The sequence below is a fragment of the Pseudomonas sp. TTU2014-080ASC genome, from assembly GCF_001446935.1.
Taxonomy (GTDB): domain Bacteria; phylum Pseudomonadota; class Gammaproteobacteria; order Pseudomonadales; family Pseudomonadaceae; genus Aquipseudomonas.
Map to the genome: position 1 here is coordinate 917,932 of NZ_LKKK01000002.1, position 57,671 is coordinate 975,602.

At 56.9% G+C, this 57,671-nt stretch carries 48 protein-coding genes (2 of these 48 only partly in view); 23 read left to right on the forward strand and 25 right to left on the reverse strand.

Annotated elements, in window-relative coordinates; all coding sequences use genetic code 11:
- The 3 genes from metK to AO726_RS09720 form a co-directional block, all read right to left on the reverse strand.
- Positions 1–399, reverse strand: partial view of a methionine adenosyltransferase gene (metK, locus tag AO726_RS09710; protein WP_058067858.1) — the 5' portion only. Its footprint begins 792 nt before the window's first position; the window shows 399 of its 1,191 coding nt (coding positions 1–399); it begins with the start codon at positions 397–399; its stop codon lies beyond the left edge, outside the window.
- On the reverse strand, positions 396–1,427 hold the full coding sequence (locus AO726_RS09715; protein WP_058067859.1) for an ArsR/SmtB family transcription factor: 1,032 nt from the start codon (positions 1,425–1,427) through the stop codon (positions 396–398). The genes metK and AO726_RS09715 overlap by 4 nt, the downstream gene beginning before the upstream one ends.
- Before the next feature lie 65 nt (positions 1,428–1,492).
- Entirely contained in the window at positions 1,493–2,374 is an 882-nt protein-coding gene (locus AO726_RS09720; RefSeq protein WP_058067860.1) for a LysR family transcriptional regulator, read from the reverse strand.
- 109 nt (positions 2,375–2,483) lie between these two features.
- Here AO726_RS09720 and AO726_RS09725 point away from each other — a divergent pair, with 109 nt between their 5' ends.
- The 6 genes from AO726_RS09725 to fba all read left to right on the forward strand — a co-directional run bounded on the left by AO726_RS09725 (position 2,484) and on the right by fba (position 9,595).
- Complete coding sequence (locus AO726_RS09725; RefSeq protein ID WP_058067861.1) at positions 2,484–3,638, forward strand: TDT family transporter; 1,155 nt, start codon at positions 2,484–2,486, stop codon at positions 3,636–3,638.
- 121 nt (positions 3,639–3,759) lie between these two features.
- Positions 3,760–5,760 carry a transketolase gene (tkt, locus tag AO726_RS09730; RefSeq protein ID WP_058067862.1) on the forward strand — a complete coding sequence of 667 codons (2,001 nt, stop codon included), beginning with the start codon at positions 3,760–3,762 and terminating at the stop codon, positions 5,758–5,760.
- Positions 5,761–5,821: 61 nt separating this feature from the next.
- Positions 5,822–6,889 carry an erythrose-4-phosphate dehydrogenase gene (gene epd, locus AO726_RS09735; RefSeq protein ID WP_058067863.1) on the forward strand — a complete coding sequence of 356 codons (1,068 nt, stop codon included), beginning with the start codon at positions 5,822–5,824 and terminating at the stop codon, positions 6,887–6,889.
- A 4-nt stretch (positions 6,890–6,893) separates the two neighbouring features.
- Positions 6,894–8,057, forward strand: coding sequence for a phosphoglycerate kinase (locus AO726_RS09740; protein ID WP_058067864.1), 1,164 nt, complete (start codon positions 6,894–6,896; stop codon positions 8,055–8,057).
- A 25-nt stretch (positions 8,058–8,082) separates the two neighbouring features.
- Positions 8,083–8,409, forward strand: coding sequence for an MliC family protein (locus tag AO726_RS09745; RefSeq protein WP_058068001.1), 327 nt, complete (start codon positions 8,083–8,085; stop codon positions 8,407–8,409).
- A 121-nt stretch (positions 8,410–8,530) separates the two neighbouring features.
- Positions 8,531–9,595 (forward strand): class II fructose-bisphosphate aldolase, encoded by a 1,065-nt coding sequence (gene fba / locus AO726_RS09750; protein WP_058067865.1) that lies wholly within the window; start codon positions 8,531–8,533, stop codon positions 9,593–9,595.
- Between the two features lie 83 nt (positions 9,596–9,678).
- Here the strand turns inward: fba and AO726_RS09755 are convergent, their stop codons facing one another.
- On the reverse strand, positions 9,679–10,905 hold the full coding sequence (locus AO726_RS09755; RefSeq protein WP_058067866.1) for a GGDEF domain-containing protein: 1,227 nt from the start codon (positions 10,903–10,905) through the stop codon (positions 9,679–9,681).
- Between the two features lie 157 nt (positions 10,906–11,062).
- Here AO726_RS09755 and AO726_RS09760 point away from each other — a divergent pair, with 157 nt between their 5' ends.
- The gene (locus tag AO726_RS09760) at positions 11,063–11,587 is read left to right on the forward strand and encodes a YgjP-like metallopeptidase domain-containing protein (protein ID WP_058067867.1); all 525 of its coding nucleotides are present in this window, start codon (positions 11,063–11,065) and stop codon (positions 11,585–11,587) included.
- Positions 11,588–11,609: 22 nt separating this feature from the next.
- Here the strand turns inward: AO726_RS09760 and AO726_RS09765 are convergent, their stop codons facing one another.
- From AO726_RS09765 to AO726_RS09780, 4 genes are all read right to left on the reverse strand, one after another.
- A complete protein-coding gene (locus AO726_RS09765; RefSeq protein WP_058067868.1) occupies positions 11,610–11,843 on the reverse strand; it encodes a DUF2789 family protein in 234 nt (77 codons plus the stop codon).
- A gap of 30 nt (positions 11,844–11,873) precedes the next feature.
- Entirely contained in the window at positions 11,874–12,356 is a 483-nt protein-coding gene (locus AO726_RS09770) for a GreA/GreB family elongation factor (RefSeq protein ID WP_058067869.1), read from the reverse strand.
- Between the two features lie 18 nt (positions 12,357–12,374).
- Positions 12,375–14,561, reverse strand: coding sequence for a YccS family putative transporter (gene yccS, locus AO726_RS09775; RefSeq protein ID WP_058067870.1), 2,187 nt, complete (start codon positions 14,559–14,561; stop codon positions 12,375–12,377).
- A 124-nt stretch (positions 14,562–14,685) separates the two neighbouring features.
- Complete coding sequence (locus tag AO726_RS09780) at positions 14,686–15,870, reverse strand: NAD(P)/FAD-dependent oxidoreductase (protein ID WP_058067871.1); 1,185 nt, start codon at positions 15,868–15,870, stop codon at positions 14,686–14,688.
- A 139-nt stretch (positions 15,871–16,009) separates the two neighbouring features.
- Here AO726_RS09780 and AO726_RS09785 point away from each other — a divergent pair, with 139 nt between their 5' ends.
- On the forward strand, positions 16,010–16,747 hold the full coding sequence (locus AO726_RS09785; RefSeq protein ID WP_058067872.1) for a substrate-binding periplasmic protein: 738 nt from the start codon (positions 16,010–16,012) through the stop codon (positions 16,745–16,747).
- A gap of 156 nt (positions 16,748–16,903) precedes the next feature.
- Here the strand turns inward: AO726_RS09785 and AO726_RS09790 are convergent, their stop codons facing one another.
- The 3 genes from AO726_RS09790 to AO726_RS09800 all read right to left on the reverse strand — a co-directional run bounded on the left by AO726_RS09790 (position 16,904) and on the right by AO726_RS09800 (position 21,887).
- Positions 16,904–18,166 carry a diguanylate cyclase domain-containing protein gene (locus AO726_RS09790; protein WP_058067873.1) on the reverse strand — a complete coding sequence of 421 codons (1,263 nt, stop codon included), beginning with the start codon at positions 18,164–18,166 and terminating at the stop codon, positions 16,904–16,906.
- Positions 18,167–18,223: 57 nt separating this feature from the next.
- Positions 18,224–19,603 carry an ATP-dependent RNA helicase DbpA gene (gene dbpA, locus AO726_RS09795; RefSeq protein WP_058067874.1) on the reverse strand — a complete coding sequence of 460 codons (1,380 nt, stop codon included), beginning with the start codon at positions 19,601–19,603 and terminating at the stop codon, positions 18,224–18,226.
- 64 nt (positions 19,604–19,667) lie between these two features.
- Positions 19,668–21,887: a primosomal protein N' gene (locus AO726_RS09800; protein WP_058067875.1), complete on the reverse strand. Its 2,220-nt coding sequence runs from the start codon at positions 21,885–21,887 to the stop codon at positions 19,668–19,670.
- Between the two features lie 227 nt (positions 21,888–22,114).
- On the opposite strand from AO726_RS09800, the gene rpmE reads away from it, so the two are divergent.
- The 3 genes from rpmE to AO726_RS09815 all read left to right on the forward strand — a co-directional run bounded on the left by rpmE (position 22,115) and on the right by AO726_RS09815 (position 24,579).
- Positions 22,115–22,330, forward strand: coding sequence for a 50S ribosomal protein L31 (gene rpmE, locus AO726_RS09805; RefSeq protein ID WP_058067876.1), 216 nt, complete (start codon positions 22,115–22,117; stop codon positions 22,328–22,330).
- 44 nt (positions 22,331–22,374) lie between these two features.
- Positions 22,375–23,157, forward strand: coding sequence for a thermonuclease family protein (locus AO726_RS09810; RefSeq protein ID WP_058068002.1), 783 nt, complete (start codon positions 22,375–22,377; stop codon positions 23,155–23,157).
- Between the two features lie 153 nt (positions 23,158–23,310).
- The gene (locus AO726_RS09815) at positions 23,311–24,579 is read left to right on the forward strand and encodes a malic enzyme-like NAD(P)-binding protein (RefSeq protein ID WP_058067877.1); all 1,269 of its coding nucleotides are present in this window, start codon (positions 23,311–23,313) and stop codon (positions 24,577–24,579) included.
- Between the two features lie 91 nt (positions 24,580–24,670).
- Here the strand turns inward: AO726_RS09815 and AO726_RS09820 are convergent, their stop codons facing one another.
- Complete coding sequence (locus tag AO726_RS09820) at positions 24,671–27,085, reverse strand: penicillin-binding protein 1A (RefSeq protein WP_058067878.1); 2,415 nt, start codon at positions 27,083–27,085, stop codon at positions 24,671–24,673.
- A gap of 181 nt (positions 27,086–27,266) precedes the next feature.
- Between AO726_RS09820 and AO726_RS09825 the strand changes: the two genes are divergently transcribed.
- The 11 genes from AO726_RS09825 (at position 27,267) to hemE (ending at position 42,994) form a co-directional block, all read left to right on the forward strand.
- On the forward strand, positions 27,267–28,331 hold the full coding sequence (locus tag AO726_RS09825; protein ID WP_058067879.1) for a pilus assembly protein PilM: 1,065 nt from the start codon (positions 27,267–27,269) through the stop codon (positions 28,329–28,331).
- On the forward strand, positions 28,331–28,903 hold the full coding sequence (locus AO726_RS09830) for a PilN domain-containing protein (protein WP_058067880.1): 573 nt from the start codon (positions 28,331–28,333) through the stop codon (positions 28,901–28,903). Before AO726_RS09825 ends, AO726_RS09830 begins: the two co-directional genes overlap by 1 nt.
- Entirely contained in the window at positions 28,900–29,529 is a 630-nt protein-coding gene (gene pilO, locus AO726_RS09835; RefSeq protein ID WP_058067881.1) for a type 4a pilus biogenesis protein PilO, read from the forward strand. The genes AO726_RS09830 and pilO overlap by 4 nt, the downstream gene beginning before the upstream one ends.
- Positions 29,526–30,050 (forward strand): type 4a pilus biogenesis lipoprotein PilP, encoded by a 525-nt coding sequence (pilP, locus tag AO726_RS09840; RefSeq protein ID WP_058067882.1) that lies wholly within the window; start codon positions 29,526–29,528, stop codon positions 30,048–30,050. Before pilO ends, pilP begins: the two co-directional genes overlap by 4 nt.
- 54 nt (positions 30,051–30,104) lie before the next feature.
- Complete coding sequence (gene pilQ / locus AO726_RS09845) at positions 30,105–32,150, forward strand: type IV pilus secretin PilQ (RefSeq protein WP_058067883.1); 2,046 nt, start codon at positions 30,105–30,107, stop codon at positions 32,148–32,150.
- 1 nt (position 32,151) lies between these two features.
- Positions 32,152–32,673, forward strand: coding sequence for a shikimate kinase AroK (gene aroK / locus AO726_RS09850; protein ID WP_275044093.1), 522 nt, complete (start codon positions 32,152–32,154; stop codon positions 32,671–32,673).
- Positions 32,674–32,723: 50 nt separating this feature from the next.
- Complete coding sequence (gene aroB, locus AO726_RS09855; RefSeq protein ID WP_058067884.1) at positions 32,724–33,827, forward strand: 3-dehydroquinate synthase; 1,104 nt, start codon at positions 32,724–32,726, stop codon at positions 33,825–33,827.
- Positions 33,828–33,837: 10 nt separating this feature from the next.
- Entirely contained in the window at positions 33,838–35,400 is a 1,563-nt protein-coding gene (locus AO726_RS09860; protein ID WP_058067885.1) for an AAA family ATPase, read from the forward strand.
- A gap of 256 nt (positions 35,401–35,656) precedes the next feature.
- Positions 35,657–40,105 carry a glutamate synthase large subunit gene (gene gltB / locus AO726_RS09865; RefSeq protein ID WP_058067886.1) on the forward strand — a complete coding sequence of 1,483 codons (4,449 nt, stop codon included), beginning with the start codon at positions 35,657–35,659 and terminating at the stop codon, positions 40,103–40,105.
- Between the two features lie 31 nt (positions 40,106–40,136).
- Positions 40,137–41,555, forward strand: a complete 1,419-nt coding sequence (locus AO726_RS09870) for an FAD-dependent oxidoreductase (protein ID WP_058067887.1) — start codon at positions 40,137–40,139, stop codon at positions 41,553–41,555.
- A 371-nt stretch (positions 41,556–41,926) separates the two neighbouring features.
- Positions 41,927–42,994 carry a uroporphyrinogen decarboxylase gene (gene hemE, locus AO726_RS09875; protein WP_058067888.1) on the forward strand — a complete coding sequence of 356 codons (1,068 nt, stop codon included), beginning with the start codon at positions 41,927–41,929 and terminating at the stop codon, positions 42,992–42,994.
- 99 nt (positions 42,995–43,093) lie between these two features.
- Here the strand turns inward: hemE and AO726_RS09880 are convergent, their stop codons facing one another.
- Both AO726_RS09880 and AO726_RS09885 read right to left on the reverse strand, forming a co-directional pair.
- On the reverse strand, positions 43,094–45,781 hold the full coding sequence (locus AO726_RS09880; protein WP_058067889.1) for an ATP-dependent DNA helicase: 2,688 nt from the start codon (positions 45,779–45,781) through the stop codon (positions 43,094–43,096).
- 201 nt (positions 45,782–45,982) lie between these two features.
- Positions 45,983–46,456, reverse strand: coding sequence for an Sbal_3080 family lipoprotein (locus AO726_RS09885; RefSeq protein WP_058067890.1), 474 nt, complete (start codon positions 46,454–46,456; stop codon positions 45,983–45,985).
- 214 nt (positions 46,457–46,670) lie between these two features.
- Between AO726_RS09885 and AO726_RS09890 the strand changes: the two genes are divergently transcribed.
- On the forward strand, positions 46,671–47,582 hold the full coding sequence (locus AO726_RS09890) for a hypothetical protein (RefSeq protein WP_058067891.1): 912 nt from the start codon (positions 46,671–46,673) through the stop codon (positions 47,580–47,582).
- 55 nt (positions 47,583–47,637) lie between these two features.
- Here AO726_RS09890 and AO726_RS09895 read toward each other — a convergent pair whose 3' ends face one another.
- The 11 genes from AO726_RS09895 to AO726_RS09945 form a co-directional block, all read right to left on the reverse strand.
- The gene (locus AO726_RS09895; protein ID WP_058067892.1) at positions 47,638–47,919 is read right to left on the reverse strand and encodes a c-type cytochrome; all 282 of its coding nucleotides are present in this window, start codon (positions 47,917–47,919) and stop codon (positions 47,638–47,640) included.
- Positions 47,920–47,956: 37 nt separating this feature from the next.
- The gene (locus AO726_RS09900; protein WP_058067893.1) at positions 47,957–48,397 is read right to left on the reverse strand and encodes a hypothetical protein; all 441 of its coding nucleotides are present in this window, start codon (positions 48,395–48,397) and stop codon (positions 47,957–47,959) included.
- 85 nt (positions 48,398–48,482) lie between these two features.
- Positions 48,483–49,718, reverse strand: coding sequence for a beta-ketoacyl-ACP synthase (locus AO726_RS09905; protein WP_058067894.1), 1,236 nt, complete (start codon positions 49,716–49,718; stop codon positions 48,483–48,485).
- A complete protein-coding gene (fabG, locus tag AO726_RS09910) occupies positions 49,718–50,446 on the reverse strand; it encodes a 3-oxoacyl-ACP reductase FabG (protein ID WP_058067895.1) in 729 nt (242 codons plus the stop codon). Before fabG ends, AO726_RS09905 begins: the two co-directional genes overlap by 1 nt.
- Positions 50,443–50,907, reverse strand: a complete 465-nt coding sequence (locus tag AO726_RS09915) for an ApeP family dehydratase (RefSeq protein ID WP_058067896.1) — start codon at positions 50,905–50,907, stop codon at positions 50,443–50,445. Before AO726_RS09915 ends, fabG begins: the two co-directional genes overlap by 4 nt.
- Positions 50,904–52,106 (reverse strand): beta-ketoacyl-[acyl-carrier-protein] synthase family protein, encoded by a 1,203-nt coding sequence (locus AO726_RS09920; protein WP_058067897.1) that lies wholly within the window; start codon positions 52,104–52,106, stop codon positions 50,904–50,906. Before AO726_RS09920 ends, AO726_RS09915 begins: the two co-directional genes overlap by 4 nt.
- A complete protein-coding gene (locus AO726_RS09925) occupies positions 52,106–52,606 on the reverse strand; it encodes a DUF3261 domain-containing protein (RefSeq protein WP_058067898.1) in 501 nt (166 codons plus the stop codon). The genes AO726_RS09920 and AO726_RS09925 overlap by 1 nt, the downstream gene beginning before the upstream one ends.
- Entirely contained in the window at positions 52,606–53,331 is a 726-nt protein-coding gene (locus AO726_RS09930; protein WP_058067899.1) for a class I SAM-dependent methyltransferase, read from the reverse strand. Before AO726_RS09930 ends, AO726_RS09925 begins: the two co-directional genes overlap by 1 nt.
- Positions 53,332–53,348: 17 nt before the next feature.
- Positions 53,349–54,593: an NAD(P)/FAD-dependent oxidoreductase gene (locus AO726_RS09935; protein WP_058067900.1), complete on the reverse strand. Its 1,245-nt coding sequence runs from the start codon at positions 54,591–54,593 to the stop codon at positions 53,349–53,351.
- Positions 54,580–55,740, reverse strand: a complete 1,161-nt coding sequence (locus tag AO726_RS09940) for a sodium:proton antiporter (protein ID WP_058067901.1) — start codon at positions 55,738–55,740, stop codon at positions 54,580–54,582. The genes AO726_RS09935 and AO726_RS09940 overlap by 14 nt, the downstream gene beginning before the upstream one ends.
- Positions 55,737–57,671, reverse strand: the 3' portion of a protein-coding gene (locus tag AO726_RS09945; RefSeq protein ID WP_058067902.1) for an MMPL family transporter. The gene runs 405 nt beyond the window's last position; the window shows 1,935 of its 2,340 coding nt (coding positions 406–2,340); its start codon lies off the right edge, out of view; the stop codon is at positions 55,737–55,739. Before AO726_RS09945 ends, AO726_RS09940 begins: the two co-directional genes overlap by 4 nt.

Here is a 57,671-nt window from a genome sequence, read left to right on the forward strand (position 1 = left end):
GTCGGTTTCGTTGCTGGCATAGCCGAACATCAGGCCCTGGTCACCGGCGCCCTGATCTTCCGGCTTGGCGCGGTCAACACCTTGGTTGATGTCCGGGGACTGCTTACCAATGATGTTGATGATGCCGCAGGTCGCACCGTCGAAGCCGACATCACTGGAGGTGTAGCCGATGTCGCAGATAACGCGACGGGCGATTTCTTCAAGATCAACCCAGGCGCTGGTGGTGACTTCACCGGAGACAATCGCCACACCGGTTTTCACCATGGTTTCGCAGGCTACGCGGGCGTGTTTGTCCTGAGCGATGATGGCGTCAAGCACCGCATCGGAGATCTGGTCGGCGATCTTGTCCGGATGGCCTTCGGATACGGACTCTGAGGTAAAAAGGGAGTATTCGCTCATCGCTGTGTTTCCTGTTGTGTTCCGCTGATGGAAGCCCTTGGGCCAAGGGAAGTGTGTGGGTTGGCAAAATGCCGAACCTGAATCTGAAAACCGTTGCGCAGGCCAATATAAAGGCTTTCGCCTGGTGTGAGGCCCGCTGCTTTGGCCCAGCGTGCCAGATCATCCTGTTCAAAGCCCAGCCACAGATCACCGCAGGCCTCACGGGCCCAGCTCTGATTGTGGCTGCACAGTTCAGTGATCAGCAGGCTGCCACCAGGTTTAACCCGGCTGGCCAATTGTTTAAGTGCTTCTGCTGGCGCGGCCAAATGGTGCAGAACCATGTTCAACACGACGCAGTCGGCTGCGCTGTAGTCATCGTGCAAGGCGTCAGCTAGTTGCAGATCGACATTGGTCAAGCCGTCTTGCGTGCAGCGTTGGCGGGCAAGTTCGAGCATGGCCGGACTATTGTCCAGCGCCAGTACATGTTTGAAGCGGCGTGCCAGCTCAGGCAGAAAACCGCCGTCACCGGGACCAATCTCCAGCGCACTGGCGTGGGTATCAAAGCCCAGTGAGTCAAGTAAAGCCAGCACGCTGTCACGGTATTGCGGCAGGCCGGCGATCAGGTCTTGCTGAGCTTGAAAACTGGCAGCGCTGCGGGCAAAAAAATCCTGGCTGGCGTCTTCGCGCTGCTTATGCACGGCGTTAATGCGTTGCTGTACGTCCTCAGGCAGGACCAGTAGGTCAACCTCGTCAAGCAGTGCTGCTTGCAAGCGGCTGCCGGGCAAGTCGCCCTGTATCAGCGCGCGCCGGTAAAAAATGGCATTGCCTTCACGGCGAGTGGCTACCAACCCAGCTTGTGACAGCACTTTGAGGTGGTGACTGATGCCGGATTGACCAGTGGCGAAGATTTGGGCCAGTTCAAGCACGCCAAATGAGTTGTTGGCCAGTGCGCGCAAAATGTTCAGACGCAACGCATCGCCACTGGCTTTGCAGAGGGTGGCGAGGGTGTCGACGGGGTCGAACGTCAGATTCGAGGCGCGCAGGTTCATAAGGGTGGCAGTCTAAGCGCACGTTTTTTATCCAGCAATAGCAATATCAAAAAGTTTTGATATTGCTATGTGGCTTTCTGGCATAAGGACAGGAATCTTGCGGATGCCGGGCTCAGGGTGCTGTCAGGGCGCCACAGCGCATACAGCTCGCGTTCAATCTTCAGATCAGAAACGGCCAAGTGCTGTAGCCGCCCGCTGGTCAGTTCGGCACTGATGCTGCGTTCTGACAGCCAGGCTATGCCGTGTGCATCTTCCAGCAAGGCTTTCAGCGCTTCAGTACTGGCAATGGCTACGTGGGGCTCAATCTCCAATCCATGGCTTTTGTAAGTTTGCTCGATACTGTGGCGAGTGCCCGAGCCGGGTTCGCGCAAGTACAGCGGGTAGGCCTGTAAGTCTGCTGCCTTCAGTTGCTTTGCCCGGGCCAGCGGGTGCTGTGGAGAAACCACGGGCAGCAGTGCGTCCCGGGCCAGAAGATGGTGGGCGTACTGTTCGCGAACAAAAGCACCTTCGACGAAGCCCAGGCTGATCAGGCCATCGTCCAGTTGTTGCGTCACCTGATGGGTATTGCTGACGCCCAGACTGATTCTGATCTGCGGAAATTGCTGGCGGAACTGACGGATCAACGCTGGCAGCAGATAAGCCCCCAGCGTTGCGCTGGCACCCAGATGCAGTTCGCCGCTCTCAACCTGAGCGAAGTTGTGTAAGTCGCGCTCGGCGGCTTGTTCCAGCGCAAAGATACGTTGTGCGTAGTGGCGCAGGCGTTCGCCGCCTTCAGTCAGTCGCACGCCGCGGGGCCGGCGCTCGAAGAGTTGCAGGCCGAGGTTGCCCTCCAAGTCGCGAATTTCCCGGGTCACGGCCGGTTGGCTGATGTGCAGTTGCTCGGCTCCGGCGCTAATACTGCCTGCGTCGGCCACCGCGAGAAAAACTTTCAGATGGTGCAGGTTCATGGCTTTGTATAAATATAAGGTATGGAAGGCCTATAAAACATGTATTTTCAATATGCATCAAGGCTGATTAGGCTTTGCTCATTCCGCAGTTGGGGTCACAGGAGTGAGTATGAAACGCCCATTTAGCCGCCTGCCTGAACCACTGGCATTTATCCGTCATTTCACACCGAACTGGTTTGCCATGATTATGGGGACCGGGGTGTTGTCGTTGGTTGTAATGGAGTTGCCTTGGGCTGTTACGGGTCAGTACGTTCTGGCGCAGGGGCTGTGGGTATTTGCAGTGCTGTTGTTTGCAGTCTTCAGCGCACTGTTTGCAGGGCGCTTGCTGTTATATCCCGAGACCATCAAACCCATGCTGTTGCATCCGGTGCAGTCGATGTTTCTCGGGGCGATTCCGATGAGTCTTGCCGTGTTGATCAAAGGTCTGCTGCTGTTCGGTGCACCACGCTGGGGAGAACAGGTGTATGCCGTCGCCCATTGGTTGTGGTGGTTGGACGCGGGCATGGCGCTGGTAGGGGCAATTCTGGTGCCGTATCTGATGTTTACCCGGCAAAGCCATGCGTTGGATAAGCTCACAGCTGTTTGGCTGCTGCCTATCGTTGCGCCGGAAGTGGCGGCCAGCACGGCGGGCGCGCTAGCGAACCATGTGGCACCCGAAGCTGGGCAGCAACTATTGATAGCTGGTTTCGTGTTGTGGGGGATTTCCCTGTCTCTGGCCTTTTCTCTGATCACGCTGGTGTTGCTGCGCTTGGCTTTGCATAAGCTGCCAGATGCGGATTTTGCCGCCACCAGCTGGCTGCCTCTGGGCCCTATTGCCACCGGTTGCCTGGGGTTGCTGAGCATGGGGCATGCTGCGCCAGCGGTATTCGCTGGAACGCCCCTGGCCGCTGCGGCTGATATGTCTAGTCAGTTAGGCCTTGTGGCTGGTTTGGCGCTGTGGGGCGCTGGGCTGTGGTGGTTGGTGGTAGCGATTTTGTTTACCCGTCATTACGCCCGCAGTTCAATGCGTTTCAATTTGGGCTGGTGGGGGTTCACCTTCCCGTTGGGGGTGTTCACGCTTGCAACGTTTGAGCTGTTCAAACTGACAGATGCAACTGTCTTTGCTGGTGCTGGCTGGGTTTTGAGCGGTTTGTTACTGCTGGTCTGGGGGCTGGTTGCAGGGCGGACACTAGTGGGTATCTGGCATGGCGAGCTGTTTCAAGCGCCTTGTCTGGCTAATACCTGTGCAGCTGCAAGAGGCTCTTTGCATCCTCAGGTAGGCTGATTTTCTGACATATGACTATCTGTCATTGCCCCGATGGGGTCCGGTGGGCGAAAATAGTTTCTTTTTTCGACAGATAGCTGTGTGGACATTCCGTCCAGCAGCCCCGCAGGAGATTTCAGTGATGCCCAGCCGTCGTGAGCGTGCAAATGCCATTCGTGCTCTGAGCATGGATGCCGTGCAAAAAGCCAACAGCGGCCACCCGGGTGCCCCGATGGGCATGGCGGATATCGCCGAAGTTTTGTGGCGCGACTTCCTCAAGCACAACCCGGCTAACCCGAATTTCGCAGACCGTGACCGCTTTGTACTGTCCAACGGTCACGGCTCGATGCTGATTTATTCGCTGCTGCACCTGACCGGCTACGACCTGAGCATCGACGACCTGAAAAACTTCCGTCAATTGCACAGCAAAACTCCGGGCCACCCTGAGTACGGTTACACACCGGGTGTTGAAACCACCACCGGTCCGCTGGGTCAGGGCATCGCCAATGCGGTGGGCTTCGCGCTTGCAGAGAAAGTGCTGGCAGCCCAGTTCAACCGCGACGGCCACAAGATCGTTGACCACTTCACCTACGCCTTCCTGGGCGACGGTTGCATGATGGAAGGCATCAGCCACGAAGTCTGCTCGCTGGCCGGTACGCTGGGCTTGGGCAAGCTGGTTGCGTTCTACGATGACAACGGCATCTCCATCGACGGCGAAGTTCACGGCTGGTTCACTGACGACACTCCCGCGCGCTTTGAGGCCTACGGCTGGCAGGTGATCCGTAACGTTAATGGTCACGACGCTGAAGAAATCAAAATGGCGATCGAGACGGCGCGCAAGACTGAAGACCGTCCGACCCTGATCTGCTGCAAAACCACCATCGGTTTTGGCTCACCGAACAAGCAGGGTAAAGAAGAGTGCCACGGCGCGCCGCTGGGTAACGACGAAATCGCTTTGACCCGCGCGACGCTGGGTTGGAACCACGGTCCGTTCGAAATCCCTGCTGACATCTATGCCGAGTGGGACGCCAAAGCTGCCGGTGCTGCTGCCGAAGCTGAGTGGAACAAGCGCTTTGATGCGTATGCTGCTGCCTTCCCTGAGTTGGCTGCTGAATACAAACGCCGTATAAGCGGTGAGTTGCCGGCTGACTTCGCTGAAAAAGCCTCTGCCTATATTCAGGAAGTTGCTGCTAAAGGCGAAACCATCGCCAGCCGTAAGGCCAGCCAGAACACCCTGAATGCCTTTGGCCCGCTGCTGCCTGAATTCCTCGGCGGCTCTGCCGACCTGGCAGGCTCCAACCTGACCCTGTGGAAAGGCTGCAAAGGCGTTTCTGCTGACGATGCGTCCGGTAACTACATGTTCTACGGCGTGCGTGAGTTCGGCATGAGCGCGATCATGAACGGTGTGGCTCTGCACGGCGGCTTTGTGCCGTACGGCGCAACCTTCCTGATCTTCATGGAATACGCCCGCAATGCTGTGCGTATGTCGGCGCTGATGAAGCAGCGTGTGCTGTATGTATTCACTCACGACTCCATCGGTCTGGGCGAAGACGGCCCGACTCACCAGCCAATCGAGCAACTGGCCAGCCTGCGTGGTACGCCGAACCTCGATACCTGGCGTCCATGCGATGCCGTTGAGTCGGCAGTTGCCTGGAAGCACGCCATCGAGCGTAACGATGGCCCGAGTGCGCTGATTTTTAGCCGTCAGAACCTGCCGCACCAGAGCCGCGACGCTCAGCAGCTGGCTGATATCGCTCGTGGTGGTTATGTGCTGAAAGACTGCGACGGCGAGCCGGAACTGATCCTGATCGCTACAGGTTCCGAGATCGGTCTGGCGGTTCAGGCTTACGAGCAGCTCACTGAACAAGGCCGTAAGGTTCGCGTTGTATCAATGCCGTCGACGTCTGTGTTCGATCAGCAAGACGCTGCCTACAAGCAGGCAGTACTGCCGGTTCAGGTGGGTGCACGTATCGCCATCGAAGCCTCCCACGCCGATTACTGGTACAAGTATGTGGGTCTGGAAGGTCGCATCATTGGCATGACCACCTTTGGTGAGTCTGCACCTGCTGCCGCGTTGTTCGAAGAGTTTGGCTTCACAGTCAGCAACGTTCTGGAAACCGCAGCGGAGCTGCTGGACGCCTGATGATCACCTGTCGGGCCAGCCTGGATGAGGCTGGCCCGTCTGTGTGCCAGACGAGACTTATATGTCCTTACGCCCATTTCGCGTCGCCCTGAATGGTTACGGTCGCATCGGTCGCTGCGTGCTGCGGGCCTTGCATGAGCGCGGAGCAGGTGCGCGCCTGGAGATTGTGGCGCTGAATGATCTGGCCGATCAGGCCAGCATTGAATACCTAACCCGTTTTGACTCCACCCATGGACGCTTCCCCGGCGAGGTAAGTGTTGATGGCGATTGCCTGCATATAAATGGCGACTGTGTAAAAGTGCTGCGTGAGGCTACGCCTGAAGCCATTGACTGGGACGCGCTGGAGATTGACCTGCTGCTGGAGTGCTCCGGTCAGTACACCAACCGCGTTCAGGCAGAGCGCTTTTTGCGTGCTGGAGCACCCAAGGTGCTGCTGTCACAGCCTATGTCCAGTGAGTCTGACGTCGATGCCACGGTCGTCTATGGCGTCAATCAGTCACTGCTGACAGGCACTGAACGGCTGGTCTCCAACGCATCCTGTACCACTAATTGCAGTGTGCCGCTGCTGAAGTTGCTGAATGAAACAGTTGGGATCGACTATGTGACGATCACCACTATCCATTCGGCCATGAATGATCAGCCGGTGATTGACGCTTATCATCACGAAGATTTGCGCCGTACACGCTCTGCGTTTCAGTCGGTGATTCCGGTTTCGACCGGCTTGGCTCGCGGAATCGAGCGTTTGTTGCCGGAACTGAACGGACGCGTACAGGCTAAGGCTATCCGGGTGCCGACGGTCAATGTGTCGTGCCTGGACATCACTCTGCAAACGCTCCGTGACACCAGCGCTGAAGAGATCAACCGTATCCTGCGTACGGCGGCTGAGGCCGGCCCGCTCAAGGGCTTGCTGGCTTATACCGAGCTGCCGCATGCCAGCTGCGATTTCAATCATGATCCGCATTCGGCCATCGTTGATGGCAGCCAGACCCTGGTATCAGGCCCGCGCCTGGTCAATCTGCTGGCTTGGTTCGACAACGAGTGGGGCTTTGCCAATCGTATGCTTGATGTTGCTGAACACTTTCTTGCTGTATCCACCCAATCCAGTACAACCAGCCCCGTGAAGGACTGATTACATGACCGTTTTGAAGATGACCGACCTCGACCTCGCCGGTAAGCGTGTGCTGATCCGCGAAGACCTCAACGTGCCGGTAAAAGACGGCGTGGTGAAGAGCGACGCGCGCATCCTCGCCTCCCTGCCGACCATCAAGCTTGCTCTGGAGAAGGGCGCTGCGGTTCTGGTCTGCTCCCATCTGGGCCGTCCGGAAGAGGGTGTCTACAGCGAAGCCGACAGTCTCAAGCCGGTGGCTGACTACCTGAGTAAAGCGCTGGGCCGCGATGTGCCGCTGGTCAAAGACTACTTGGGCGGCGTTGACGTTAAGCCGGGCGAGCTGGTGCTGTTGGAAAACGTCCGCTTCAACAAGGGCGAGAAAAAGAACACTGATGAGTTGGCCCAGCAGTACGCCGCTCTGTGTGACGTGTTTGTGATGGACGCGTTTGGTACCGCCCACCGCGCACAGGGCTCGACCCACGGTGTGGCCAAGTTTGCTCAGGTTGCCTGTGCCGGTCCGCTGCTGGCGGCTGAACTGGATGCGCTGGGTAAAGCGCTGGATAAACCTTCGCGCCCGATGCTGGCCATCGTTGCCGGTTCCAAAGTATCTACCAAGCTGGATGTATTGAACTCTCTGGCTGAAATCTGTGACCAACTGATCGTCGGTGGCGGCATTGCCAACACCTTCCTGGCGGCTGCTGGCTATCCGGTCGGCAAATCGCTGTACGAAGCGGACCTGGTCGACACTGCCAAAGCCATTGCGGCTAAGGTCAGCGTGCCACTGCCGGTCGACGTCGTTGTGGCCAAGGCCTTTGCTGAAGACGCGGAGGCGACGGTCAAGGCCGTGCGTGATGTGGCTGAAGACGACATGATCCTCGACATCGGCCCGCAAACCGCTGCGCAGTTCGCTGAAATGCTCAAAGCCTCGCAGACCATTCTGTGGAATGGCCCGGTCGGCGTATTTGAGTTTGATCAGTTCGGCAATGGCACCAAGGCTTTGGCTTTGGCCATTGCCGAGAGCGCTGCGTTCTCCATCGCTGGCGGTGGTGACACCCTGGCAGCCATTGATAAATACGGTGTGGCTGAAAAGATCAGCTATATCTCAACCGGTGGTGGCGCGTTCCTTGAGTTCGTTGAAGGTAAGGTTCTGCCTGCTGTTGAGGTGCTGGAGCAGCGTGCCCAGGCCTGAGTCTGAGTATCAGGGAGGTGGCATGATGAGGAATATCACGTTGCTGTTGTTATCCGGCTTGCTGCTGACGGCTTGTTCCAGTCAGCCTGAGCCGGCGATAACAGACGGTTGGACACGTTGGGTGTGTGAAACCCAGGTTGAAGTGCTGTGGCGTTATACCGACAGCCGGCAAGAGGCCGTTGACCTGCGTCTGGGCGGTGATGACATCGTGCATCGCCTGCGCATGCAGAAGTCGGCTTCCGGCGCGCTGTATAGCGATCCGCTACTGGCGTTTCACACCAATGGCAAGGAGGCGGTGATTTACCGCCCCTCGAATGATCAGGTGATCGGGCGCTTCTGTAAGGCACCCTGATCACCTGCTGTTACGAATTGACAGAACAAGCAGATGACTTGTCCTGACTGAGACTTGAATAGCGCCTGCCGCTGCGGCAGGCTTGCACGATCAACAAAGCCCATCCGGGAGAAAGTACACCATGGCACTTATCAGCATGCGCCAGATGCTCGACCACGCCGCCGAATTCGGCTACGGCGTGCCGGCTTTTAACGTCAACAACCTCGAGCAGATGCGTGCCATCATGGAAGCCGCCGACAAGACCGATTCTCCGGTTATCGTCCAGGCTTCTGCTGGTGCCCGCAAATACGCAGGTGCCCCGTTCCTGCGCCACCTGATCCTGGCTGCGATTGAAGAATTCCCGCATATCCCGGTGTGCATGCACCAGGATCACGGCACCAGCCCTGACGTATGCCAACGCTCCATCCAGCTGGGTTTCAGCTCGGTGATGATGGATGGCTCCCTGCGTGAAGACGGTAAGACTCCGTCGGACTACGAATACAATGTGCGTGTGACTCAGCAGACTGTTGCTTTCGCCCACGCTTGCGGTGTTTCCGTTGAGGGTGAGCTGGGTTGCCTGGGCAGCCTGGAAACGGGTCAGGCTGGTGAAGAAGACGGTATCGGTGCTGAAGGAACCCTGGACCACAGCCAAATGCTGACTGATCCGGAAGAAGCGGCTGACTTCGTCAAGAAGACTCAGGTGGATGCCCTGGCAATCGCCATCGGTACCAGCCACGGTGCTTACAAGTTCACCAAGCCGCCAACCGGTGACATCCTGGCGATCGACCGCATCAAGGAAATCCACAAGCGCATTCCGAACACTCACTTGGTGATGCACGGTTCTTCCAGCGTGCCGCAAGAGTGGCTGGCGATCATCAACGAGTTTGGTGGCGACATCAAAGAAACCTACGGCGTGCCGGTTGAAGAAATCGTTGAAGGCATTAAGTACGGCGTGCGTAAGGTCAACATCGACACTGACCTGCGTTTGGCTTCTACAGGTGCCATGCGCCGTTATATGGCTCAGCACCCGAGCGAGTTTGACCCGCGCAAATTCTTCGGTGAGACCATCAAGGCCATGCGTGACGTGTGCATCGCCCGTTACGAAGCCTTCGGCACTGCTGGCAACGCTTCCAAGATCAAGCCGATCTCTCTGGAAGGCATGTTCCAGCGTTACGCCAAAGGTGAGTTGGCGGCCAAGGTTAACTAAGCCTGACACACGAAAAAGCCCGCGAAAGCGGGCTTTTTTGTTTTTGCGGATCAGGCACCCGCAGGTGTCTTCCCGGGCAGTCCTCAGGCCAGGCGCAGATGGGCTTGGGGGGCGCAACGCAGGTCGAGTTCTGATCGATTACGGCCGTTTTCTTTGGCGCTGTAGAGCGCTTTGTCGGTACGGATGTAGAGCTCGGCTGCGGATTCGCCGGGGTCGCTGATGGCTGCCCCGATGCTGAAGGTCAGATATGGGCTAATCGGGCTGTTGGCATGCTGGATAGCTTGGAGCTTGAGGCGCTCGTGCAAGCGGGCGAGAAGGTTACGCAGGGATTTCTCGTCGCTGTCGTAGTGCAGCAGAGCAAACTCTTCACCGCCCAAGCGGGCGCACAGGTCCATGGCCCGTTTGCTTTCCTGTTGGAGAATTTCTGCCACCTGAATCAAGGCCTTGTCTCCCACCGGGTGGCCGTAATGGTCGTTGTACCGTTTAAAGTGATCGATATCGATCAGCACCAGTGCGGTGCGTATGCCTTCACGCTGGCCTAGCCCTAGGCAGCGGTTGATTTGTTCATTGAACAGGCGTCGGTTGGCCAGATTGGTCAGCGGGTCATGTTCAGCCTGCCAGCGCATGATGTTTTGCAGGAGAAAGGCTTTACGCTGAGCGTGATCACGCAGGTAACCGCCCAATGCACTGATAAAGATTGCCATCGGGATCATGTGCACCATGCGCATGTAGTCTGCGCGTTGTGGATCTTGCAGCAACAGATCGCCGATAACCCAGGAGCCTGCGTACAGGGTCAGGGCCGTCATCAGGCTTTGCATCCATGTCAGCCCCCAAGGCAGGAAGGCTATGACCACGGTCAACAGGTGGGCGCTGTCCAGCTGCGGAGCATCCTCGCGTTTGGACAGGCAGATGATCGCTGCGCCGGCCAGGCCGTTAATCAATTGCATGGCGGTGAGCAGGCCAGGGCGGTAAGGGCACAGGCGAGGAATGAACAGTATCAGCATCACCAGGGACATTACGGTGATGCACAGTGCGCGCAGTGCCAGGGTGTTCAGGGCATGCTCGCTGAGCTGTTCAGGGTGGTCGAGCAGATCAAAACGCAGGATGTCCAGGCCGGACAGGCCGATCCACAACATCAAAAAGATGCCGATCAGCAGTTTGTGTTGAGTGATCAGGCCGGCGAGGAGTTGGTGACGGTATTGGTCCTCAAGCTGAGGATCAAATTTGAGACGGCTGAATCCCTTAGCAAGTTGCTGCGAGTATGGGCAGTCGGGGTTGTTGTTCTTGTACAAAGCGCTACCCTGCAGCATGGGCTTGGTACCAGGGTGTGACCGTAAGTGGGTCGAAGTATAACAACCCGTCAGTGATGGATGGCATCACTGATATCAGGGATAAGTTGTAAGTTTTAAAGCCCGTGCCAGAGCTGTTCTGAGGTGATTGGCCGGGTCGTATTGAACAGGAAATGCTGTGAAATATTTACAAGGCTACCCGCTCAACCTGCAGCAACAGGTACGCGGTTTGATCGAGCAAGAGCGATTAGGTGAATACCTGGCCCGGCGTTATGCCAGTACGCACCAGATTAAGAGTGATAAGGCGCTGTATGCCTATGTCACAGACCTTAAACAAGCGTATCTGCGCAGCGCACCCGCGATTGATAAGGTGCTGTATGACAATCGTTTGGACCTGACTCACCGCGCGTTGGGGTTGCACACCGCTGTTTCGAGGGTGCAGGGCGGTAAGCTCAAGGCGAAGAAGGAAATCCGCGTGGCCGCACTGTTCAAGGATGCGGCGCCAGAGTTTCTGCAGATGATCGTGGTGCACGAGTTGGCACACCTGAAAGAGTCAGACCACAACAAAGCCTTCTACAAGCTATGTGAGCACATGCTGCCGGGCTATCACCAGCTTGAGTTCGACTTGCGCGTCTACCTGACTTGGCGCGAGCTGCCCGGCATGGCCGAGGTCAGTCTGAGCGAGATTGCCGCCTCGCGCTGAGTGTTGCAAGGCGGCGGGTGAATCAGGCGCGCAGGCGCAGGTTGAGCTTGTCCACGGCTTGCGACCAGACACCGTCTTCGAGGATTTTTTCGCGTAGCAGTGTGGCCTGAGCCGGGTCCCAGAAGGGCGCGTCGGCGAGTTGGCAGTCTTCGGCTAACGGTGAGTGCTGTTTGACGAACAGATCAATGCTGGCTGGATCAGACTTGAGTCCCAGCTGCTCAAAAAGGTCTTCTAAGGTCGGGGATTGTACGGTCATGGTGTCCTCCTGACGGGGTTGTGCCTAGCTTCACTCGACCGACAGAACCTCGAATTCCTGCACGCCACTGGCTAACCTGAGGTCCACTTCGTCACCTGGCGCTTTACCCAGCAGTGCCTTGCCTAACGGTGCCTGGGGCCCGATGACTTGGATGCTCGCGCCATCGTGTTGCAAAGACATGGACGCGCCGCCGGGGCCGAGAAATAGCCAGCGGCGCCGGTCCTGAGTATCGGTCAGCTGTATCAGGTTGCCAAGCTGAATGCCGATTTCTTCCGAGTAGGGGCGTAATTGCAGCTGCTTCCACTGTTTCAGTGCCGTGCGGATTTCTTCATAGCGCCTGGCTTGGCCGGTGGCCAGATAGGCCGCTTCAAGGCCGAGAGTGTCGTACTTGTTCTCGGCGATGTTCTCTTCGTGGGTGGCCGCTTCATGTGCCGACAGGGCAGCCTTGTGCGCGTGGTCAAGGTCGTCTTGCAGTTGTGTGATCACGCTGTTGAGCAGGTCTGCTTTGTTCATGGTGTGTGGCTGGCTGCCTTAGGTGCTGGTTGCATCGTCATGGGCTTTGAGCAAATGAGCGGCAAGCGTACGCAATGGGGCTAGCTGACGGCAAATCAACGCCAGTTGGGTTTGCAGCAGGCGCTGACTGTCGTCGGCTTCATCTGCGATTTGCTCAAGCTGATTGGCCAATTGTTGTTCTTCGTCACTATGCACCGCAATGGCGTGACCGTCGAACAGGCCCCCAGCAATTTCATCGAGGCTGTCAGCAATTCGGCTGGCGCTGGCCAGCAGGTCTTGATGAGCTTCGCTCAGGTTGGTTTCACCGCGATGCGCGCCTAAGCCAGACAGATAGCTGAGCAGCGTGTGCGACACCAGTAGAAAACGGAAGCCGAGATCAGCGTCTTTACGGAAGTGGCCCGGCTCTTTGAGCATGTTGCCCAGGGTGGTGGATAAGGTGGCATCGGCGTTGTGAGCATTGCGCCGGGCCACACGGTAGATCAGGTCGTCACGCTTGCCGTAGGTGTACTGCTCAATGATCTGGTTCAGATAACGGCTGTTGCAGCTCAGGGTATTGGCCAGCAGTTGGTTCAGGCGGCGGCCCTGCCAGTCCGGAAGGATGACCATGACGGCTATAACGGCGATCAGGCTGCCGATCAGGGTGTCGACCAGACGCGGTATCAGAACGTCATAGCCTGCACCTGTCTGGTTGAAGCAGAACAGAACCAGCAGGGTGATCGAGGCTGTTGCCAGTGTGTAGCGGGTGCCGCGCAGAGCAAAGAAACCCACTCCGGCCAATACGGCAAAGGCGGCCTGTATAAGGGTGTTGGGCACCAGATCAAACATCGCCCAGCCCAGAATCAGACCCAGAACGGTACCGCCCACGCGTTGGAACAGTTTGAGGCGGGTAGCACCATAGTTGGGCTGGCAGACAAACAGTGTGGTCAGCAGAATCCAGTAGCCCTGGCTCTGATCAATGAACTGCACCACGCCATAGCCGACGGCCAGAGCAATCGACAGACGTAGAGCATGGCGGAATATCAGTGAAGTCGGCGTCAGCTGTGAGCGCAATTGCCTGATGACCTCTTTGGCCGATTGCGGTTCACGGTCGTAGAGGCTGCTGTCCTGTTCCTCTGCCAGCGCATCAGGGTTGCTGGCGTTACTTAGCAGCATGTTGACCTTGTGCATGTTGCTGGCCAGAGCACTGAGCGAGCGCAGCAAGTGGCGCCAAGCGGGGTTGCTCTGCCGACGTAAGTGCTCGCAGGCGTCATTCAGATCATTGAGTGCCTGATGGCTCAACTCCTGATGGGCGAAAGGCTGGTGGGTTTCGATGGCTTGGGCGAGACGCTGACAGTCGTCACCGTGCAGGTTAAGCAGTCGCTGGCAGCGAAACAGCACATCACTGTGATAGAACGCCTCGGCCAGCTCGTTGTAAGGGTAGTGGGACGAACTGGCGCGTTCGTGAATGTCCTGAGCCAGGAAGTAGAGTTTCAGATAGCGGCTTACGGCCGGATTGGCGCGTGAATTACCGACGCGATGCAGGATTACGTCTTTGGCGTTGTTCAGCGCCGCAACCACGCGACCGTTCTGTTGGGCCAGGGCCAGCCGGCGCTCCTCGATATTGAGTCCGCGCACAGGCTCGAACAGCGCAGCTTTGAGTTTCAGATATCGGCCCAATTCACGAAACAGCCGGGCCAGACTCTGTTGCACCGGCTGATTGCTGAACAGCCAGTTCCACAGCACAGACAGGGCGCCGTACCAAGCCGCGCCAGCGACAAGAATCAGCGGTTGATGCCAGATGTCAGCATTCTCACCCTGCACCTCCATCACCAGCATGCTGTACACCGACAAAATCAGCGTGCCCCAGCCCATACTGGCAAAGCGTTCGCCCAGAGAGCCCAGCATGGTCAGAGCAAACGTCGAAATGGCCAGTGAAATTACGAATAGCCATGGATAAGGGAACAGCAGCTCGACCGCATAGGTGGCCAGGGTAAAGCATGTCAGTGTGACCAGTACGGCCAGCAGCCGGCCTTTCCAGCTGTCGCCGCTTTCTGCCAGCGCACAGGCAATTACGCCGAGAAATAATGGAATTAGGGCGTCTACCCAGTTACGCGTGACGCATAGCAACATAATGCTGCCCAGGGCGATAAACACCCTGAAGCTGTAGCTGAATTTATCGCTGGCCCAAAGGCGTTGCAGAGACTGACTGAGAGGATTGGACGGCATGGCCCGGTACTGCTGGGAAGGGGAGTATTAGCCTAATCGAGATTGGCCAGACTGTGCAGTCACGCCCAGCTGTTTATCCTTGATATTTCAGCCTTTTTTGTGGCTCTTCAGTGCAATCTGTGCGTTAAACGAACTGGGCGGCGGCATACGCTGATGCCCAGGCCCACTGGAAGTTGAATCCACCCAGATGGCCGGTCACATCCAGCACTTCACCGATGAAATACAGGCCGGGTGATTTCAGCGACTCCATGGTCTTCGACGACACCTCGCGGGTGTCGACTCCACCCAGTGTGACTTCTGCGGTACGGTAGCCCTCCGTGCCAGCAGGAATCAGTTGCCAGTCTTCCAGCTGACTGGCGATGACTTTGAGCTCAGCCGGTGTGTACTGCTTCATCGGCTTTGAGGTAAACCAGCTCTCAGCCAGCAGGTTGGCCATCTTTTTGGTGAACAGCTCCGCCAGCAGGGTTTTCAGCTCGCTGTTGGGGCGTTCGCGTTGCTGGTCGCCTAGCCACTGCGGCAGGTCGATATGTGGCAGCAGGTTGATGCTGATGCTGTCCCCTGGCTGCCAGAAGGACGAAATCTGCAATATCGCCGGGCCGGACAGTCCCCGATGGGTAAACAGAATGTTCTCGCGGAAGCTCTGGCCATTGCAGCTGACCAGGCAATCCTCAACGCTGGTTCCGGACAGTTCTGTACACAAGGCTTTCAGTTGTGGATCGGTAATGGTGAACGGCACCAGCCCGGCTCTTGTGGGCAGCACGTTATGGCCGAACTGTTTGGCAACCTGAAAGCCAAACCCGCTTGCGCCCAGTGTCGGAATCGATAAGCCGCCGGTGGCGATCACCAGCGACTCGCATTGAATCGGCCCAGCGCTGCTTTGCAGCAGATAGCCGTGCTCATGTTTCTCGATTGAGTCGATGCGGGTGTCCATGCACAGTTCGGCTCCGGCCTGTGCGCATTCATCCAGTAGCAGGTTGAGGATGTCACTGGATTTGTTATCGCAGAACAGCTGGCCGAGCTTTTTCTCGTGATAGGGCACACCGTGTTTGGCCACTAACGCAATAAAGTCCCACTGGGTATAGCGCGCCAGCGCTGACTTGCAGAAGTGTGGGTTCTGCGAAAGGAAATTAGCCGGCTCGCAGTACATATTGGTGAAGTTGCAGCGGCCACCGCCGGACATGAGGATTTTTTTGCCCGGTTTGTTGGCGTGATCCAGTACCAGTACCTCGCGCCCCCGCGCTGCTGCTGTCAGTGCGCACATAAGCCCGGCCGCACCGGCACCGATAATGACAACCTGGATCTTGCGCACAACAACGTCCTCAAAATACGCACCGCAGGCAGTAGCGACGCGAACGGCGCGCAGTTTAACTGATGCGCTGGTGGGAGTGTGTGGCGGACACTAGATCAGCTAGTCTTAGGCATCCTGAGCTGGCGTTGAGGCGGTCCTGATGTCTGTGCCACGTATCTTCCAGTTGTGCCTAATCATGATGTTGGCGTGGCCGGTATATGCCCAGCAGGAACTGCGACTGGTGGCCAATACCTGGCCACCCTTCAACGATCAGAGCTTGCCATCCAGTGGTGTTGCCACCGACCTTGTGACCACCGCCTTGAGCTATGCAGGCTATAAAACCAGTTACACCGAAGTGCCCTGGGCCCGAGCGGTGCGAGGCTTACAGCGGGGGCAGTACGACATTCTGATTAATGCCTGGTACGCCGCAGAACGTGCAAGTTACGGTTTTTACTCCAATCCCTACCTGATTAATCGCATTCGTTTCGTTAAACGGCGTGATAGCGATATTCAGTACAGCCGTCTGGTGGACCTGTATCCGTATACGGTTGCTACTGTACGGGGATACGCCTACGAGCCGGAGTTTGATGTCGATCCGAAGATAAACCGGGTTGGCGTGTTGAGTTTTGAAGTGGCGGCGCGAATGCTGCACGCCGGGCGTGTTCAGCTGGCGGTTGAAGACACTTTGGTTGCACGCTATCACCTCAGTCGTATGCTCACCGAGATCAATGACTCGCTGGAGTTTTTACCCACACCCCTGAGCGAAAATGGCCTGCATATTCTGGTCAGCTTGCAGCACCCCCAGCACCGGGAGATCGCGCAGAAGTTTGATGAGGCCATCTTGGCGATGAAGGCAGATGGTAACTACGCAGAGATCTTTAAGCGGCACGGTTTTTAGGTTCGTATGAAAAGTGCCAGCGCGTGATGGTGCTTGGTTAAAAAACAGTCCGGAGTTCTCAGCGTAAACCCAAATGCGAGCCCAGCCTGTACCTCACCGTTTTTTTGCTTTGCCTGATCTTTGCACGAGACTTTTCGCACAGCGCCTGGGGCAGCATCAGACCCAGTAATTACAACCACGCCCTTGTTTCTTCGCCTCGTATAGCGAGCGGTCGGCTTGATGCAGCAGGGTTTCCAGATCACCCGGTTCGCCATAATGAATGCCAGCACTAAATGACAGTGGCGGAGCACCCGCGGCGTACTGAGTGGACTGGCACTGCTTACGCAGACGGTCCAGGCTAGCGCTCAAGGTGGGAGCATCCTGCGGGCTGATCATGGCGAACTCTTCGCCGCCCAGCCGGCCCAGCAAAGCTTCCGGGAAGGCGTCGCTGAATGCCCGGCTAAAGGCAACCAGCGCTGCATCTCCACTGGCATGTCCGCACTCGTCGTTGATGCGTTTGAAGTGGTCCAGATCAATCATCACCGTGCTCAGGTTGTCAGCGTTCTCCTGTGCTCGATGCAGCAGTTGGTTGGCTTGTTCGTAGAAGGCCCGGCGGTTATTGAGTCCGGTGAGCGCATCGAACTGTGCGGCTTGCCGCAGCGCTCGGACCATGTCGCGTCGTTCCAGGGAGGAGATCACCCGGCAGTTCAGCTCTTCCGGGCAGAAGGGCTTGCGCAAAAAGTCATCGGCGCCGTGTTTGATGAATTTGGCGCTCAGCGAGCCTTTGGCATCGGCAGACAGGCCGATGATGATCAGCTCATGACGCTTCATCTTCTGACGCAGCATTTTGACCAGATCAAAACCGCAGATCCCCGGCATACGGTGATCCACCAGAAACAGATCAATGTCTGGCTGGCTTTTAAGAGTGCGCAGCGCATCTTCGCCATCCACCGCATCAATGATCTGGTAGCGGTGGGGAGTAAGAATGTGGCGGATATAGTTGCGTGCCGCTTCCGAGTCTTCGGCCACTAAGATCTTCACGGCGCTGTTGCTTTCCAGGCGGTGCAGCAGGCGGAAGGCATATTCGTAGGCGTACTGACTTTCCTTGAGTACGTAATCGACCACGCCTTTGAGCAGCAGCTGATCGCGGCGCTCTTCGTTGTAGCTGCCGGTCAGTACGATGCAGGGCAGCGCAAAGCCCAGAACCAGATCGACGATCTCTCCGTTTGGTGCGTCCGGCAGATTGAGGTCGACAATTGCGGCAAAGAACAGTCCGGCAGAGGTTTCCAGCATGACCTGAGCCTCGGCCAGGGAGGCGCAGAAAACCGGTTGGAAGTCGGGTTCGTTGCGGAACAGGCGTTCGAGAATTTTCAGCACCATTGGGCTGTCTTCGATTACCAATATGTTGCGCTGGGACTTGCTCTGTATGGCTGACTGCATCAGTACTACTGTCCAGGTTGCTGTGGAGCCTGGATGGGGCTCCAAGCTCTGAAACTATTAGAGGCTGCGTACGCGCAGTGAGCGGCCTTTAATCTTGCCGTTGCTCAGGCGTGTCAGGGCTTGCTGGGCAACACTGCGCTCAACGGCCACATAAGCCTGGTAATCGAAGAGGGCGATCTTGCCGACCTGAGTACCGGCAATTCCGGCATCTCCGGTCAAGGCACCGAGGATATCGCCCGGACGCAACTTATCTTTACGTCCGGCAGCGATGCACAGGGTAATCATCGGCGGGCGCAGCGGTTCGTCACTGCGGCTTTTCAGGCTGCTCAGCGGGTGCCAGACCAGTGGAGCGTTTTGCAGGCTTTCGATGGCTTGAGCGCGATGGGCTTCAGCTGGCGCAACCAGGCTGGCGGCAAGCCCTTTCTCTCCGGCACGACCAGTACGGCCGATTCGGTGAATGTGGATTTCCGGATCACGGGCCAGCTCGACGTTGATCACCATGTCCAGCGCTTCGATGTCCAGACCGCGAGCTGCGACGTCGGTGGCAACGAGTACAGACAGGCTGCGGTTGGCGAACATCGCCAGAACCTGATCCCGCTCCCGCTGCTCCATATCGCCGTGCAGGGCGGCGGCAGAAATACTGTATTTCTCCAGATGTTCAACCACGTCTTGACACTGCTGTTTGGTAAAGCAGAAGGCGACGCAGGATTGCGGGCGGAAACTTAGCAGCAGTTTCAGAGTGGCTTCCAAGCGCTGCTCAGGGCTGATCTCGTAGAAGCGCTGTTCGATCTGGCTGTCGTCATGCAACGCTTCGACTTTCACCTGCTGCGGTGAGCGCATAAAGGTCGAGGCCAGTTGCTTAATACCGTCCGGGTAGGTGGCGGAGAACAGCAGAGTTTGGCGGCGCTTGGGCGTCTGGCCAATGATGTCGGCAATGCTGTCGTAGAAACCCATGTCGAGCATGCGGTCAGCTTCATCGAGCACCAGCGTATTCAACCCGTCCAGTTTCAGCGTGCCTTTGCTCAGGTGCTGCTGCACGCGGCCCGGCGTGCCAACAATGATCTGCGCGCCATGCTCAAGCGAGCCGATTTGCGGGCCAAACGGCACGCCGCCGCACAGCGTCAGCACTTTGATGTTATCCGCCGCGCGGGCCAAGCGGCGCAGCTCTTTAGCCACTTGGTCGGCCAGCTCGCGTGTCGGGCAAAGTACCAGTGCCTGACAGCCGAAATAGCGCGGGTTGAGCGGGTTAAGCAGGCCGATGCCAAAGGCGGCGGTTTTGCCGCTGCCGGTTTTTGCCTGGGCAATCAGGTCCGCACCCTTGAGAATGACTGGCAGGCTCTGCGCCTGGATCGGCGTCATCTCGCTGTAACCAATTGATTCGAGGTTGGCCAGCATGGCGGGGGAAAGCGGAAGTGAAGCGAAGGCGGAACTGGTCACGGTGCAGGCCTGATTAAGCAAATAGGTGCGTAGTGTAACAGGCCGCGTGTGGCGCGGCCTGTCATCAGAACAGGTCGATCGGGTCTACGTCCAGCGACCAGCGCACCGCGCGCCCAGCTGGCATCTGCTCCAGAACCGGCATCCAGTGATGCAGCAGGCGATGCAGTCCTGCACGGGCGTTGCCTTGCAGCAGCAGTTGCGCGCGGAAGCGTCCGGCGCGGCGCTCCATTGGCGCGGGTACCGGGCCGAGCAGCTCGATGCCACTCAGGTTCAGTTCACCCAACAGATGCTCGGCTTCGCTGCAGGCCTGATCGAGGAAGTCTTCGGCTTGCCCCGGTTTGTGTGCCTCGGCCCGCAATAGGGCAAGGTGGCAGAAGGGCGGAAGGCCAGCGGCACGGCGCTCGCTCAGGGCCTGTTCGGCAAAGGCGAAATAACCTTGCTCGGTAAGTTGGACCAGTAGCGGATGGTCGGCCAGATGGCTTTGGATGACCACCTTGCCCGGCTCGTCTGCGCGACCTGCACGGCCTGCCACCTGTACGATGAGTTGCGCCATGCGCTCGCTGGCGCGGAAGTCGGCGGAGAACAGGCCGCCGTCTGCATCGAGAATCGCCACCAGCGTCACGCGTGGGAAGTGGTGCCCTTTGGCGAGCATCTGCGTGCCCACCAGAATGCACGGTTCACCGCGCTGCACTGTCTTGAACAGGTTGTTCATGGCGTCTTTGCGTGAGGTGCTGTCTCGGTCGACCCGTAGCACCGGCACGCCAGGGAACAGAATCTCCAGCCGTTCTTCGGCGCGCTCTGTACCTGCACCGACCGGGCGCAGATCGACTTTTCCGCAGGTCGGGCAGTTGCTCGGCTGGCGTTCAACATGGCCGCAGTGGTGACAGCGCAGTTCACGGGAGCGCTGGTGGACCGTCATCCGTGCATCGCAGCGCGGGCACTCCGAGAACCAGCCGCAGTCGTGGCACAGCAGTGTCGGGGCAAAGCCTCGGCGGTTAAGAAACACCAGTACTTGCTGCCCGGCATCCAGCGTCTGGCGGATGGCCTGTTGCAGCGGGCCGGAGATCCCGGAATCCAGCGGCAGGCTTTTCACATCCAAACGGATATAGCGCGGCGCCTTGGCACCACCGGCGCGCTGTTGCAGGCGCAGCAGGGCATAGCGGCCACTGTGGGCGTTGTGCAGGCTTTCCAGTGACGGCGTCGCCGAGCCCAGCACAATTGGGATGTTCTCTTGATGGGCGCGGACCACGGCCAAATCGCGGGCGTGATAGCGCAGGCCTTCCTGCTGTTTATAGGAGGCGTCGTGCTCTTCATCAATGATGATTAGGCCGGGACGCTGCATCGGGGTGAATAGTGCCGAGCGCGTACCGATAATAATGTCGGCCTCGCCATCCCGTGCGGCGAGCCAGGCGTCTAGGCGATCGCGGTCATTGACGGCTGAGTGCAGCAGGGCAATGCGGGCATTGAAACGTTGCTCAAAGCGCGCCAGCGTTTGCGGTCCCAGGTTGATCTCCGGGATCAGGACCAGCGCCTGTTTGCCTGCTTCAAGGGTTTCGCGGATCAGTTGCAGATAGACTTCGGTCTTGCCGCTGCCGGTGACACCAGCCAGCAAAAAGGTTTTAAAGCTGCCAAAGCCGGAGCGGATGGCTTCAGCGGCGGCGCGCTGTTCGTCGTTGAGGGGCAATTCCGGTTGCGCTAGCCAAGGGCCGTGTCGCTCATGAGCCGCTAGTCGCCGAACTTCGACTTGCACCAGTCCTTTTTCCTTGAGCAGGTCCAGGCTGTCTTTACTGAGCTGGAGTTTGCTGAGTAACTGGTGAGCGACACCGTGCGGATGCTGGGCAAGGGTTTTCAGGGCATCGCGCTGTCGTGGGGCGCGGCTCAGGCGCGGATCATCCGCTTTAGCTCCGGGAACAACCGACCAGAAACGCTCCTGACGGGCTTCTGCTGGTTCGCCCTGGCGTAGCAGCACGGGCAGCGCCCAGCTCAGAGTGTCGCCCAGACTGTGTTGGTAGTACTGGGCTGTCCACAGGCAGAGCTTGAACAATGGTTCTGGAATCGGTGATTTCGGATCGAGTAATTCCAACGCTGGTTTGAGCTTATCTGCGGGGACGTCGCTCTGGTCTGTAACTTCGATGAGAATGCCGATTACTTCACGGCGTCCAAACGGCACGCGCAGGCGAGCACCGGGTTGCAGGGCATTGCGCGGTACGCCTGCTGGCGCGAGATAGTCGAACAGCCGGCGCAGGGGCGAGGGCAGGGCGAGGCGCAGAATGGCGTCGGGCACGCGGTAAAACTCCTGAACACGGGGACGACTGGCGCAAAAGCGGGGCTCGGCCCGGCTGGCAGTGCATTGATTGCAGATAATTCTGGGGATGTTAGCACGAGCCCCACGTCGCCCTGATATCACTGCAGCTTGCGTCAATGCTGTGCTCTGGTATTATCGCGACCCTAATTCCGTGCGGTACCCGACAATAACGTCTGGTGGCGGCACGATAGCCCTGAGGAATCATCATGAAAGCCGATATCCACCCAACATACGAAGCCGTTACCGCCACTTGCAGCTGCGGCAACGTCATCGAAACTCGCTCCACTCTGGCTAAGCCGCTGAGCCTGGACGTGTGCAACGAGTGCCACCCGTTCTACACCGGCAAGCAGAAAATGCTGGATACCGGCGGCCGTGTTGATCGCTTCAAGCAGCGTTTCGGCATGTTCGGCTCCAAGCAGTAAGCATGCGAGCCGCATCGGAAAGCCCCAAGGGCTACGCCGAGCGAATGAAAAAGGCGTCCCAAGTGGGCGCCTTTTTTGTTTCCGCTCTATATGCCATCGGTGTCCAGGCCTTCTGCCCTGTGCCCGGCAAGTTGCCGCAGGTTGACGTGCAGCGCGTTGTCGATGGCGACACCTTGCGCCTCAAAGATGGCCGTAATGTGCGCCTGATCGGTATTAACACGCCGGAGCTGGGGCGTGAGGGGCGCACTGCTGAGCCGTTCGCTGAGGCTGCGCGTAGGCGCTTGCAGGCGCTGGTAGATGCCAGTGACGGGCGTGTGCTGTTACAGACCGGGCGGGAGAGTAGGGACCGTTACGGTCGTACCCTGGCTCATGTATACGACCTCAATGGTCACAACCTTGAGGCGCAACTGCTTGCCGAAGGTTTGGGGTACCAGGTTGCTGTGGCACCCAATCTGGATCTGATTGATTGCCAGTTCAGTGCCGAGCAGAGTGCTCGCGCGGCCAAGGCAGGGTTGTGGCGGCAGTTGAAGGTACTGAGCCCGGCTGATATCCGCACGGGTGGTTTTGCTCTGATCCAGGGGCGCGTGCAGCGTGTTGAGCGCAATGGCGGTGGCGTCTGGTTGGAGATGGGCGATTCGCTGGTGTTGCATATCTCGCGGCAGAATCTGGAGGCCTTTGACCTAGGCGAGGTGACCGCGCTGAGAGGACAAACCGTGGAGGCGCGGGGGTGGGTGGTGGACCGCGCGCAGCGGGGCAAGGTTCGCTCCGGTCAGGCGCGTTGGCAGTTGTCTCTGACCGGGCAGGCTATGTTGCAGCGCCTGCCCTAAACTGATGTTGGAATGGGCTGCTGCGGCACGTGATCAGGCCATTCAGGGCGTAAGCCAGAGCGGTGTGGCGCAGGGGCGCAGTCTTGTACAGCTGTGGGCAACTTGCGTATCCTCCCGCCTGCCTGTTCAACCCCCCTTAGCGGAAATGCCACTATGTCTGATTTGAAAACAGCCGCGCTCGAATACCACGCGAGTCCTCGTCCGGGTAAGTTGAGTGTCGAGCTAACCAAGCCAACTGCCACCGCACGGGACCTTTCCCTGGCTTACAGTCCAGGTGTTGCAGAGCCAGTGCGTGAAATTGCACGTGATCCTGAACTGGCCTATCGCTACACCGGTAAAGGCAATCTGGTAGCTGTGATTTCTGATGGCACCGCCATTCTGGGGCTGGGCGACCTCGGCCCGCTGGCCTCCAAGCCAGTTATGGAAGGTAAAGGTGTTCTGTTCAAGCGCTTTGCCGGTGTTGACGTGTTCGACATCGAAGTAGAAGCCGAAAGTCCGCAGGCCTTTATCGACACGGTTCGCCGCATCTCCATCACCTTCGGTGGTATCAACCTGGAAGACATCAAAGCGCCTGAGTGCTTTGAGATTGAACGCACGCTGATCGAACAGTGCGACATTCCGGTTTTCCACGATGACCAACATGGCACCGCTATCGTTACTGCGGCCGGTATGCTCAACGCGCTGGAAATCGCTGGCAAGAGCCTGCCTGAGGCCAAAATCGTCTGCCTCGGTGCGGGGGCTGCTGCCATCTCCTGCATGAAGCTGCTGGTGAGCATGGGCGCGAAGATCGAGAACATCTTCATGGTCGACCGCAAAGGTGTTATCCATGCCGGTCGCGACGACCTGAACCAGTACAAGGCCGTTTTCGCCAGCGAAACCGATAAGCGCACAATGTCCGATGCGCTGGAAGGGGCTGACGTGTTTGTAGGCCTATCCGGCCCGAACCTGCTGAGCGCTGAAGACCTCAAGCGCATGGCGCCGAATCCAATCGTCTTCGCCTGCTCCAACCCAGATCCGGAAATCAGCCCTGAGCTGGCGCACAGCACGCGTAATGATGTGATCATGGCGACTGGTCGTTCCGACTACCCGAACCAGGTCAACAACGTGCTGGGCTTCCCGTTCATCTTCCGTGGCGCGCTGGATGTTCGTGCAACCCGCATCAACGAAGAGATGAAGATTGCCGCTGCCCTGGCTCTGCGTGATCTGGCCAAAGAGCCGGTACCGCAGGAAGTCTGTGATGCCTACGGTGGGATTAAGCTGGAGTTCGGCCGTGAGTACATCATTCCGAAGCCGATGGATCAGCGCCTGATCAACGTGGTATGTGATGCTGTGGCTAAAGCTGCCATCGACAGTGGTGTGGCTACCCTGCCATATCCAAAGCACTACCCGCTACAGTCTGTTGAAGACGTCTTCAAAGGCTAATCAGCAACTTAATAAAAAACCCGCTTCGGCGGGTTTTTTATTATTTGTCACTTGCCTGGCCCACCGGCTGGTGGGCGGTCTTTGAAGAGAATCAGAATAGATCGAGTGGTGCCATTTCATCAGCCGGCAACGGGCTGCCGGGGATGCTGGAGCCTGGATCGAACTCACCGACCGGCGGTGGAGAATCCTCAATCTTGAATAACTCGAAATAGGCATTCGGCGTGTCGGGTGTAGCTGCCCGGCCGCTGTACGGATCAACGCGCAGAGTCAGCAAGCCTTCTGGCTCGGGCAGTTCATGGCTGGGCTTACCTTTAAGGGCTTCGCCCATGAAGCTCATCCAGATTGGCAGAGCAACGGTGCCGCCATATTCGTGACGCCCCAGGCTTTCTGGCTGATCAAAGCCGGCCCAGACTGTGGTGACGTAATCCGCGTTGTAGCCGGAGAACCAGCTGTCCTTGGACTCGTTGGTGGTGCCTGTTTTGCCAGCCAGGTCGTCCCGTTTCAACGCCAGTGCACGGCGGCCGGTGCCGCGTGTGATCACGTCTTTAAGCATACTGGTCATGATGTAGGCGGTGCGCCCATCAATCACCCGCTTGGCCTCAATCGGCGCTTCAGGCAAAGCTTTGTCGCCTACGCTGATGGCCAGCGCGTTTTGCTCGGCGCTGTGGCTGATTCCGGCCGGTGTCTGCTCTGGGTTAGCGGTAAACAGGCGCTTGCCGTTGCGGTCCTCAATAGACTGCACTAGGTAGGGCTCCACCTTGTAGCCACCATTGGCGAACACACTCCAGCCTTCAGCAATTTCCATTGGGGTCAGGCTGGCTGTGCCCAGTGACAGTGAGAGGTTCGGCGGCAGATCGCTCTTGTCGAAACCAAACTTCTCAATGTAGTTCAGGGTGCTGTTCAGGCCGAGGTCCTGCAGCAGGCGGATCGAAACCATGTTGCGCGAGCGATAGAGCGCTTCGCGCAATCGGATCGGGCCAAGGAAGGTGTTATTGTCATTCTTCGGTCGCCAGACTTGAGACTGGCTGTTTTCGGCAAAGACAATTGGTGCATCGTTTACCAATGTCGCTGCGGTGTAGCCTTTATCCAGCGCAGCACTGTAAATAAATGGCTTGAAGCTTGAGCCTGGCTGGCGTTTCGCTTGGGTGGCGCGGTTGTAGTTGCTCTGCTCAAACGAGAAGCCTCCAACCAATGCGCGGATGGCACCGCTGTTTGGGTCGAGGGTTACGAGTGCGCTTTGTGCGGTCGGGACCTGGGCGAAGCTCAGGCTGCCGTCATCTTTACGCAATACCCGGATCAGATCGCCGACTTTCGCGACATCGGCTGGGCTGCGTGGGCGGGGCCCCAGACTGTTGGAGTTGATGAACGGGCGGGCCCATTTCATGCTGTCCCAGGCTACTGCTTGTTCCTCGCCGCTGCGCATTAAGACGAGTATTCCGCTTTTTTCAACGCTGGTAACAATCGCAGGCTCCAGCCCACCGCGGGATGTCTGCTTGCTGAGTTCGGCCAGCCACTGCTCTTTGCTCAGGCCGGGGAAGCGGGCGGTCGGGCCTCGGTAGCCATGGCGTTGATCGTAAGTCATCAAGCCATCGCGCACCGCATTGTTGGCGGCAATTTGTAAATCACTTGGAATGGTTGTGGTGACGTTGAAACCTTCGGTGTAGGCCTCACTGCCATAGCGGCCAACCATTTCCGCACGGGCCATTTCTGCTACATACGGGGCGATCAGCTCCGGCTGCTGAACGTGGTGGCTGGCATTGATTGGTTCGGCTATGGCTTCGTCATAGCGTTGCTTGTCGATCTTGCCTAGTGAATAAAGGCGTCCCAAGATCCAGTCGCGACGCTCAAGTGCGCGCTTGGGATTGACCAGCGGGTTAAACCGGGAAGGGGCTTTGGGCAGGCCTGCAATCATTGCCATCTGTGCCAAGGTAATATCGCGAATCGATTTGCCGTAATAAACCTGTGCAGCAGCCTCAATCCCGTATGCGCGATTGCCTAAATAAATCTTGTTTACATAAAGTTCGAGAATTTCGTTCTTGCTAAGCTCGCGTTCAATTTGCAGAGCAAGAAGAATTTCGTTGATCTTTCGTGAAAAGCTGCGCTCACTGCTGAGGAAGAAGTTTTTGGCAACCTGCATGGTGATCGTGCTGCCGCCTGTTTGAATTTGGCCGCTTCGCAGAATCTGCGTTGCTGCGCGCATCAAACTGGTTGGGTCGACGCCGTAGTGGTTGGCAAAGTTATCGTCCTCAGCTGCCAGCAAGGCATTAATAAAGTCTTGCGGGATTTCATTAAACGCAATCGGAGAGCGGCGCATTTCACCAAACTCTGCGATTAGTTTTGCATCACTGCTATAGACACGCAGCGGAATCTGCAGCTGAATACTGCGAAGGGTTTCTACGGAGGGGAGGCTGGGGCTTAGATAAAGGAATGCACCGCTCAAACTGAGAGCTAGGCCACAAAAAGCTGCAATCCCGGCCCAAAAAAAGAAACGCAGAAGTCGCATCAAGGTGTGTGGATTTCCAAATAAAAGAAAGGCTTAAGAAAGACCCGGGGTTGAAAGAATAAAACTGATTACATTATAAGCGGTTTTTTTGCAGGGTAGCCATTTGCGATTCTGTCAAGACTGTTATTTAATGTGAAAAAACATAAATAGTCCGTAAGTTGCGGATGACAATAGGAAATCGGTCGTGCTAGGGCTCTTTACTAAGAAAGCGAACACGCTTCTCGGGATCGATATCAGTTCGACTTCCGTTAAGCTCCTCGAATTGAGTCGCTCTGGAAGCCGCTACAAAGTAGAGGCTTACGCAGTCGAGCCACTCCCCTCTAATGCTGTCGTTGAAAAGAACATTGCTGAACTGGAAGGTGTGGGGCAGGCCCTTTCAAAAATGCTGGTCAAAGCCAAAACCAACGTGAAAACGGCGGCGGTGGCAGTGGCGGGCTCAGCGGTGATCACCAAAATTATCGATATGGAAGCCGGTCTCTCGGATGATGAACGCGAGAACCAGCTCAAGATCGAGGCTGATCAGTATATTCCTTATCCGCTTGAAGAGGTTGCAATCGACTTCGAAGTTCAGGGGCCTTCGTCGAGAAATCCTGAGCGAGTTGATGTGCTGCTGGCTGCATGTCGGAAAGAGAACGTTGAGGTCCGTGAAGCGGCTCTGGCTCACGCCGGGTTGACCGCCAAGGTTGTCGACGTCGAAGCCTATGCGTTGGAGCGCGCGTTTGGTCTTTTGGTTGACCAATTGCCGGTTAAAGGTGACGACCTGACGGTGGCTGTTGTTGATATCGGCGCGACAATGACCACCCTCAGTGTTCTGCATAACGGCCGCACTATCTACACTCGCGAGCAGTTGTTCGGGGGGCGTCAGCTCACTGAAGAGATTCAGCGTCGTTATGGTTTGTCAGTCGAAGAGGCTGGACTGGCGAAAAAACAGGGCGGCTTACCTGATGACTATGAAGTCGAGGTGCTGCAGCCCTTCAAGGAAGCTGTTGTGCAGCAGGTGTCCCGCTCGCTGCAATTCTTCTTCGCAGCAGGCCAGTTTAACGATGTGGATTACATCCTTCTGGCGGGTGGAAGCGCGTCAATTCCTGATCTGGATCGCCTTATTCAGCAAAAGATCGGCACCCAGACACTGGTGGCCAATCCGTTTGCTGACATGGCGCTGAGTGGCAAGGTTAATGCAGCAGCGCTAGCCAGCGATGCTCCGGCATTGATGATTGCCTGCGGTCTGGCGATGAGGAGTTTTGACTAATGGCGCGGATCAACCTTCTACCTTGGCGTGAACAACTGCGCGAAGAGCGCAAGCAGCGCTTTCTGGCATCACTCGGCGGCGTATTTATTGTTGGTGCTGCGACTGTTTTTCTGGCTGGACAGTACCTGGATAGTGCGATTGAGCAGCAGAATGCGCGCAACCAGTTCATTCGCACAGAAATTTCCTCACTGGATAGCCGCATCAAAGAAATCAGTGAGCTCAAAACCCGACGTGAGCAACTGCTGGAGCGGATGAAGATCATCCAGGATCTGCAGGGTAACCGGCCAATTATTGGGCGTATCTTCGATCAGTTGGTTCGGACGTTGCCTGACGGTGTTCACTTCAGCGAAGTTAAGACAACAGGCAAGAGTATCGCGATTGTTGGGGCGGCAGAATCGAATAACCGCGTTTCTGCTCTGATGCGTAGTCTGGACGCCTCCGACTGGTTCACTTCACCGAATCTGACAGAAGTTAAAGCCGTTACAGCGGGTGCTGTTGATCAGGCAAATGTCTTCAAGTTGACGGTGCAGCAAACTGAGCCGGAAAAAGAAGTTGAGGAGGCCAAACGATGAGCCTTAATGATTCGCTGGAGAGTCTCCGCAAAATAGACCTCAATGATCTGGACTTTAATAACGTCGGATCATGGCCTGCAGCCGTTAAGGTCATCAGCGGCATCCTCTTGTTCGTTGCAATCCTTGGGCTGGGTTACCAGTTCTACATCAGCGATATGCAAACGCAGTTGGACAGTGCTGTCGCTGAGGAGAGCTCCCTTAAACAGCAGTTCACGACTAAGGCGCATCAGGCTGCAAACCTGGAAGCCTATAAAGAGCAAATGGCCGAGATGGAAGAGTCGTTTGGTGCACTGCTTAAGCAGTTGCCAAGTGATACCGAAGTTCCTGGCTTGCTTGAGGATATTACCCGTACTGGCTTAGGCAGTGGTCTTGAGTTTGAAGAGATCAAGCTGTTGCCAGAGGTCACTCAGCAGTTCTATATCGAGTTGCCGATCCAGATCAAAGTGTTCGGTTCGTACCATGATCTGGCGACCTTCGTCAGTGGTGTGGCTAGCCTTCCGCGGATCGTGACGCTGCATGATTTTGAGTTGAAGCCGAACGCTAAAAATGAGCTTGGGTCTTCGGTTCTGGGCATGAGTATTTTGGCGAAAACTTACCGCTATAACGATAAGGGGGTCACCAAATGAAAATGCGTTATTCCCTTATTGTGTTGTTGTCTGTTGGGCTTGCTGGTTGTGGAAATGGGGATTTTTCTGACTTGCAAACCTTTATGGATGAAGTTCGTGCACGCCCGAAGGGGGCTATTGAACCGCTGCCGAAGTTTTTGCCGTACGAGAGCTTTACCTATGGCGCTTCATCTTTGCGCAGCCCATTCCAGCCACCTGTGAAAATCGATCTGACATCGCGTCAGAAGGGCTCTAACAATATTAAGCCTGATGAAAACCGGGTTAAGCAGTTCCTCGAAGAGTTCAATATTGAAACCTTTGAGATGGTAGGAACGCTTTCCAACACTGGCGGCGTGTTTGCTTTGATTAACGCCGCGAGTAATGGCGTTCATCGTGTGCGCGTTGGTGACTATCTGGGGCGTAACCACGGGCGGATTGTTTCGATCAATGATTCTTCCGTCGAGGTTGTAGAAATTGTCCCGGACGGTGAAGGGGGATGGCTCGAGCGGCCACGCAGTATTACCCTCAAGGAGAGCTCCTAGGGGAGTTGATTACCTATGAAAAAATATAATCTGTCTGCCAAACGGAATCGCCCAATGAATAAATCAGTGCTGCATCTATGTTTTCCATTGCTGGCGGTATTTCTATCCCCGGAAGTGCTTGCAGCTAATCTGCAAGGGCTGGATGTAGCGGCTCTGCCTGGGGATCGTGTTGAGCTGAAGTTGTCTTTTGACGAGCCGGTGTTGGCTCCGCGTGGCTACACAATTGATCAGCCTGCGCGTATTGCCCTCGACTTGCCGGGTGTTTCCAATAAGTTGGGCACCAAGAATAAAGACTTGGGCGTTGGTAATGCCCGCAGCGTGACTATTGTCGAGGCTGGCGATCGAACTCGTTTGATCGTAAACCTGACCAACCTTTCTTCTTATAACACCCGTGCCGAAGGCAACAATGTTTATGTTGTTGTAGGTGAAGGGGCTGGTGCTGCTACTGCTCAGACCAGTGCTACACCAGCAGCTGCGCCGGCGCCAGCCAAGGTGTTTGCCCCACAAGGGCGAGTCATCAATAACATCGATTTCCAGCGTGGGGAGCAGGGCGAAGGCAATGTTGTCATTTCATTGTCGGACGCGTCTCTGAATCCCGACATTCAGGAACAAGGCGGAAAAATCCGTCTGAAGTTCGCCAAGACGCAATTGCCTGAATCGTTGCGTGTGCGTCTTGATGTTAAAGACTTCGCAACTCCAGTTCAGTTTGTCAGCGCATCAGAGTCTCGTGGTGAGACTGAGATCGTGATTGAGCCGACCGGTACGTTTGATTACTTGGCGTATCAGGCTGACAACAAACTTACGCTGAGCATCAAGAAACTCACTGAGCGTGAGTTGGAGCAGCGTAAAGCTGAAAGTTTTGCCTATACCGGTGAAAAGCTGTCGCTGAACTTCCAGGATATCGATGTCCGGTCTGTGCTCCAGCTGATTGCTGATTTTACCGATCTGAACTTGGTAGCCAGTGACACGGTGAGTGGCAATATCACCCTGCGTCTGCAGAATGTGCCATGGGATCAGGCATTGGATCTGGTGCTGAAAACCAAGGGTCTGGATAAGCGCAAGGTTGGTAACGTACTGCTCGTGGCTCCAGCTGATGAGATCGCCGCGCGTGAACGTCAGGAGCTTGAGGCTCAAAAGCAAATTGCCGAGCTGGCTCCGCTGCGTCGCGAACTGATCCAGGTTAACTACGCCAAAGCTGCTGACATTGCCAAGCTGTTCCAGTCGGTCGCTAGTGGTGAAGGTTTGTCCGATGATCGCGGTTCCATCACTGTTGATGAGCGCACCAATAGCATCATTGCCTATCAGACTCAGGAACGTTTGGATGAACTGCGCCGCATCGTTTCTCAGCTGGACGTGGCAGTGCGTCAGGTGATGATTGAGGCGCGGATTGTTGAGGCTAACGTCGATTACGACAAGGCTCTTGGTGTGCGTTGGGGTGGGAACTTTACCGGTGATGACAAATGGTCGTTCAGTGGTGGCGGTGTGATTCCGGGTACTGCTCGTGCACCGTTTGTAGACATGGGTGTTGCAGGCAGCTCTGGTATTGGCATTGGGTTTATTACCGATAACGCGATTCTTGATCTTCAACTGAGTGCCATGGAAAAAACCGGTTCTGGCGAGGTGGTATCCCAGCCGAAGGTGGTGACCTCCGATAAAGAGACAGCAAAAATTCTGAAAGGTACTGAAGTGCCTTATCAGGAGGCGAGCTCCAGTGGCGCGACTACCACATCCTTTAAAGAGGCCGCGCTGTCCCTCGAGGTGACGCCACAGATTACGCCTGACAACCGTATTCTGATGGAGGTGAAAGTTAATAAGGACGCCCCGGACTTCTCCGTAGCTGCATCCACTGGTGGTGTGCCCGCTATTCAGAAGAACGAAGTGAATGCTAAGGTACTGGTCGCTGACGGGGAAACCATCGTGATCGGTGGTGTGTATTCCAACACTCAGTCCAAGTCTGTGGACAAAGTGCCGTTCCTGGGCGATGTGCCGTATGTAGGTAGCCTGTTCCGTCGGGATATTGTTCAGGACAAGAAGTCTGAGCTGCTGATCTTCCTGACTCCGCGAATCATGAACAATCAGGCAATCGCTGTGAGTCGTTAAGTTGGTAAAAAATCTGATTTTGGTAGGGCCGATGGGGGCGGGTAAGAGCACCATCGGCCGGCTGCTCGCTAAAGAGTTAAAACTGCCGTTCAAAGACTCCGATAAGGAAATTGAGACGCGCACCGGTGCGGATATCCCGTGGATCTTCGATGTTGAGGGTGAGCAGGGTTTTCGTGAGCGTGAGCAGGCGGTGATTGCCGATCTGTGTGAGGCGGATGGCATTGTGCTTGCGACGGGTGGTGGCGCGGTGATGCGTCCAGAGAATCGTGCAGCGCTCAAGCGTGGCGGTAATGTGGTTTATTTACATGCCTCGGTCGAGCAGCAGATTGAACGGACTGCACGTGACCGTAACCGCCCGTTATTGCGTGGCGATGATCCGGGAAAGGTGCTACGTGATCTGCTAGCTGTGCGTGACCCGCTGTACCGCGAGATTGCCGATATCATCATTGAGACGGATGAGCGCCCGCCGCGCATGGTGGTACAGGAGATCCTAGATCTGCTTGCCGCACTATCTCCCCGTTAAAGCGCAGAGCGATCTGCGCTATCCTAGGCCCTTTGCAAACTGGGGGCTTTATGCAGACTCTTCATGTCGACTTGGGTGAGCGCAGCTACCCGATTTATATCGGGGCAGATCTGCTGTCTCGCAATGAACTTTTGACCGCTCACATTGTTGGGCGTCAGGTTGCAGTCGTAACCAATGAGACTGTTGCCCCCCTTTATCTCGCTAAGCTGGAGCAAGCGCTGGCAGGCTACTCGGTGACTTCGGTTGTGTTACCCGATGGTGAGAGCTTCAAAAACTGGGAAACGCTTCAGTTGATCTTTGATGGCCTCCTCAGTGCGCGCCATGACCGCAAGACAACGATTGTTGCCCTCGGTGGTGGCGTAATTGGCGATATGGCCGGTTTTGCTGCTGCCTGTTACCAGCGCGGCGTCAACTTTATTCAGGTTCCGACGACGTTGTTGTCACAAGTTGACTCTTCGGTTGGTGGCAAAACCGGCATCAATCACCCACTAGGCAAGAATATGGTGGGAGCCTTTTATCAGCCTCAGGCAGTTCTGATTGATATTGAGAGTTTGCACACATTGCCGGCACGTGAACTGTCAGCCGGGCTGGCGGAAGTGATCAAATACGGGCTGATTTGCGATGAGCCATTTCTAACTTGGCTCGAAGAGAATATGCCAGCCTTGCGCAAGCTTGATCCGCACGCACTAACCTATGCAATTGAGCGCTCGTGCGCGGCTAAGGCTTGGGTGGTGGCGGCCGATGAGCGTGAGTCGGGCATCCGCGCGACCTTGAATCTTGGTCATACCTTTGGCCACGCTATTGAAACCCATCAGGGCTACGGTGTCTGGCTGCATGGTGAGGCTGTTGCGGCAGGTACGGTCATGGCGTTGGATATGTCCGAACGCCTGGGTTGGATCAGCCGAGCTGATCGTGAGCGCGCTGTTCGCCTGTTTGTTGAGGCTGGTTTGCCTGTAGTACCGCCTGAAGATATGACCGCTGCGGATTTTATGGAGCATATGGCGGTCGATAAGAAGGTCCTTGATGGCAAGTTGCGCCTAGTGTTGTTACGCAGCTTGGGTGAGGCGGTGGTTACCGGCGAATTTCCAAGGGATATTTTGGATGCCACGCTGTCGGCTGATTACTCAGCCCAGTTGGCTCAGATGAATAACTAACGAGTGGCCCATGACAAGTTTGCATGCTGACGAGGCGTTTCTAGATCATTATCACTTCACCCACGATCCTTTTGCGGCGCGGGTTCCGGGATTCAAGTTTTTCCCGGCCCAGCGCAAGCCGGTGTTGGGGCAATTGCATCATCTGGCCCGCTACAGTCAGCTGCTACTAGTTGTCACTGGGCCGCACGGCAGCGGCAAGACCCTGCTGCGGCAGGCGCTGGTTGCCAGCACCAACAAGCAAACTGTGCAAAGCGTTGTTGTTTCGGCCAAAGGGGCTTCTGATCCGGCGAGCATTGTTCGGCAGATCGCCCAAGGGCTGCAGGTTGCCCGGCCGGATGCCAGCAGTGTTCTGGCTCAGGTGGGCCAGTTGGCCTTGACCGGGCAGGAAGTCTATCTGCTTGTGGATGACGCCGAGGATCTCAGTGACGCAGCCCTGAGCATGCTGTTGGAACTGGCAGCCGGGAATGGTGAAGGTCGTCCGCATGTGTTCCTGTTTGCTGAACCTGACCTGATCCCGCGTCTTGATCAGGCATCTGGTGGTGAAGAAAGCTTTCATGCCATTGAGCTGCAGCCTTATGAAGAAGCCGAAACGCGCGAGTACATGGCGCAGCGCCTGGAAGGTGCAGGGCAGGGCATTGAATTGTTCTCGGATGAGCAGATCAGCGACATTCATGAGCAGTCCGGTGGCTGGCCTGGCCTGATCAACCAGGTTGCGCGGGAAACCTTGAGTGATGCCATGGTGGCCAAGCGTGGCACCGCAGCAGGCGGATCATCCTTCAAGTTGCCGCGTAAACACCTGCTGGCGCTGGCAGTGGTGGGGGTTGCTGTGGTCGCTGCGTGGTTGATGCAGGGGCGTCAGGCGAGTTCACCAGAAGTTGCGCAACAGCCATCAGCTACTGCACCGGTTACAGAGCAAGGTTCCACTGCGCCTTCCATTCAGTTCGAAGGGGCCAGCCAGCCTTTGCCTTTGCCCTTAGTGGGTGAGGCGCAGCCGGTTATTCGCGAGCCGCTGGCGCAAGCTTCTGGAATGGGAGAGGGTGATCCGCAAGAGACTGCCAATCTGCCGCCAGCTGTGCCTAATGTCAGCCAGCCCGTGCCGGTGACTGCGCCAACTCCGGCAGCAGAACCGACCACCGCCAAGCCGGTCGAACCGGTTAAGCCTGCCCCTGTTGTTGCTCAGCAGCCCAAGCCTGCACCAGTGCCAACCCCTGCGCCTACTCCAAAGCCTGCGCCGGCCCCGCAACCAGCAAAACCGGTGGCTGCTACGCCCTCAAGCAGTGCAGGGAATATCGGTTGGTATGGCGCTCAGCCAGGGCATCAGTACGTGCTTCAAGTATTCGTGACAGGAAGTGAGAGCAAAGCGCAAGAGTTTTTGCGCAAAAATGGTGCGGAATTTCATTACTACAAAAAAATGCACCAAGGAAGTGCGCTTTTTGTGGTGACCTACGGCAAGTTCTCCAGCCAAGCTGCTGCAAAAGCGGCTGTCAGTAAACTCTCTCCAGAGCTGCAAGCCGGTAAACCATGGGCCCGCAGCATCGCGAGTATCAAAACTGAGGCGGTGTCAGGTCGTTAATGGCCTGCTAATTGCATTCGGTTTTGGCGCAGTCGAATTTGGTTCGCACCAATATGCGTCCGAACCAAATTCGACGTGTCTGCGCGCATTTTCTTAAATAAACGCCAGAATCTGAGATGTGTAGCGCAGGGTCGGTGAGATGTCCGTCCCTAGCTTGCGCCACGTTGGCGATTGCCCGTGCGCGCTCGGCAGGAAATAGGATGGATTAGAAGAACAATTTGCCTGATGTACTGGGCAATACCGTGAGAGTGTCGCTATGAAAGCAGGTTTGTACCGTCCTGATGAGTTCAAGGATAACTGCGGCTTCGGCCTGATTGCCCACATGCAGGGTGAGGCGAGCCATCACCTGCTGCAGACCGCAATTGAAGCCCTGACATGCATGACCCACCGTGGCGGTATTAACGCTGACGGTAAGACCGGTGACGGCTGTGGTCTGCTGATTCAGAAACCGGATGCTTTCCTGCGAGCCATGGCTCTGCAGCATTTCAATACCGAACTGCCTGACCAGTACGCAGTTGGTATGGTGTTCTTCAATCAAGACCCGGTAAAAGCCGAAGCCGCCCGCGAGAACATGAACCGCGAGATTCTGGCAGCGGGCCTGACCCTTGTTGGCTGGCGCAAAGTGCCTGTCGACACCAGTGTTCTGGGCCGTCTGGCACTTGAGCGCCTGCCTCAGATCGAACAGGTTTTCATCGGCGGTGAAGGCCTCAGTGACCGCGAATTTGCGATCAAACTGTTCAGCGCCCGTCGCCGTTCTTCGGTGGCCAACGCTGAAGACAGCGATCATTACATCTGCAGCTTCTCCAACAAGACCATCATCTACAAAGGCCTGATGATGCCGGCGGACCTGCAGCAGTTTTACCCGGATCTGGGTGACGAGCGCCTGCAGACCAGCATCTGCGTGTTCCACCAACGCTTTTCTACCAACACCTTGCCGAAGTGGCCGCTGGCTCAGCCGTTCCGCTTCCTCGCGCACAACGGTGAAATCAACACCATCACCGGTAACCGTAACTGGGCACAGGCGCGCCGCCTGAAGTTCGCCAACGACCAGATCTTTGATCTGGAAGAACTCGGCCCGCTGGTTAACCGTGTCGGTTCTGACTCCTCCAGCATGGACAACATGCTGGAGCTGATGGTCACCGGTGGCATCGACCTGTTCCGTGGCGTGCGCATGATCATTCCGCCAGCCTGGCAGAACATGGAAACCATGGACGCCGACCTGCGTGCGTTCTATGAGTACAACTCCATGCACATGGAACCCTGGGATGGCCCGGCCGGTGTGGTACTGACCGACGGCCGCTACGCCGTGTGCCTGCTTGACCGCAACGGCCTGCGTCCGGCGCGTTGGGTCACCACTAAGAACGGCTATATCACCCTGGCTTCGGAAATCGGTGTGTGGAACTACGCGCCGGAAGACGTGCTGGCTAAAGGTCGCGTTGGACCCGGGCAAATCCTGGCGGTGGATACCGAAACGGGTGAGATCCTCAACAGCAGCGATATCGACAACCGCCTCAAGTCACGTCATCCCTACAAGCAGTGGATGCGTAAAGGTGCGCACCGTATCAAGGCGCGTCTGGACGACACAGATCACGGCTCCTCGTTCTACGATCAGGACCAGCTCAAGCAATACATGAAGATGTATCAGGTCACCTTTGAAGAGCGTGATCAGGTCCTGCGTCCGTTGGGTGAGCAAGGTCAGGAAGCAGTCGGATCGATGGGCGACGACACGCCGATGGCGGTGCTGTCCCAGCGTATCCGTTCGCCGTATGACTACTTCCGTCAGCAGTTCGCACAGGTGACAAACCCGCCGATTGACCCGCTGCGTGAAGCGATCGTGATGTCGCTGGAAGTCTGCCTGGGCGCCGAGCGTAATATTTTTGAAGAGTCGCCGGAGCATGCTGTCCGTGTGATTCTCAGCAGCCCGGTTATCTCGCCAGCCAAGTGGCGTGCACTGATGGAGCTGGACCGTCCTGGCTTCGAGCGTCACTTCATCGACATGAACTACGACGAGTCGGTCGGTCTGGAAGCCGCTGTGCGCAACATGGCTGATCAGGCTGAAGAGGCTGTACGTGCCGGTAAGGTGCTGCTGGTTCTGACTGACCGTCACATAGCGCCGGGTAAGCTGCCGGCCCATGCTGCGCTGGTAACCGGTGCCATTCACCATCGTCTGACCGATAAAGGTTTGCGCTGCGACTGCAACATACTGGTGGAAACCGCAACAGCCCGCGACCCGCACCACTATGCGGTGCTGATCGGCTTTGGTGCGTCGGCGGTTTATCCGTTCCTGGCGTATGAAGTGCTCGGCGATCTGATCCGCACCGGCGAAGTGCTGGGCGATCTGTATGAAGTCTTCAAGTACTACCGCAAAGGTATCGCTAAAGGCCTGCTGAAGATCCTGTCGAAGATGGGTATCTCCACTGTTACCTCGTACCGCGGTGCGCAGCTGTTCGAAGCCGTAGGCCTGTCGGATGAAGTGACCGAGCTGTGCTTCCGTGGTGTCGCCAGCCGCATCAAGGGTGCGCGTTTTGTCGATATCGAAGCCGAGCAGAGACTGCTGTCCAACGAAGCCTGGAGCGCGCGTAAGCCGATCCAGCAGGGCGGTCTGCTCAAGTTCGTGCATGGCGGCGAGTACCATGCGTACAACCCGGATGTGGTCAACACCCTGCAAGCGGCTGTACAGCAGGGCGACTATGCCAAGTTCAAGGAATACACCACGCTGGTTGATAAGCGCCCGGTGTCGATGTTGCGCGACCTGTTCACCCTGAAGCTGGCAGACAAACCGCTGCCGCTGGATGAGGTCGAGCCGCTGAGCGCCATTTTGAGCCGCTTTGACTCTGCTGGTATTTCCCTCGGCGCGCTGTCGCCGGAAGCTCACGAAGCCATTGCCGAAGCGATGAACCGCCTCGGTGCGCGCTCCAACTCCGGTGAGGGCGGCGAAGACCCGGCCCGTTACGGCACCGTGAAGAGTTCGAAAATCAAGCAGGTGGCGACTGGCCGTTTCGGGGTAACCCCGGAATACCTGGTCAACGCCGAAGTGCTGCAGATCAAAGTCGCTCAGGGTGCTAAGCCGGGCGAGGGCGGCCAGCTGCCGGGCGGTAAGGTCAACGGCCTGATTGCGCGTCTGCGTTACGCCGTACCGGGCGTGACTCTGATTTCGCCGCCGCCACACCACGACATCTACTCCATCGAAGATTTGGCGCAGCTGATCTATGACCTCAAACAGGTCAACCCGCAGGCGCTGGTATCGGTCAAGCTGGTGGCTGAGGCTGGCGTCGGCACCATCGCGGCCGGTGTGGCCAAAGCTTACGCCGACCTGATCACCATCTCCGGCTACGACGGTGGTACCGGCGCATCGCCGCTGACCTCGATCAAATATGCCGGTGCGCCGTGGGAGCTGGGCCTGGCCGAAACTCACCAGACCCTGCGTGGTAACGACCTGCGTGGCAAAGTCCGTGTACAAACTGACGGCGGCCTGAAAACCGGTCTGGATGTGGTCAAGGCGGCAATCCTCGGTGCGGAAAGCTTCGGTTTCGGTACTGCGCCGATGATCGCTCTGGGCTGTAAGTTCCTGCGTATCTGCCACCTGAACAACTGCGCCACCGGCGTTGCGACTCAGAACGACAAACTGCGTAAGGACCACTTCATCGGCACCGTTGAGATGGTGATGAACTTCTTCACCTACGTCGCCGAAGAAACCCGCGAGTGGTTGGCCAAACTGGGCGTACGCAGCCTGGAAGAGCTGATCGGTCGTACTGATCTGCTCGACATCCTGCCGGGTGAAACCGACAAACAAGGCCATCTGGACCTGACGTCGCTGCTGGGTAGCGATCACATTCCGGCGGACAAACCACAGTTCTGCCAGGTTGACCGCAACCCGCCGTTCGATGAAGGCAAGTTGGCTGAAGAAATGGTCAAGCTGGCCAAGCCTGCAATCGAGTCCTCCAGCGGTGCTGAGTTTGATCTGGACATCTGCAACTGCGACCGATCCATTGGTGCCCGTGTGTCCGGCGAAATCGCCCGTAAACACGGCAACCAAGGCATGGCCAGTGCGCCGATCACTTTCCGTTTCAAAGGCACTGCCGGTCAGAGCTTCGGTGTGTGGAACGCCGGTGGCCTCAACCTGCGTCTGGAAGGCGATGCCAACGACTACGTCGGCAAGGGCATGACTGGCGGCAAGCTGGTGATCGTTCCGCCAGCAGGCAGTCCGTTCAAGACGCAGGAGTCGGCCATCATCGGCAACACCTGCCTGTACGGTGCAACCGGAGGCAAACTGTTTGCTGCAGGTACCGCGGGCGAGCGCTTTGGTGTGCGTAACTCTGGTGCTCACGCCGTGGTTGAAGGTACGGGTGACCATTGCTGCGAATACATGACCGGCGGCTTCGTCTGCGTACTTGGCAAAACCGGCTACAACTTCGGTTCTGGTATGACCGGCGGTTTCGCCTACGTATTGGATCTGGATAACAGCTTCTATGACCGTGTGAACCACGAGCTGGTGGAAATCCAGCGCATCAGCAACGAAGCCATGGAGGCTTATCGCAGCCACCTGGAAGACGTGCTGGCCGAATACGTGGCTGAAACCGGAAGTGAGTGGGGCGCTGAACTGCTGGAAAACCTCGACGACTATCTGCGCAAGTTCTGGCTCGTGAAGCCGAAGGCTGCCAGCCTCAAGTCGCTGCTCTCCAGCACCCGTGCCAACCCGCAATAAGAATGCGCCTGAAGCTTGATGAGGTATTGAAATGACTGAACGTCTCAACAACGACTTCCAGTTCATCGAAGTCGGGCGCAAAGACCCGAAGAAGAAACTGCTGCGTCAGCGTAAAAAAGAGTTCGTAGAAATCTACGACACCTTCAAACCTGCTCAGGCTTCTGAGCAGGCTCACCGCTGCCTGGGTTGCGGTAACCCGTACTGTGAGTGGAAGTGCCCGGTGCACAACTTCATCCCTAACTGGCTGAAGCTGGTCTCCGAAGGCAACATCCTCGCCGCTGCGGAGCTGTCGCACCAGACCAACACCCTGCCGGAAGTCTGCGGCCGCGTGTGCCCGCAGGACCGTCTGTGCGAAGGCGCGTGTACCCTGAATGACGGTTTCGGTGCCGTCACCATCGGCTCGGTGGAGAAGTACATCACCGACACCGCGTTCGCCATGGGCTGGCGCCCGGATATGTCCAAGGTGAAACCGACCGGTAAGCGTGTTGCTGTTATCGGTGCAGGCCCGGCAGGTCTGGGCTGCGCGGACGTACTGGTACGCAACGGCGTAACCCCGGTGGTGTTCGACAAGAACCCGGAAATCGGCGGTCTGCTGACCTTCGGTATCCCTGAGTTCAAGCTGGAAAAGACCGTGCTGAGCAACCGTCGCGAAGTCTTCACCGGCATGGGTATCGAGTTCCGCCTCAACACTGAAATCGGCAAAGACATCACCATGCAGCAACTGCTGGATGAGTACGATGCCGTGTTCATGGGCATGGGCACTTACACCTACATGAAGGGCGGCTTCCCCGGTGAAGACCTGCCGGGTGTGACCGATGCGCTGGATTTCCTGATCGCTAACGTCAATCGCAACCTCGGTTTCGAGAAGTCACCGGAAGACTTTATCGACATGAAGGGTAAGCGCGTGGTCGTGCTCGGTGGTGGTGATACCGCCATGGACTGCAACCGTACTTCGATCCGTCAGGGCGCTAAGAGCGTCACCTGCGCCTATCGTCGTGACCAGCAGAACATGCCGGGTTCGCGCAAAGAAGTTAAAAACGCCAAGGAAGAGGGCGTGAAGTTCCTCTTCAACCGTCAGCCGATTGAAATCGTTGGCGACGGCAAGGTGGAAGGCATCAAAGTGGTGGAAACCCGCCTCGGTGAGCCGGATGCCCGTGGCCGTCGCAGTCCTGAGCCGATTCCGGGCTCCGAAGAAATCATCCCGGCTGACGCCGTGCTGATCGCCTTCGGCTTCCGCCCGAGCCCGGCAGCGTGGTTTAGCGACTTCAGCATCGACACTGACAGTCAGGGACGCGTTGTCGCACCCGAGAAAGGTGCGTTCAAACACCAGACCAGCAACCCGAAAATCTTCGCCGGTGGCGACATGGTGCGCGGCTCCGACCTCGTGGTGACGGCAATCTTCGAAGGTCGTAACGCCGCTGAAGGTATCCTCGACTACCTGGGCGTTTAAGCCCAAAGCAAGGTGATCGGGCAAGGCAACACGCTGATCTCGATCAAGGCGATAGATAAAAGGCACGGCTCTCACCGTGCCTTTTGTTTTGTGCTTTGCGACAATAGCGGACTTTATGCAGGGCACCTGTAAAATCTTGCCGGAATCGCCTCCACAACGGGCTTAAAAGCGCCGCTTGACTTGGGTTAGCGCATATTTTCCGTCTTTTTCAGCATAGCGATGGTTAAGCTGAAAGTTTTAGAGTTGCCCTGAGTTGTACGTCGGTGCGTGCCGGTTTGCCCTAAAACCCTACTCCGGGCGGGCGACAACCGTTCATTCGGCCTGCACACTGATGCACTGACGTTTCCGTCGAATTGCCAGGAATCTTGCCGATGTCCGCCTTGAAGAACGACCGTTTTCTCCGCGCCCTGCTTAAGCAGCCCGTCGATGTCACCCCTGTATGGATGATGCGTCAGGCTGGCCGCTACCTGCCGGAGTACCGCGCCACCCGTGCCAAGGCAGGCAACTTCGTCAACCTGATGAAGAATCCTGAGATGGCCTGCGAAGTTACTATCCAGCCGCTGGATCGTTATCCACAGCTGGACGCCGCCATCCTCTTCTCCGACATCCTCACCATCCCGGATGCCATGGGCCAGGGCCTGTACTTTGAAACTGGCGAAGGCCCGCGTTTCAAAAAGGTCATCAGCAGCCTGGCTGATATCGAAGCCCTGCCGATCCCGGACCCGGAGCAGGACTTGGGCTACGTGATGGACGCTGTGCGTACCATCCGCCGTGAACTCAATGGCCGTGTGCCGCTGATTGGTTTCACCGGCAGCCCGTGGACGCTGGCCACTTATATGGTCGAAGGCGGTTCCTCCAAGGACTTCCGCAAATCCAAAGCCATGCTTTACGAAAACCCACAGGCCATGCACGCCTTGCTGGATAAGCTAGCGAAGTCCGTCACGGCGTACCTCAACGGCCAGATCAAAGCCGGCGCACAAGCGGTACAGATTTTCGACTCCTGGGGCGGCTCGCTCTCTGCGGCGGCTTACCAAGAGTTCTCCCTGCGCTATATGAAGCAGATCGTTGATGGCCTGATCCGCGAACACGACGGCCGCCGCGTGCCGGTCATTCTGTTCACCAAAGGTGGTGGTCTGTGGCTGGAATCCATGGCCGACAGTGGCGCAGAAGCGCTGGGCCTTGACTGGACTTGCGACATCGGCAGCGCCCGCGCTCGCGTCGGCGATAAAGTGGCCCTGCAAGGCAACATGGACCCGAGCGTGCTCTACGCCAACCCAGCTGCCATCAGTGCCGAAGTCGGCCGCATCCTCGCCAGCTACGGCAAAGGTAGCGGCCAGGTCTTCAACCTCGGCCACGGCATCACCCCGGAAGTTGACCCGGCTCATGCCGGTGCCTTCTTCGAGGCGGTGCACGAGTTGTCGGCGCAGTATCACCAGTAAGGTGAGTCTTGGATTGAACAAAGAAGCCGCTATTTAGCGGCTTCTTTGTTCTGATGGGGGAGGTTGTTATTTATAGACGATAAAATGGCAGTTTCTTGTCTATTTTATAGGTACTAACCCTCTGCGGGCTGACAAGATATTTACGTCTTTTGTATTGTTTCGTCGAGTTAGGTTTTTCAGTACTTTATTTTGAGTTTCTGGTGACCAGAACAATTTTAGTTTTTTTCTGGCGCGTGTAATAGCTGTATACAAAATACTGTGTGTTATATCATCTTCGTTTGCAGTGGTTATGACTATTTTTACTGAGTCGTATTCAAGGCCTTGTGCTTTATGGATTGAGACAGCATAAGCTACTTGAAATGGTACGGTTGTATTCAGTGAATCGTCGTCATCATCGGTATTGTTTAGGCTATAAACACAGAAACGTACTGTCGAGTCGCCTACCCATTCTAGTTCGGAGTTATCTACATCAAGCTCAGTTAATGGACGGTCTAACTTTACATCAAATTGAATCATGCTTTGCGTAAGCACTATATCAACAATTTTTCCTTTTAGGTTGTTGTAGATTACTGGGCGAAATCTTTCCGTTTCATGGAACAGTACAGGGTCGCCTACTTTATAGGTTGACTCACGCCATGTTACTGTGGGGGATGGATTGCTGCTTTGTAAGAACCGATTTATGTTGTTGATACCATAAAGGCCATCATAGTTTAGACAGAGTATAATCTCATCTTTTTCCTGTGGTGTGAATAAAGATTCGTTTAATACAGCTGAATACCCGTTGTGTGCCATTGTTTCGGTTAGGTCGTGATCAATTGTTCTTAACTTTTCCCAAAGGGTCAGTAAGCCATTTTCGCTTGTTCTGTATGGGGTCTTTAGTTCGAATACCGAAGCCTTAGGGATGTATGAGCGTATTGCGTCGAACCAATTTCCGAATTGTATGGATTCGATTTGATATATGTCGCCGACCAGTAACAGTAATTTGTACTTGGTTTTTTTTAGAGTTCTTAAAAGGTCTGTGTTGCTTACAGTGCTACATTCATCGATTACAAGTAGGTCATATTCTTGGGTTGTGCTGGTTTTGATATGGCTGCTAATCGTTTTGAAGGTTGAGTTTTGAGCTTTTATCTTTCGTTTTAAGTTATCAGTGGCTGGATGGGTGTGCGCTAAAAAAAGTTTTGATTTGTCATTGAAGTAGTTGGAAATGTGGTCAATTGTTGTTGATTTTCCAGTTCCGGCTGCCCCGTATATTACTGCTACGCGAGAGCTACAGAACATGTTCTTTAGAGCGTCCCTCTTGCTCGGGTCATCAATTTCACGATTAGTATCAGTGATCCAGCGTTCTATTGCGGATGTGTAGCCTGAGATTCCAGCTGAAGTATATGTTTGAATCTCTTTAATTATGTCATGAGTATCGTCTTCATAACCTGAAATAAAAGCATGCTTTTTGTCGATGACTATTTTGCGGTGTTTGTGGGTTATATATATTCGCTTATTGTATTCTTGTACTATTTTTTCTACGTCACCAAAAATTTTCAATTCTTCAAGTGGCGTGTAGAGTTGCCCGTGCTGTTCAACGCTGTTATGTATTCTTCTGGCAAGAAGCTCATGAACTCTGGAGCTTGGGTCAATAGCTTCAATTAGGTCCCAGTAGCGAGGGTTGTGCCCCGGTAATGAAGTGCATAAAGGCATTGTCTCAAAAGGAATTGATGAATTGCTAATATGTAAGCGTGATAGGTATTGGGATTCAATGTTGTAATAAACATTTTTTATTATTTGGTTGTTCATTCTTAATATTAAATATCGAAGTATGTTGCTGCCGGGGAGTGACGGTTTTATTATTTTTCTGGCTTTGTCTAGTATCGGGAATATGATTGGTCTAGCATTATTGATAGATGCGGAAAGTTTTATAGATTCGTATTCTGTTTCGGGTAGTTCGATAATTTGAAGTAAGCTGCTGAATTTCTCAGTCAAGAGTCTCATGATGAGTGTATATTCATCTGAGTTGCTTCTGGCTGATATCTTTATGCCTAGAATTTTTGCCAAATTGTTAAATTCGCAAGGGCGAATTGAGGTTTCCCAGTCGTGAATAATGGTTATTGGCATTTGATACCCGAAAACTTCAATTTGCCCCTGTTTTAGTGTAAGTAAGGTGGCATGGTTTTCAGTTATTCTACTTTCTGAAAATGCTATTATTCTATCGGATTTATTGACCTTGTTTGTTGCTCGGTAAAATGTAACCTCATAATAAATTCTGTTATTGCAAACAAAAGGAGTGATTTTGTGGATGTAGTATCTGTCTTTGGAGTTTTTAGTTGATGTTGTGTTGCTCTTGATTATTTCTACTATTTTTTCGTGGTATTCTTTTAGTGCTGGATCAAGGTTTATGGGAAGGCTTTCTAGGTTTTGTAATATTGTGAAATTGAATTCATTATATGTTGTTGTTCGCAATCTATAGAGATATTCATAGTATTTTAATATCAGTCTTTCGGATGTGTCTGCATCGAATGTGAAGTGCGATGCGCTTTTTTGTAATAGTTCGTGAAATTTATAAATAAAATTCAATTTTGGTGTTTTTTGTATTTCTTTTAGTGCTGGTTTTATTGCTGAGTATTTAAATTCTTTGTTGATGTTTTTTTCTTGGATTAGGACGCTAATGCCTTCTACTAAATTCCTAAGTTGCGGTAGCAGGTTTTGTGAAAGAAAACCTCGCTCCCCATTAAATTTCTCAATGTTTTGGCATATTGCAGAGTCTGCGCATTGTATTTGACTTTTTATAGTAGCCATATCCGCATGCTCTCCTTTTGATTTATTGAATTCACGCTTAATGGTTCGATCTATCCATAATTTCCCGATACCGACCTTGGTATTCGGCAAAATCCAGACTTTTTTGGCTGAGCTGATAGAGCTGTTGCTCCAGGCTCAAGGTTGCAGCCGGTTGTGCCGCTGGCGGCTAGTTGGAATGGGCTCTGTCTGTGGGCTGTAGCGCTACGGCTTGTGGTATCGGCATGTTTCCACCTGCGCCTGAGCCAGCATTTCATCAATTACCGGACCGATCTTGGCCTCAGTCCCTTGCCACTTCATCAGTGATAAACCGCCTTTGTTACGCAGACGGTAAGTGCCGCTGGCGAGTTGGCGGCGCTCGCCGTCGAGTACGCGGATTTCTGCGGTGGAAAGGTAGGAGGCGACGTCCCAGCTGCGGCGGGCGGTGTAGGTGACGATATGGCTGCACTCACCGCGTTGGATCGTTGCGTACACCTTGGTCTGGATGCCGTGACGGGCGAAACCGGATTGCAACACCGTTACAAAGTCATCAACTTTTACTGCCGGGTTTTCTTCGATGCAGACGTGCTGGTTAATGCTCTGCAATGGAGAAACTTGTACCGCTGTGCAGCCACTGATCAATGTGAGTGCTAGCGCAGCAGTGAGGTATTTGCCCTGAGCGTTGAATCTGAAATGCATGACTTGTTCTTCTTATTGTGAGTGGCGTTCGATGCCTGATTACCGGGCAAGACTGGCACAGGGGGTGGCCAATTGTCATTATTTCGACTCTTAGCTAATCGAGCCGACTTCGGCTTAACTCGGCACTTTTCGTGTAAAAAGCCCCTCTGAATTGAATCGTTGAAGGCAGCGTATGGGGCTGCGCTTTATGCATGGCGTTGAATGGTTATGAACAATGAAAACCCAGGCCACTGAGCAAATCTGCCGGTCTTTATTACAGAAGGCGGTGCGGCGCGGTGTTGTTGATGTGGCGGAGAAGGCGGTTGTCTATCTGCTGCAACAGGGCGGTGCGGTGTGGCTGCGTAATCGTCTGGGCGTGATCGCCTGTGAAGAAGTGCTGGCCTATGTCGGGCGGCTTGAGTTTACGACGCAGGAAGACGCACTGATCCGCCAGTACACCGAGATGGCCCGTGCGGCGAAGAACAAGAATGCGGCGGGGCTGGGCAGCCTAGCGGCGGAGTTGGAGAACGGTTATCGCAGCCTGCTGGTTAAGGGCGATCCAGCAAGCAAAGACCTGAGGATCGTCGCTGAGGCTATCCGCCGCCCTGATGCTTTCTGGCAATGGATTCACAGCCAGCCAGTTGCAGGCAGCAATTTGAGCGTGATCGAAAAAGCCGAGGCTGCGTTTCGTGGCTCCGGCTTGCCGGGGGATAAGGTGTTTTCGCTGGCCAGCGCTTATCTGGCAGTGCTCAACCAGATCCCCACGCTCTCAATGCCGGAGTACGTTGTAGAAGCGTTTCCCTACTGGATCGCCATCGACAAACACACCGACCCGGGTAAGCGGGCGCTGCAGCAGTGCGCCGAGGCACTGAATGTGGAGTACAGAACGCTGGGGGCAATCCAGTACTACCTAGAGGGAGGGCTTTGCCGCAATCTGGAGCCTTCGCCCTGGTGGGAGCGGGATGTTCGTTGGCAGCTGGAGCGCTTGGGCGTACACGAAGGTAAGGCCGAAGCGATCTGGCAGAATGCGTCGGCCTACCTGCAAGAGCATCTGGCAGCGCAAGTCGAGGTGTTTAAGGACGAACTGGAGCACGCGTTTGAGCTGTATCGCAGCACGTTAAGAACGCAGGATTCGTTGTTCAGATAACAGTTCTGGAAGGGACAGGAAGGTGTGGATAACTCAGGTTATCCACACGCCCTGATCAAAGCTGACGCAAACCGCGCACGTATTGCACGAGCGATTGTTGCTCGTCTGCACTGAACTTTTCAGCGTAGGCCGGCATGGCGCCGGGGCCTTGTTGGATGGCGGCGATGATTTCGTCGTCGCTGGTGCGGTCCTGCCACTTGGTTTTGCTCAGGTTTTGGGCAAACGAGAGCCAGCCGCGCAGTGTGTTGGCGCGGCCGTTGTCGCCGTGGCATTTGGCGCAGTGCTGCTGGTAGAGCTGCTTGCCGTCTGTTTCAGCAACGGCAGGCAGGCTCGCCAAAAGCAGTAGCCCGGCTGTGAGACCGGGCCAAACAGCCTTACTTAACAATTGCGAGGTCGCCTTTGAGGGCTACGCCCGCCATGACGGCACCGGCGTGGCATTCGTATTTCTGGCTGTCTTTGTACTCGACGTTTTTGTAGTTGCTGGTCAGGTTAACCACGGCGTTGGCGCCAGCGGATTTGGCCGCGCTTTGCAGGCGTACCAGTGCAGATTGCAGGGCCCAGCTGCAAGCGGCTTCATCGCTCTTGTTGAAGGCGTTGGTCTTCTGGCTGGTGGTCACGCCTGGGCGTACGATTTGTACTTCGCCCCCCGGTTTGCCAGCCAAGTAGAACTTAACGCTGCCATCCAGGCGGCCTGCGCTGGTGGCTTCCTGGACCACTTGGTCGAAGGGCAGGAAGTGAGCCGTGTCGCGGGCTTGGCTGATGGCCGGGGCGAGACTCAGAACGATTGCTGCTGCAATCAACGATTTTATTTTCATAGCTTCTACTCCTTGTTGAAACGACTGATTGATCTGTTCTGGCTGGCACGGTTGTGCGTTTAGTGTAATTCAGTCTGCCGGGCTGTCAGGCCCAGCGTTTAAAAATCAGCGACGTATTCACGCCACCAAAGGCAAAGTTGTTATTCATCACGTATTGGTTGTTCATTTCGCGGAATTCACCGCGCAGGTAGTCCAGTTCTGCGCAGGCCGGGTCGACGTTGTCGAGGTTCAGCGTGGGCACGTACTGGTTGCTGTTGAGCATCTCGATGCTGAACCAGGACTCCAGCGCGCCGCAGGCTCCAAGGGTGTGGCCGAAATAGCTCTTCTGCGAGCTGATCGGCATGTGCGGGCCGAACAGTTCCTGGGTGGCTTGGGATTCAGCCACGTCGCCTTGATCGGTGGCGGTGCCGTGGCCATTCACGTAACCGATCACCGAGGGCTCAAGCCCTGCATCTTGCAGCGCCAGCTCCATCGCGCCGCGCATGGTGGTTTTTTCCGGTTTGGTGGCGTGTTGGCCGTCTGAGTTGCAGCCGAAGCCGACGATCTCGGCGTAGATGGTGGCGCCACGGGCGAGGGCGTGGTCCAGCTCTTCCAGAACCAGCATGCCCGCGCCTTCGCCGATCACCAGACCGTCGCGGTCTTTGTCGTAAGGGCGTGGCGACAGGTGCGGCGTTTCATTCTTCAGGCTGGTGGCGTACAGCGCATCGAAGACCATGGCCTCGGTCGGGCAGAGTTCTTCTGCGCCGCCTGCGAGCATCATTTTCAGGCGGCCGAACTTGATCGCTTCATAGGCGTAGCCGATGCCCTGACTGCCGCTGGTGCAGGCGCTGGAGGTGGGAATCAGGCGGCCTTTTAACCCAAAGAAGATGCTGATGTTAGCCGCTGTGGTGTGCGGCATCATGCGGATGTAAGAGTTGGCGTTGAGGCCGTCCGCCACCGAGTTGAGCAGCATGTTGCCGAAGGCTTTGACTTCTTCGGTGCTGCCGGTGGAGGAGCCGCACGCTACGCCCATGCGGCCATCCGCGATGATCGGGTTGCCCAGCAGGTTGGCGTGCTCCAGCGCGCGCTCGGCAGCGAACACGGCGAGTTTGGAGACGCGGCCCATGCTGCGCAGTTGCTTGCGCGTCCAGTGTTTGGGGGCTTCAAAGTCATCCACCGGGCCGCCCAGGCGAGTGTTCAGCTCGCTGTAGCGCTCCCACTCGTGCATGTAGCGGATGCCACTTTTGCCTGCGGCAAAGTTGGCTTTGATGGTCGGCCAGTCGCTGCCCAGTGAGGTCACGCCTGCCATGCCGGTGACTACAACGCGTTTGAATCCACTCATCAGCACAACCCACCGTTTACCGCGAGGACCTGGCGGGTGATGTAAGCCGCCTCCTCAGACATCAGAAAATTAACTGCACCGGCCACTTCTTCCGGTGTGCCCATGCGGGCTGCCGGAACCATTTTGAGGATTTCTTCAATCGGCACGTCGTCATCAACGATGTCCGTATCAATCAGCCCCGGCGCGACGCAGTTGACGGTGATTTTGCGCTTGCCCAGTTCGATGGCCAGCGCTTTGGCTGCGCCGATCACACCGGCTTTGCTGGCGCTGTAGTTAACCTGACCGCGGTTACCGATCAAACCCGACACCGAGGTGATGCAGACAATACGCCCGGCCTTGCGGCGGCGGATCATTGGCATGGTCAGCGGATGCAGGACGTTATAGAAGCCGTCGAGGTTGGTGCGCAGTACGCTGTCCCAGTCGTCTTCGCTGAGTGCGGGAAATGCGCCGTCGCGGGTCAGCCCGGCGTTGCAGACCACGCCGTAATAAGCGCCATGTTGTTCGATATCGGCTTCCAGCGCGGCGCGGCAGGCAGCTCGGTCGGAGACGTCGAACTGAAGGATGCGCGCCTGTTGGCCCAGCGCTTCGATCTGGGTTTGCACGGCTTGCGCTTCTTCAATGCGCGAGCGGCAATGGAGGACGATGTCGTAGCCGCTTTTGGCCAGACGCAAGGCTATCGCACGGCCGATACCCCGGCTGGAGCCTGTGACCAGAATGCTTTCACTCATCGTTGTGTGTCCTGAATTTCTTCTTGTAGATAGCTGGCCACCTGCGGCGGGCGGAATACGTTAAGCCGGGCGATGGCCTCAATGCCAGTACCTGTAAGTTGGCACTCAAAAACGCCCATGCCGTTGTCATCCTGCAGGGAGCGGGTGGCGTGGATGTGCAGCTCAGCGCCAAGCGGGAAGCGCTCGACGTTGCATTGGTAATTGCGGGTGCCGAGCAGAAAGCCCAGCTCTACCGGTTCGCCCCTGGCGCGGGCGTGACAGCCTGCGTAGGCGGCCACACTTTGCGCCATGATTTCGATGCCGACCCAAGCGGGCAGGCTGCCGTCGTCCTGACTGAACAGACCGCCGTCGCGCACTGTGAGGCTGGTTTCGATGTCGTCATCGCCATAGCGGTGCACCTGATCGAGCAGGATCATGTCGCCTGCGTGGGGCACCAGTTCGGCTACCGGCCACATACTCATGGGCGGTCTCCGATGATCAGGCTGATGTTGTTGCCGCCAAAGGCGAAAGAATTACTCATCAGTGCGCGTCCGTTGCGTGATGTCAGTTGCGTGCCGGGCTTCACCAGATTCAGGGCGGGCAGGGCCGGATCGGCCTCAGCGTCCCAGCGCTGGGGCGGCAGCAGGTTGTCAGGGTTGTAGCTACTCAGGCTCAGCCAGCAGAAGGCTGCTTCCAGTGCACCGGCAGCACCCAAGGTGTGGCCGGTTAGCGGTTTGCTGCTGGAGCAGGGCACGCCGTTGGGGAAGATGGCCTGTACGGCGAGGCTTTCCATGGCGTCGTTGTGCTGGGTCGCGGTGCCGTGCAGGTTGAGGTAGTCGATCTGGCTGGCGTCGAGACCAGCGGCTTTCAGGGCTTTGTTCATCGCCGCTTGTGCGCCGATCCCTTCAGGCTGTGGCGCGGAAATATGGTGGGCGTCGGAGCTGGCACCACCGCCGAGCAGGGCAATGGGGGCGTGGCTTGTGTCCAGCGGTTCGCGGGTCAGTAGGAACAGCGCCGCGCCTTCGCCGATGTTGATGCCTTTGCGGTTGCGCGAGAACGGGTTGCACAGTTCCGGGCTGACTGCTTCCAGCGCGGAGAAGCCATTGAGGGTGAGCTTGCACAGGCTGTCCACACCGCCGCAAATCACTGCATCGCATACACCAAGATTGAGCAGGCGCTGAGCGCTGAGCAGGGCACGGGCACCGGAGGTGCAGGCGGTGGAAATGCTGTAGCTGGGGCCGCAGATGCCAAGCCAGTCACTGAGGAAGCTGGCCGGTTCCGCCAGCTCCTGCTGGGAATAGTGATAGCTGGCTGGCAGCTCGCCGTTGTGCAGAAAGTGGGCGATGCCTTGGCTGGCTTCTTCGATGCCAGTGGTGCTGGTGCCGAGCACCACGCCAATACGTTCAGCGCCGAATTGGGCCACAGCCGCGCGCAGGCTGTCTTCAATTTCCAAGGCGGCGGCCAGCAGCAACTGGTTGTTGCGGCATTGCGGGTGGCCGGCCAGCTCAGGCAGTGCCGGCAGCTCGCCAGGCACGCGGCCTACCGTCAGCGTCTGCTCGGGAACCCAGCCGCTTTCGGCGCGCATGCCGCTGCTGTCGCCAGCAAAGAGGGCGCGGGCCACGGCAGTTTTGCCTTGGCCGAGTGCGCAATTAAGCCCCAGGGCGTTCAAGTAAGTGGCCATTAAGGTGCCTTGTCGTCAGGGAGCGCGCTGATCTGGTAACGCAGATCAGCCGGTTGATACAGGGTGAAATCCAGCGGCGTGCGGTAGTCGATGCGCCACTGTGGATCGAGCTCGCGGCTGCCATTTGCCTGCACTTGCCAGTTGCCAGCCGGGTAGGCGCTACTCAGCTGATCGGCTGGAGTCAGGGCAAACAGCAGAGCGCTGAACAGCTCGCGTGCTTCTTTGTTGGGCGGCAACAGGCCGTCGTTGTGCCACGCACCGTCACGCAGTTGTTGGCGCGCCAACGGCACGCCAATTGGGTCGAATAACGAAGCGCGTAGCGTGCCGCTTTCGTCTTGCAGCACCAGTAGCCAGTCTTGCTGGTCGCCTGTTGTCTGGCGCTGAATCTGCAAGGTCAGCGGCAGCGTCGCCACCAGCGCGGTCTGCCGTTCGGGCAGGGCGGTGTGGCTGGCGCAGGCGCTCAGCAGCAGGCTCAGGCTCAACAACAAGGCGCGCAGCATCAGACGGTTGCCTCCAGCGGTTTGGTCGCAACCACATTAACCAGCGTTTCGTTGCGCTGGCCGAAGGGCTTGGGCTTTTGCAGGCCCCAGCGCTCCAGCAAGCCGAAGTCAGTCGAGCGGCTCCACCACAGATAAGGGTAGGAGATGTTTTGCTCGGTGAATTCGAAGCCTTGGCCACGCAGCATGCCCAGGTACTCGTCAGCACTCTTTTGCACGTGCATCGGGTGACGGAACAGCCAGCGGATTACCCAGGTGTCGATGTAGTACTTAGTGGACTCAGCAAACAACAGGCGGCCGCCCGGTTTCAGTACGCGCCAGAACTCGGCCAGGGCCTTTTCCTGTTCCACCAGATGATGGAATACCTGATGGCAGAACAGCAGGTCGACGCTGGCATCCGGCAGGTCGATTTTGCCGCAGTCGCTGAGCACCAGATCCACGTCCAGACCCAAACGTTGCGCTTCTGCACGGGAGCAGTCGAGGCTGTGCGGGTCGGCGTCCAGACCGATGATCTTCGACGGCTTGAAGGCGTTGGCCAGCAGACCGAATGAGCGGCCCTGACCGCAACCAGCGTCGAGGATGACGGGCGCCTCAGGCAGTGGCGCGTTGAAGCGGGTCAGCAGGTCGTTGATTGCCACGCGCAGCACATGGTGGTGCCACACATGGCTGCGCAGGAACCAGAAGCCAAAGCGGGTTTCTTCAACGTAGGTTGCGGCCGGGTTGTTCATAACAGTCCTTAGTTGTGTCAGTTGCTGGCGCAGACTTCAGCGAGTACCCGCAAACGGCGGCGCGGCTCGGCGACATACGGGTTCTTCTCATCCCAGGCGTAACCGGCAAGGATCGAGCTGATCATGCGGCGGATTTCCGGTTGGGCTTTTTCGTAATAAATCACGTCCTGGAAGCTGCCGTCATACCAGCCTTCAACATAGACGCGGAAGGTGTCCACGCCGCGCTTGAGGGGAATGGCGAACTCGGTTTCCCAGTCCACTGTCTCGCCCTTGAGCTGCCGGTCGAGCAGGTTCGCGGCCATGCTGGAAGAGCGCATGGCGATGGTCACACCAGAGCTGAACACCGGATCAAGGAATTCGGCCGCGTTGCCGAGCAGGGCAAAGCCCGGACCGTGCAGGGATTTGACGTTAGCCGAGTAACCGCCAATGGTGCGCGCCGGAGTGTCCCACACCGCGTTTTTCAGGACCTTGTTGAGGCTTGGGGTTTCTTCAATGAACTGCTTGAGGCAGGCATCCAGATCGTCCGGGCGGCCTTCGTAGCGTTCAGCCGCCGCGACCACGCCAACCGAGCAGCGGCCATTGCTGAACGGGATGGTCCAGAACCACACATCACGCAGGGTTGGATGGGTGGTGATAAGGATTTTTTCGCGGTCGAAACCGGTGCCTTCGCTGCGGTCTTCAACGTGGGTGAACACGGCTTTACGCACCGGGAAGCTGGACGGCGTGTCGAGATCGAGCAGGCGTGGCAGCACACGGCCGTAACCGCTGCCGTCCAATACGAAGTCGCATTCGACTTGGTATTCGTAGCCGTCCTGCAAGCGGCGCACACTCAAGCGCGGTTGCGGGCGGTCGAAATCCACCGCGTAGATTTCCTCTTCATAGCGGATATCCACACCCTGCAACTCAGCCTGATCAGCCAGCAGTTTGTCGAAGTCGGCGCGCAGCACCTGATAGGTCGAGCCCATGCCCGGCGTAAAGGTGTCGCGGAAATCGAATTCGCTGTAGCGCTCGCCCCAGCCGAACGCTGCGCCGTGCTTGGTCTGGAAGCCCGCTGCGCGTACAGCTTCGAGCATCCCGGCTTCTTCAACGAAGTCCAGACAGTGCGACAGCAAGCTTTCGCCGATGGAGAAGCGCGGGAAACGCTGGCGCTCCAGAATCAGGACGTCATGGCCTTTGCGTTTAAGGATGGCGGCGGCGATTGAACCGGAAGGGCCCGCACCAATGACTACGACTTTATGCCGTTCAACTTCAGGTGAGTTCATGGCTTCTACTGGCCTCGTTATGCTTTAAGGATTTGGCAGACCTGCGGCCGAGCAAGGCTGGCAGCAGTGTTGAAAACAGGCTCATGAGCAACAGGCTGAAATACACCAGCGAGTCGATTAACTGCAATTGCAGGAGCAGATTGAGGAAGACGATTTCGGTCAGGCCGCGAATATTCAGCAGGATGCTTTCGTGCCATTTCACCCGCGCCTGACTCTGCGGGTCAGCCCAGTGCAGGCCCAGCCAACTGCCGAAGACTTTGCTCAGCACCGGCAGCACAAACAACGCCAGCAGGTGTTGCCAGGTCAGGCCGTTACCGAGGTTGTGGAAGTCCACCCAGAGCACGCCGTAAGTGAGGATCAGCGGCACCGCGAGGCCATTGAGCAAACGCTTGAAGTGCGCATCCTTCAGCGGGAGCTGGAAGGGCTGTTTCAGCCAGGCCAGGCACAGCATGTAAGTGATGCCGAAGACCAGCGCATTCAGGTGCAGGTACTGGAACAGCACCATCAGGGCAAAGAACGGCAGGCTGTAGAACAGACCGTGACGCACGCCCAGCAGGCGCAACACAGCAGGCAGCGCAGCAGCCAGTAACGGCCACAGCAGCGCTGCTGGGTCGCTGCTGCCTTGCGCTAAACCGAACAGGCTCCAGCACAGGAAATCCATCAGGATCGCCGCGTGCATCAGGCGCTTGGTCTGCGCCGGTGGGTAGCCGATGTTCTGCAAAAACAGGTACAGCACCGGGATCGCCGTGATGGAGAACAGCAGGCCAATGCCCACCGCACTCAGCCAGCTGTACTCGCCGGGCAGCAGCCACAGCGCGCAGGCCAGCCCCGCCAGCATCGGCACAAGGAAGCTGGGGATGGCGATTTTCAGGCAGGCGCTGCTCACGTCCAGATCAATCACATCACTCAGGATGTAGCCCAACAGCAGGGCAAAGCACAGGCCATAGAGCAGTTGCAGCCAGTCCGGGGCGAGCAGCTCGGTCGCGCTGAGATGCCAGTGTGGTTCGACCCAGCCCAACAGCAGCGTCGGGATGGCCAGACTGGCCACCAGCAACTGGCCCACAATCGGGATCAGGCGCTTGCCGCCGAGCACGGCAACCAATGCGTAAATCACTAAAGCAATAAGCCAGAAGCCGATCACGCTCATGCGGCAGCTCCCTGTGCTTTATGTTGAGCCTGCCCGGCCCACGGCGACAGCAGGAAGCAGAACAGCAGGCCGAGGCTGATGGCCAGGCCGAAGTTGGCAATCGCCGGGGTGTCGCTGATTAGCAGCAGGCCGAAGGACAGCCAGCTGGTGATCGCCGAGAGCAAGGTGCCGAGCAGGCTCACCGCCGCGCCGCCGATGTTCTCCCGCATCAGAATCGCGTAATCGACGCCAATCGCCGTAATCAGCAGCAGGCCGAACAGGCTGAACAGGGTCAGCGGCTGTCCCAACCAGCCGAGACACGCCAGCGCGGCACACGCAGCCAGCAGCGGCAGGCAGACCACACGCAGCGCACCGCCAAAGCCAAACGGGATGCACAGCAGCACCAGAATGGCGGCTGAGGAGATCAGTTTGAGTTCGGCAGCGGTGACTTGCGTGGCGCTGAACAGGGCATTCAGTTCGCCGATTCGATCCACGGCCTGCACGCCCGGCTGATCAGCCGCCAGCACTTGCAGATCGGCGCTGTTGTTCAGGCCTTGCAGGCTGACGATGGCCGCGACGCCTTGCTCATTTTCTCCCAGCCACAGCGCTCGCCACGGCTCGCCAATCGGGCTGGCCAGCGCCTGCTCCAGTGAGGCCGGTGTGCGGGTGCTGAGCAGGTTCAGTTCCTGCTCCAGTGCGCTTTGCTCAAGGCCGAGGTCGAGCAGCGGTTGCCAATGTTCAGGGAGCTTTTGCAGGGCATCGCGCAGCGGCTGCAACTGGCTTTGCGGGGCGATCAGTTGAGTCAGGCTTTGATAACCGCGCAGGCTGCCTGCGCTGATGGCTTGATCCAGACGCTGGCTCAATTCGGCCAGACGTTGCAGCAGTTGTTCGGTGTTATCAGCCCGCACCAGAAAGAACTGGCTGGTGGGTTGCTGACCCGTCAGCTCGGCGATGCGCTGCGCCTGTGCCGCCAGTTGCGGCTCCTTGCCCAGCCACTGACGCAAATCATTCTGTGTGTGTAATTGGTAAATGCCGCCAGCGATAAACAACACGAGCAGGAGGAACAGCGGCGCGCTGCCGACTTTGCTCAGCAAGCGCTGGCGCAGACTGAGCAGACGCGTGCTCAGCTTCATCAAACTCGGCGCAGGATTCAGGCGCAAGCCACGCAGCCAGGCAGGCAGCAGGCATACCGAGCACAGATACGCGGCAACCAATCCGGCTGCGGAAAACAGCGCCACTTGGGTCAGCGCCGGGAACGGGGTGAAGGCCAGGGCCAGATAGCCGACCAGATTGGTGCCCAGGCTCAGGCTCAGGCCCGGCAGGGTGGCGCGCACGGCGGCCCAGCTGTCCCATTCGGCGCTGTCGGCGTTTTGTGCCCAGCTCTTGCTCAGGTAGTGCTGTGGATAGTCTGCGGCGACGCCAACCAGACTGGCGCCGAGCACCAAGGTAAGGGCGTTGATCTGGCCGAACACCAGCACGCAGGCGCTGATGCCCGCCAGCAGCGCCATGCCAATCGGCAGCAGGCTGACCAGCACACGCAGGCGGCGGAAGGCGAATAGCAACAACAGCAGGGTGCCCAAGGTTGCGCCGCCGCCGATCAGGCTGATTTCGCGGGTGGCTTTGGCTTGCCCGGCAGCCGCGTAGAGCACGCCGCCGGTGGCCAGCAGTTCACCGCCTGCGGCTTCAACCTGAGCGCGGCTGGCGGCAACCTGTTCGGCAATCAGCGGCGGTTCCTGCATATCAAAGGCGCTGCCGTGGGCGCTGGCGCGCAGCAAGGCCCAGGTGGTGCCGTTGTCTTCAATCAACAGCGCGCCGCTGCTGAGGTCGGGCTGTACGCGGCTGCCGGGGTTCAGTGCCTGCTGGGCGCTGGTGGCAAAGCCGAACCAGTCTTCTTCCGTGGGCAACAGGCTGAAGCTGTTGAACGGATCAAAGAACTGCGCAGCGCGTTGTTC

Bases quoted from the DNA above. Each gene is read 5' to 3' on its own strand.
- pilQ (WP_058067883.1), top strand. From the start codon at position 30,105: ATGAATAAATCAGTGCTGCATCTATGTTTTCCATTGCTGGCGGTATTT.
- AO726_RS09770 (WP_058067869.1), bottom strand. From the start codon at position 12,356: ATGAACAAAGCAGACCTGCTCAACAGCGTGATCACACAACTGCAAGAC.
- AO726_RS09905 (WP_058067894.1), bottom strand. From the start codon at position 49,718: ATGAGTGGATTCAAACGCGTTGTAGTCACCGGCATGGCAGGCGTGACC.
- AO726_RS09870 (WP_058067887.1), top strand. From the start codon at position 40,137: ATGACTGAACGTCTCAACAACGACTTCCAGTTCATCGAAGTCGGGCGC.
- AO726_RS09880 (WP_058067889.1), bottom strand. From the start codon at position 45,781: ATGGCTACTATAAAAAGTCAAATACAATGCGCAGACTCTGCAATATGC.
- pilP (WP_058067882.1), top strand. From the start codon at position 29,526: ATGAAAATGCGTTATTCCCTTATTGTGTTGTTGTCTGTTGGGCTTGCT.
- yccS (WP_058067870.1), bottom strand. From the start codon at position 14,561: ATGCCGTCCAATCCTCTCAGTCAGTCTCTGCAACGCCTTTGGGCCAGC.
- AO726_RS09740 (WP_058067864.1), top strand. From the start codon at position 6,894: ATGACCGTTTTGAAGATGACCGACCTCGACCTCGCCGGTAAGCGTGTG.
- AO726_RS09725 (WP_058067861.1), top strand. From the start codon at position 2,484: ATGAAACGCCCATTTAGCCGCCTGCCTGAACCACTGGCATTTATCCGT.
- AO726_RS09790 (WP_058067873.1), bottom strand. From the start codon at position 18,166: ATGCAGTCAGCCATACAGAGCAAGTCCCAGCGCAACATATTGGTAATC.
- AO726_RS09920 (WP_058067897.1), bottom strand. From the start codon at position 52,106: ATGGCCACTTACTTGAACGCCCTGGGGCTTAATTGCGCACTCGGCCAA.
- aroB (WP_058067884.1), top strand. From the start codon at position 32,724: ATGCAGACTCTTCATGTCGACTTGGGTGAGCGCAGCTACCCGATTTAT.
- AO726_RS09930 (WP_058067899.1), bottom strand. From the start codon at position 53,331: ATGAACAACCCGGCCGCAACCTACGTTGAAGAAACCCGCTTTGGCTTC.
- AO726_RS09900 (WP_058067893.1), bottom strand. From the start codon at position 48,397: ATGAAAATAAAATCGTTGATTGCAGCAGCAATCGTTCTGAGTCTCGCC.
- AO726_RS09935 (WP_058067900.1), bottom strand. From the start codon at position 54,593: ATGAACTCACCTGAAGTTGAACGGCATAAAGTCGTAGTCATTGGTGCG.
- AO726_RS09860 (WP_058067885.1), top strand. From the start codon at position 33,838: ATGACAAGTTTGCATGCTGACGAGGCGTTTCTAGATCATTATCACTTC.
- AO726_RS09885 (WP_058067890.1), bottom strand. From the start codon at position 46,456: ATGCATTTCAGATTCAACGCTCAGGGCAAATACCTCACTGCTGCGCTA.
- AO726_RS09915 (WP_058067896.1), bottom strand. From the start codon at position 50,907: ATGAGTATGTGGCCGGTAGCCGAACTGGTGCCCCACGCAGGCGACATG.
- AO726_RS09810 (WP_058068002.1), top strand. From the start codon at position 22,375: ATGAAAAAGGCGTCCCAAGTGGGCGCCTTTTTTGTTTCCGCTCTATAT.
- AO726_RS09745 (WP_058068001.1), top strand. From the start codon at position 8,083: ATGAGGAATATCACGTTGCTGTTGTTATCCGGCTTGCTGCTGACGGCT.
- AO726_RS09890 (WP_058067891.1), top strand. From the start codon at position 46,671: ATGAAAACCCAGGCCACTGAGCAAATCTGCCGGTCTTTATTACAGAAG.
- rpmE (WP_058067876.1), top strand. From the start codon at position 22,115: ATGAAAGCCGATATCCACCCAACATACGAAGCCGTTACCGCCACTTGC.
- AO726_RS09720 (WP_058067860.1), bottom strand. From the start codon at position 2,374: ATGAACCTGCACCATCTGAAAGTTTTTCTCGCGGTGGCCGACGCAGGC.
- AO726_RS09765 (WP_058067868.1), bottom strand. From the start codon at position 11,843: ATGACCGTACAATCCCCGACCTTAGAAGACCTTTTTGAGCAGCTGGGA.
- AO726_RS09815 (WP_058067877.1), top strand. From the start codon at position 23,311: ATGTCTGATTTGAAAACAGCCGCGCTCGAATACCACGCGAGTCCTCGT.
- fabG (WP_058067895.1), bottom strand. From the start codon at position 50,446: ATGAGTGAAAGCATTCTGGTCACAGGCTCCAGCCGGGGTATCGGCCGT.
- hemE (WP_058067888.1), top strand. From the start codon at position 41,927: ATGTCCGCCTTGAAGAACGACCGTTTTCTCCGCGCCCTGCTTAAGCAG.
- pilO (WP_058067881.1), top strand. From the start codon at position 28,900: ATGAGCCTTAATGATTCGCTGGAGAGTCTCCGCAAAATAGACCTCAAT.
- gltB (WP_058067886.1), top strand. From the start codon at position 35,657: ATGAAAGCAGGTTTGTACCGTCCTGATGAGTTCAAGGATAACTGCGGC.
- epd (WP_058067863.1), top strand. From the start codon at position 5,822: ATGTCCTTACGCCCATTTCGCGTCGCCCTGAATGGTTACGGTCGCATC.
- AO726_RS09925 (WP_058067898.1), bottom strand. From the start codon at position 52,606: ATGCTGCGCGCCTTGTTGTTGAGCCTGAGCCTGCTGCTGAGCGCCTGC.
- AO726_RS09830 (WP_058067880.1), top strand. From the start codon at position 28,331: ATGGCGCGGATCAACCTTCTACCTTGGCGTGAACAACTGCGCGAAGAG.
- AO726_RS09715 (WP_058067859.1), bottom strand. From the start codon at position 1,427: ATGAACCTGCGCGCCTCGAATCTGACGTTCGACCCCGTCGACACCCTC.
- fba (WP_058067865.1), top strand. From the start codon at position 8,531: ATGGCACTTATCAGCATGCGCCAGATGCTCGACCACGCCGCCGAATTC.
- AO726_RS09755 (WP_058067866.1), bottom strand. From the start codon at position 10,905: ATGCTGCAGGGTAGCGCTTTGTACAAGAACAACAACCCCGACTGCCCA.
- AO726_RS09785 (WP_058067872.1), top strand. From the start codon at position 16,010: ATGTCTGTGCCACGTATCTTCCAGTTGTGCCTAATCATGATGTTGGCG.
- tkt (WP_058067862.1), top strand. From the start codon at position 3,760: ATGCCCAGCCGTCGTGAGCGTGCAAATGCCATTCGTGCTCTGAGCATG.
- AO726_RS09940 (WP_058067901.1), bottom strand. From the start codon at position 55,740: ATGAGCGTGATCGGCTTCTGGCTTATTGCTTTAGTGATTTACGCATTG.